59 protein-coding genes, 1 tRNA gene and 3 other annotated features (2 of these 63 cut by a window edge) are annotated in these 57,671 nt (G+C 37.4%); of the genes, 54 read left to right on the forward strand and 6 right to left on the reverse strand.

The genetic code is table 11. The features are described from left to right. From FFM55_RS02215 to FFM55_RS02225, 3 genes are all read left to right on the forward strand, one after another. On the forward strand, positions 1-193 hold the final stretch of the coding sequence (locus FFM55_RS02215) for a TrmH family RNA methyltransferase (RefSeq protein ID WP_137600429.1). The gene continues 578 nt to the left of window position 1, outside the view; the window shows 193 of its 771 coding nt (coding positions 579-771); the start codon falls outside the window, past its left edge; its stop codon occupies positions 191-193. 41 nt (positions 194-234) lie between these two features. Then, complete coding sequence (locus FFM55_RS02220; RefSeq protein ID WP_042491682.1) at positions 235-717, forward strand: HD domain-containing protein; 483 nt, start codon at positions 235-237, stop codon at positions 715-717. 275 nt (positions 718-992) lie between these two features. Further along, positions 993-1,946, forward strand: coding sequence for a GRP family sugar transporter (locus tag FFM55_RS02225; RefSeq protein ID WP_042491681.1), 954 nt, complete (start codon positions 993-995; stop codon positions 1,944-1,946). Positions 1,947-2,016: 70 nt separating this feature from the next. Here the strand turns inward: FFM55_RS02225 and FFM55_RS02230 are convergent, their stop codons facing one another. Then, positions 2,017-3,204 carry an MFS transporter gene (locus tag FFM55_RS02230; RefSeq protein WP_137600430.1) on the reverse strand — a complete coding sequence of 396 codons (1,188 nt, stop codon included), beginning with the start codon at positions 3,202-3,204 and terminating at the stop codon, positions 2,017-2,019. A 159-nt stretch (positions 3,205-3,363) separates the two neighbouring features. Between FFM55_RS02230 and FFM55_RS02235 the strand changes: the two genes are divergently transcribed. The 5 genes from FFM55_RS02235 (at position 3,364) to recQ (ending at position 10,724) form a co-directional block, all read left to right on the forward strand. After that, on the forward strand, positions 3,364-3,717 hold the full coding sequence (locus tag FFM55_RS02235; RefSeq protein WP_137600431.1) for a winged helix-turn-helix transcriptional regulator: 354 nt from the start codon (positions 3,364-3,366) through the stop codon (positions 3,715-3,717). A gap of 37 nt (positions 3,718-3,754) precedes the next feature. Beyond that, positions 3,755-3,957 (forward strand) — a binding site (T-box leader). Positions 3,958-4,016: 59 nt separating this feature from the next. Beyond that, complete coding sequence (gene pheS / locus FFM55_RS02240; RefSeq protein ID WP_042491678.1) at positions 4,017-5,057, forward strand: phenylalanine--tRNA ligase subunit alpha; 1,041 nt, start codon at positions 4,017-4,019, stop codon at positions 5,055-5,057. Between the two features lie 6 nt (positions 5,058-5,063). Continuing rightward, the gene (pheT, locus tag FFM55_RS02245) at positions 5,064-7,487 is read left to right on the forward strand and encodes a phenylalanine--tRNA ligase subunit beta (RefSeq protein WP_137600432.1); all 2,424 of its coding nucleotides are present in this window, start codon (positions 5,064-5,066) and stop codon (positions 7,485-7,487) included. 113 nt (positions 7,488-7,600) lie between these two features. After that, positions 7,601-8,752, forward strand: coding sequence for an endolytic transglycosylase MltG (gene mltG / locus FFM55_RS02250; protein ID WP_137600433.1), 1,152 nt, complete (start codon positions 7,601-7,603; stop codon positions 8,750-8,752). A 151-nt stretch (positions 8,753-8,903) separates the two neighbouring features. After that, positions 8,904-10,724: a DNA helicase RecQ gene (recQ, locus tag FFM55_RS02255; protein WP_137600434.1), complete on the forward strand. Its 1,821-nt coding sequence runs from the start codon at positions 8,904-8,906 to the stop codon at positions 10,722-10,724. Positions 10,725-10,780: 56 nt separating this feature from the next. On the opposite strand, the gene greA is transcribed toward recQ, so the two are convergent. Beyond that, positions 10,781-11,266: a transcription elongation factor GreA gene (gene greA, locus FFM55_RS02260; RefSeq protein WP_042491672.1), complete on the reverse strand. Its 486-nt coding sequence runs from the start codon at positions 11,264-11,266 to the stop codon at positions 10,781-10,783. 113 nt (positions 11,267-11,379) lie between these two features. Continuing rightward, on the reverse strand, positions 11,380-14,022 hold the full coding sequence (locus FFM55_RS02265; RefSeq protein WP_042491670.1) for a YfhO family protein: 2,643 nt from the start codon (positions 14,020-14,022) through the stop codon (positions 11,380-11,382). A 181-nt stretch (positions 14,023-14,203) separates the two neighbouring features. Between FFM55_RS02265 and FFM55_RS02270 the strand changes: the two genes are divergently transcribed. The 7 genes from FFM55_RS02270 to FFM55_RS02300 all read left to right on the forward strand — a co-directional run bounded on the left by FFM55_RS02270 (position 14,204) and on the right by FFM55_RS02300 (position 20,475). Continuing rightward, positions 14,204-16,255: a peptidoglycan D,D-transpeptidase FtsI family protein gene (locus FFM55_RS02270; protein ID WP_137600435.1), complete on the forward strand. Its 2,052-nt coding sequence runs from the start codon at positions 14,204-14,206 to the stop codon at positions 16,253-16,255. Positions 16,256-16,328: 73 nt separating this feature from the next. Further along, on the forward strand, positions 16,329-16,892 hold the full coding sequence (locus FFM55_RS02275) for a 5-formyltetrahydrofolate cyclo-ligase (RefSeq protein ID WP_042491668.1): 564 nt from the start codon (positions 16,329-16,331) through the stop codon (positions 16,890-16,892). Further along, the gene (locus tag FFM55_RS02280) at positions 16,885-17,556 is read left to right on the forward strand and encodes a rhomboid family intramembrane serine protease (RefSeq protein ID WP_052348359.1); all 672 of its coding nucleotides are present in this window, start codon (positions 16,885-16,887) and stop codon (positions 17,554-17,556) included. The genes FFM55_RS02275 and FFM55_RS02280 overlap by 8 nt, the downstream gene beginning before the upstream one ends. 19 nt (positions 17,557-17,575) lie before the next feature. Next, positions 17,576-17,788 (forward strand): YqgQ family protein, encoded by a 213-nt coding sequence (locus FFM55_RS02285; RefSeq protein ID WP_042491666.1) that lies wholly within the window; start codon positions 17,576-17,578, stop codon positions 17,786-17,788. A 97-nt stretch (positions 17,789-17,885) separates the two neighbouring features. Beyond that, on the forward strand, positions 17,886-18,854 hold the full coding sequence (locus tag FFM55_RS02290; RefSeq protein WP_137600436.1) for an ROK family glucokinase: 969 nt from the start codon (positions 17,886-17,888) through the stop codon (positions 18,852-18,854). A 241-nt stretch (positions 18,855-19,095) separates the two neighbouring features. Continuing rightward, entirely contained in the window at positions 19,096-19,923 is an 828-nt protein-coding gene (locus FFM55_RS02295; protein ID WP_042491663.1) for a CHAP domain-containing protein, read from the forward strand. A gap of 162 nt (positions 19,924-20,085) precedes the next feature. Continuing rightward, positions 20,086-20,475: a rhodanese-like domain-containing protein gene (locus FFM55_RS02300; RefSeq protein WP_042491662.1), complete on the forward strand. Its 390-nt coding sequence runs from the start codon at positions 20,086-20,088 to the stop codon at positions 20,473-20,475. A gap of 78 nt (positions 20,476-20,553) precedes the next feature. Here FFM55_RS02300 and FFM55_RS02305 read toward each other — a convergent pair whose 3' ends face one another. Further along, positions 20,554-20,736: a DUF3042 family protein gene (locus FFM55_RS02305; protein WP_042491660.1), complete on the reverse strand. Its 183-nt coding sequence runs from the start codon at positions 20,734-20,736 to the stop codon at positions 20,554-20,556. Positions 20,737-20,809: 73 nt separating this feature from the next. Between FFM55_RS02305 and FFM55_RS02310 the strand changes: the two genes are divergently transcribed. The 8 genes from FFM55_RS02310 (at position 20,810) to FFM55_RS02345 (ending at position 26,846) form a co-directional block, all read left to right on the forward strand. Next, complete coding sequence (locus FFM55_RS02310; RefSeq protein ID WP_042491658.1) at positions 20,810-21,439, forward strand: glycerophosphodiester phosphodiesterase; 630 nt, start codon at positions 20,810-20,812, stop codon at positions 21,437-21,439. Between the two features lie 2 nt (positions 21,440-21,441). Then, positions 21,442-22,365, forward strand: coding sequence for a tRNA (adenosine(37)-N6)-dimethylallyltransferase MiaA (gene miaA, locus FFM55_RS02315; protein ID WP_042491656.1), 924 nt, complete (start codon positions 21,442-21,444; stop codon positions 22,363-22,365). Between the two features lie 65 nt (positions 22,366-22,430). After that, positions 22,431-22,778 (forward strand): MerR family transcriptional regulator, encoded by a 348-nt coding sequence (locus FFM55_RS02320; RefSeq protein WP_137600437.1) that lies wholly within the window; start codon positions 22,431-22,433, stop codon positions 22,776-22,778. A 34-nt stretch (positions 22,779-22,812) separates the two neighbouring features. Then, on the forward strand, positions 22,813-24,159 hold the full coding sequence (gene glnA / locus FFM55_RS02325) for a type I glutamate--ammonia ligase (protein WP_042491652.1): 1,347 nt from the start codon (positions 22,813-22,815) through the stop codon (positions 24,157-24,159). A gap of 139 nt (positions 24,160-24,298) precedes the next feature. Further along, complete coding sequence (locus tag FFM55_RS02330) at positions 24,299-25,177, forward strand: hypothetical protein (RefSeq protein WP_042491651.1); 879 nt, start codon at positions 24,299-24,301, stop codon at positions 25,175-25,177. A gap of 1 nt (position 25,178) precedes the next feature. Next, positions 25,179-26,192, forward strand: coding sequence for a hypothetical protein (locus tag FFM55_RS02335; protein WP_042491649.1), 1,014 nt, complete (start codon positions 25,179-25,181; stop codon positions 26,190-26,192). Further along, positions 26,193-26,702, forward strand: coding sequence for a hypothetical protein (locus FFM55_RS02340; RefSeq protein WP_042491648.1), 510 nt, complete (start codon positions 26,193-26,195; stop codon positions 26,700-26,702). A gap of 70 nt (positions 26,703-26,772) precedes the next feature. After that, a tRNA-Arg gene (locus FFM55_RS02345) sits at positions 26,773-26,846 on the forward strand. 106 nt (positions 26,847-26,952) lie between these two features. Here FFM55_RS02345 and FFM55_RS02350 read toward each other — a convergent pair. Then, positions 26,953-28,728 (reverse strand): putative glycosyltransferase family protein, encoded by a 1,776-nt coding sequence (locus tag FFM55_RS02350; protein WP_137600438.1) that lies wholly within the window; start codon positions 28,726-28,728, stop codon positions 26,953-26,955. 224 nt (positions 28,729-28,952) lie between these two features. Further along, positions 28,953-29,028: a sequence feature (ribosomal protein L21 leader region), on the forward strand. A gap of 30 nt (positions 29,029-29,058) precedes the next feature. Here FFM55_RS02350 and rplU point away from each other — a divergent pair. From rplU to FFM55_RS02495, 29 genes are all read left to right on the forward strand, one after another. After that, positions 29,059-29,361 carry a 50S ribosomal protein L21 gene (gene rplU / locus FFM55_RS02355; RefSeq protein ID WP_042491645.1) on the forward strand — a complete coding sequence of 101 codons (303 nt, stop codon included), beginning with the start codon at positions 29,059-29,061 and terminating at the stop codon, positions 29,359-29,361. A gap of 25 nt (positions 29,362-29,386) precedes the next feature. Beyond that, a complete protein-coding gene (gene rpmA / locus FFM55_RS02360) occupies positions 29,387-29,698 on the forward strand; it encodes a 50S ribosomal protein L27 (RefSeq protein ID WP_042491643.1) in 312 nt (103 codons plus the stop codon). A gap of 205 nt (positions 29,699-29,903) precedes the next feature. Next, complete coding sequence (locus tag FFM55_RS02365; protein WP_042491641.1) at positions 29,904-31,082, forward strand: isochorismate synthase; 1,179 nt, start codon at positions 29,904-29,906, stop codon at positions 31,080-31,082. Then, complete coding sequence (menD, locus tag FFM55_RS02370; protein ID WP_042491639.1) at positions 31,075-32,754, forward strand: 2-succinyl-5-enolpyruvyl-6-hydroxy-3-cyclohexene-1-carboxylic-acid synthase; 1,680 nt, start codon at positions 31,075-31,077, stop codon at positions 32,752-32,754. Before FFM55_RS02365 ends, menD begins: the two co-directional genes overlap by 8 nt. After that, positions 32,751-33,557 (forward strand): 2-succinyl-6-hydroxy-2,4-cyclohexadiene-1-carboxylate synthase, encoded by an 807-nt coding sequence (gene menH, locus FFM55_RS02375; protein ID WP_137600439.1) that lies wholly within the window; start codon positions 32,751-32,753, stop codon positions 33,555-33,557. The genes menD and menH overlap by 4 nt, the downstream gene beginning before the upstream one ends. Positions 33,558-33,581: 24 nt before the next feature. Beyond that, positions 33,582-34,694 (forward strand): o-succinylbenzoate synthase, encoded by a 1,113-nt coding sequence (gene menC / locus FFM55_RS02380; protein WP_228179920.1) that lies wholly within the window; start codon positions 33,582-33,584, stop codon positions 34,692-34,694. A gap of 39 nt (positions 34,695-34,733) precedes the next feature. Continuing rightward, positions 34,734-35,831, forward strand: coding sequence for an aminopeptidase P family protein (locus tag FFM55_RS02385; protein ID WP_338117071.1), 1,098 nt, complete (start codon positions 34,734-34,736; stop codon positions 35,829-35,831). A 1-nt stretch (position 35,832) separates the two neighbouring features. After that, the gene (locus FFM55_RS02390) at positions 35,833-36,282 is read left to right on the forward strand and encodes a hypothetical protein (RefSeq protein ID WP_042491636.1); all 450 of its coding nucleotides are present in this window, start codon (positions 35,833-35,835) and stop codon (positions 36,280-36,282) included. A 15-nt stretch (positions 36,283-36,297) separates the two neighbouring features. Continuing rightward, positions 36,298-36,918, forward strand: a complete 621-nt coding sequence (locus tag FFM55_RS02395; protein ID WP_042491635.1) for a metallophosphatase — start codon at positions 36,298-36,300, stop codon at positions 36,916-36,918. A 2-nt stretch (positions 36,919-36,920) separates the two neighbouring features. After that, the gene (locus FFM55_RS02400) at positions 36,921-38,297 is read left to right on the forward strand and encodes a bifunctional metallophosphatase/5'-nucleotidase (RefSeq protein ID WP_137600441.1); all 1,377 of its coding nucleotides are present in this window, start codon (positions 36,921-36,923) and stop codon (positions 38,295-38,297) included. A 21-nt stretch (positions 38,298-38,318) separates the two neighbouring features. Then, on the forward strand, positions 38,319-38,987 hold the full coding sequence (locus FFM55_RS02405) for a YutD family protein (protein ID WP_042491632.1): 669 nt from the start codon (positions 38,319-38,321) through the stop codon (positions 38,985-38,987). A 9-nt stretch (positions 38,988-38,996) separates the two neighbouring features. Beyond that, positions 38,997-39,773: a TIGR01457 family HAD-type hydrolase gene (locus FFM55_RS02410; protein WP_042491630.1), complete on the forward strand. Its 777-nt coding sequence runs from the start codon at positions 38,997-38,999 to the stop codon at positions 39,771-39,773. Positions 39,774-39,888: 115 nt separating this feature from the next. Beyond that, the gene (locus FFM55_RS02415; RefSeq protein WP_042491629.1) at positions 39,889-41,031 is read left to right on the forward strand and encodes a hypothetical protein; all 1,143 of its coding nucleotides are present in this window, start codon (positions 39,889-39,891) and stop codon (positions 41,029-41,031) included. A 98-nt stretch (positions 41,032-41,129) separates the two neighbouring features. Then, positions 41,130-42,002 carry a phosphate ABC transporter substrate-binding protein PstS family protein gene (locus FFM55_RS02420; protein WP_042491627.1) on the forward strand — a complete coding sequence of 291 codons (873 nt, stop codon included), beginning with the start codon at positions 41,130-41,132 and terminating at the stop codon, positions 42,000-42,002. A 12-nt stretch (positions 42,003-42,014) separates the two neighbouring features. Beyond that, positions 42,015-42,932 carry a phosphate ABC transporter permease subunit PstC gene (gene pstC, locus FFM55_RS02425; protein WP_137600442.1) on the forward strand — a complete coding sequence of 306 codons (918 nt, stop codon included), beginning with the start codon at positions 42,015-42,017 and terminating at the stop codon, positions 42,930-42,932. Position 42,933: 1 nt separating this feature from the next. Then, on the forward strand, positions 42,934-43,827 hold the full coding sequence (gene pstA, locus FFM55_RS02430; RefSeq protein WP_042491625.1) for a phosphate ABC transporter permease PstA: 894 nt from the start codon (positions 42,934-42,936) through the stop codon (positions 43,825-43,827). A 17-nt stretch (positions 43,828-43,844) separates the two neighbouring features. Beyond that, positions 43,845-44,675, forward strand: coding sequence for a phosphate ABC transporter ATP-binding protein PstB (pstB, locus tag FFM55_RS02435; protein WP_042491624.1), 831 nt, complete (start codon positions 43,845-43,847; stop codon positions 44,673-44,675). A 13-nt stretch (positions 44,676-44,688) separates the two neighbouring features. After that, on the forward strand, positions 44,689-45,447 hold the full coding sequence (gene pstB, locus FFM55_RS02440; protein ID WP_042491622.1) for a phosphate ABC transporter ATP-binding protein PstB: 759 nt from the start codon (positions 44,689-44,691) through the stop codon (positions 45,445-45,447). Between the two features lie 45 nt (positions 45,448-45,492). Then, positions 45,493-46,167: a phosphate signaling complex protein PhoU gene (gene phoU, locus FFM55_RS02445; protein WP_042491621.1), complete on the forward strand. Its 675-nt coding sequence runs from the start codon at positions 45,493-45,495 to the stop codon at positions 46,165-46,167. Positions 46,168-46,252: 85 nt separating this feature from the next. Then, positions 46,253-47,047: a RecX family transcriptional regulator gene (locus tag FFM55_RS02450; RefSeq protein ID WP_042491620.1), complete on the forward strand. Its 795-nt coding sequence runs from the start codon at positions 46,253-46,255 to the stop codon at positions 47,045-47,047. Between the two features lie 81 nt (positions 47,048-47,128). After that, on the forward strand, positions 47,129-47,683 hold the full coding sequence (ntdP, locus tag FFM55_RS02455; RefSeq protein ID WP_042491619.1) for a nucleoside tri-diphosphate phosphatase: 555 nt from the start codon (positions 47,129-47,131) through the stop codon (positions 47,681-47,683). Positions 47,684-47,855: 172 nt separating this feature from the next. Then, positions 47,856-49,427, forward strand: a complete 1,572-nt coding sequence (locus FFM55_RS02460; RefSeq protein WP_137600443.1) for a peptide chain release factor 3 — start codon at positions 47,856-47,858, stop codon at positions 49,425-49,427. Then, positions 49,424-49,633: a hypothetical protein gene (locus FFM55_RS02465; protein ID WP_137600444.1), complete on the forward strand. Its 210-nt coding sequence runs from the start codon at positions 49,424-49,426 to the stop codon at positions 49,631-49,633. The genes FFM55_RS02460 and FFM55_RS02465 overlap by 4 nt, the downstream gene beginning before the upstream one ends. Positions 49,634-49,782: 149 nt before the next feature. Continuing rightward, positions 49,783-50,235 carry a YueI family protein gene (locus FFM55_RS02470; RefSeq protein ID WP_042491614.1) on the forward strand — a complete coding sequence of 151 codons (453 nt, stop codon included), beginning with the start codon at positions 49,783-49,785 and terminating at the stop codon, positions 50,233-50,235. A 24-nt stretch (positions 50,236-50,259) separates the two neighbouring features. After that, a complete protein-coding gene (locus tag FFM55_RS02475) occupies positions 50,260-51,546 on the forward strand; it encodes a replication-associated recombination protein A (protein WP_042491613.1) in 1,287 nt (428 codons plus the stop codon). A 359-nt stretch (positions 51,547-51,905) separates the two neighbouring features. After that, a complete protein-coding gene (locus FFM55_RS02480; protein WP_042491611.1) occupies positions 51,906-52,181 on the forward strand; it encodes a hypothetical protein in 276 nt (91 codons plus the stop codon). A 119-nt stretch (positions 52,182-52,300) separates the two neighbouring features. Continuing rightward, positions 52,301-52,753 (forward strand): universal stress protein, encoded by a 453-nt coding sequence (locus FFM55_RS02485; protein ID WP_042491610.1) that lies wholly within the window; start codon positions 52,301-52,303, stop codon positions 52,751-52,753. A 244-nt stretch (positions 52,754-52,997) separates the two neighbouring features. Further along, positions 52,998-53,843: a hypothetical protein gene (locus FFM55_RS02490; protein WP_042491608.1), complete on the forward strand. Its 846-nt coding sequence runs from the start codon at positions 52,998-53,000 to the stop codon at positions 53,841-53,843. Between the two features lie 130 nt (positions 53,844-53,973). After that, complete coding sequence (locus tag FFM55_RS02495) at positions 53,974-54,702, forward strand: hypothetical protein (RefSeq protein WP_137600445.1); 729 nt, start codon at positions 53,974-53,976, stop codon at positions 54,700-54,702. A gap of 85 nt (positions 54,703-54,787) precedes the next feature. Here FFM55_RS02495 and trhA read toward each other — a convergent pair whose 3' ends face one another. After that, positions 54,788-55,444, reverse strand: a complete 657-nt coding sequence (trhA, locus tag FFM55_RS02500) for a PAQR family membrane homeostasis protein TrhA (RefSeq protein WP_042491605.1) — start codon at positions 55,442-55,444, stop codon at positions 54,788-54,790. A gap of 116 nt (positions 55,445-55,560) precedes the next feature. Between trhA and FFM55_RS02505 the strand changes: the two genes are divergently transcribed. Both FFM55_RS02505 and FFM55_RS02510 read left to right on the forward strand, forming a co-directional pair. Further along, positions 55,561-56,181, forward strand: coding sequence for a LysE/ArgO family amino acid transporter (locus FFM55_RS02505; RefSeq protein WP_042491603.1), 621 nt, complete (start codon positions 55,561-55,563; stop codon positions 56,179-56,181). Between the two features lie 59 nt (positions 56,182-56,240). Continuing rightward, positions 56,241-56,448, forward strand: a binding site (T-box leader). Between the two features lie 78 nt (positions 56,449-56,526). Next, positions 56,527-57,671 carry the 5' end (the start) of a valine--tRNA ligase gene (locus FFM55_RS02510; RefSeq protein WP_137600446.1) on the forward strand. It continues 1,522 nt past the right edge of the window, so the window shows 1,145 of its 2,667 coding nt (coding positions 1-1,145); its start codon is at positions 56,527-56,529; its stop codon lies beyond the right edge, outside the window.

Raw genomic sequence — 57,671 nt, forward strand, 5'->3', positions numbered from 1 at the left:
AGCTGCAGATGTCTTTACGATACCTGCGCAAACGCAATTTGCGTTGATTATGGGGAATGAAGGACAGGGGATGCAACCAGAATTAGCTGGTATGACGACGCAAAACCTCTATATTCCAATTACTGGTCAAGCAGAATCTTTGAATGTTGCCGTTGCTGCTGGAGTAGCAATGTTCTCATTAAAGGCTCGTTAAAGTTTGATTAGGTAATCTATACTTATGCGAGGGGGAACGCTATGGTATTAGACTGGGAAAAAGATAAAGTATATAAAGATATCGTAAAAGATTTGTTATCACATCCACAGGTACAAGAAATGGCTAACTATACGCAGCATCACCATTCGGATCGATTAACACATTGTATTACGGTGTCTTATGTTAGTTATAAACTAGCATTGCGCTTTGGACTTAATGCAACAGCGGTTGCTCGTGCGGGTGTCTTACACGATTTGTTTTTCTATGATTGGCGTGAAACCAAGTTTGAGTTGGGTTCACATGCATTTATCCATCCACGAGTAGCATTGCGTAATGCAGAGAAAATTACGCACCTATCACCAATGGAAAAGGATATCATTTTGAAACATATGTGGGGCGCTACTAGTGAATTACCACATTATCGTGAGAGTTTATTAGTTGATTTAGTTGATGATTATTTAGCAGTAGCTGAATTTTTCTCGCCGGCTTCAGCACGCATGAAGCGACTATTTCATACAAACTAACAAAAATCGAAGCGAATTGTGTCTTAAATTAGATGCAATTCGTTTTTTTATGGCTATAAAATATAAATTTAACAATTGGATTAAATAACGGTGATAAAAGATAGCGTTTAAATACTGACGCTGCTGATAATGCTTGATTTACAGCGCTTTTTTGCAGATATCATATGCCAAAATCTAATATTTATACTTGTGCAATCGTTTTCAATGTTGTATTCTCTCTTATGAAAGAATTTTTATATTTTTTGATTATATTTTTGATTGTGGAGGAAAGAAAAATGTCGATTTTAATCGCTTTAGTTCCTGCTCTGGCCTGGGGGTCGGTTGGTATTGTAACCACCAAAGCTGGTGGAACCGCTGCTCAAGGTATTATGGGAATGACAATTGGTGCCCTAATTTTAGGATTTGGGACATTATTTGCATTTGTTATTCCAAATGCTGGGGTAGACTACGCTTTTAATTCAAGAATTTGGCTTGTTGGTTTCTTATCAGGATTGGTTTGGGCTATTGGTCAAGTCGGTCAATTAATTGGATTTAAGAAGTTAGGGGTATCAATTGGTAACCCATTATCAACTTCTGGTCAAATTGTTGGTAATGCTTTAATGGCTGCAGCTGTTCTTGGTGAATGGCATACAGGTCGGATGTGGTTCTTTGGAATCTTATCAATTGCATTAGTAACGATTGGTGCTTTATTCACAACAGTACGTGATACAAATGCACCAAAAGATTTGAATCCAGAACGTGATTTTAAGGGAGGGGTTACAGCTGTAATCGTTTCAACGCTTGGATTCATGGCCTACTTTGTTATTCCTAATTTGTTGAACAAGTGGGGCTATATTTCTGATGCCATGCACAACCAAAACAATGGTTTGGACTACATGACAGCAATTGTGGCACCCCAATCACTTGGTCAAATTTTGGGAGCTATCTTAATTGTCATCTTCTTCTTTAAAGAAACTGGTGATATGTTTAAGTCAGGTACTTGGCGTCAAGTAATTACTGGTTTGGTTTGGGCACTTGGAAATGTCTTTATGTTCATTTCAACTGGTAACCCAGATGTTGGTCAAGCAACAGCAACGACCTTATCACAAACAGGTATTATTGTTGGAACGTTTGGGGCTATCTTCATCTTGAAAGAGAAGAAAACAAAGCGTCAAATGGGCTTCATTATTGTCGGTGCAATTATGGTTGTTATTGGAGCTATTTTGATTTCTAAATTAGCAGAACTTTAATTTAAGATAAAAATAAATACCAGTCGTTATTGAGATAAATCAATAACGACTGGTATTTTATTGTATAAAATTAAGCTGAAACTTTACGTCCATGAATAAAGTAATAAAGTCCGATACCGATAACAGCAATAATTGCCATCATGATAAATAGATTTTGATAGCCTAATATTGGTTGAATAAAGCCTAATGAAAATTCGTAACAGATAAAGTAAGTAGCTGTTGTTTGCGTTAAGCGATCAGCTGGAACCATTTGGGTGGTGGTTGACTGAACAGCCGATTGGAAGTTACCAAATCCAAATCCAATAAAGATGGCAGCCAGTAACATCATCCAACCACTTGACATTAGCGCCAAAAATACAAGACCAATGGCTAAAATAATCAAAGCGGGATAAACAACATAATTTTCGTTTTTACTATCCATTAAACGACCAACAACTGGTCGTGAAATCAAAACAGCAAAGGCATAAACCAAAAAGAAATATGAGGCAAATGTGGTTAGGTTCAAATCACTTGCATAAAAATCAAGTTCGGATTGAATCGCAGCATAACCGAAAGTTACAAAACCAAGAGTTAAAGAAATACCTAATACTTTAGGTTCAATCAAAGTTTGCCAGCTAAATTTTTGGGTTGTAGGGGTTGCTTTAATAACGACCTTTTTGGGATCAATTAGAAATGAGGCGATTAAAGCAATAATGCCAATAATAAATTCACTCCAAAATAGTACGGCATATGAAGCGTGTTGCTCAATTAGTAAAGCAAAGAACGGACCAAAAGCAGTACCTAGAATTGTTGCTAATGAGAAATAAGCAATTCCTTCAGCACGACGAGTAGTGGGGATAACATTTACGACAGCTGTGTTTGTGACAGTTCCAGTTAATCCAACAGCAAGTCCTTGAATAAACCGTATCAGTAACAAAACACCAATGCCACCATGATATTGATAGGCTAACAAAGTAGGTACTAAGATAATCATGCTTATAATGGTTAAGTTTTTAGCGCTGAATTTGGCAGTCATGATTCCAGCTCCAAAACGCGCTACCATCGTACCAATAATCGTCATACCAGTAATTAGGCCAGCCATCGTTGTACTAACATGGTATGTGTTGACAGCGTAAGGACCAATAATGACAAAGAGACTATAGAAGGTCATCATACTAAGAATTTGAATAATAAATAATTGAATAAAAGTCGCATTTAAAATACGACTGGATTTTTGTGTTAACGTAGGCTGATACCTGTCTTTCCTAAAAAATGTCATAAATAAGTATACACCTTATGTCAACTTTAGCTTTCGTTGTGCTGCTTATAACGTTATAATAAAAGTAATGTACTAAAAGTTATTTCGTGCATTTTTTGTAAGTAAAGCATAAAATGGTTATACGATAAAAGAAATTTAGTTAATGAAGGAGAAAAACATATGACAGTAGCAACTGAAAAAATAGCTGGTGATATGTCTGAGAATAAATTGTGTGATAAATTTGTCGCAACTTTTGAAATTTTGGGGTGCAAGTGGAACGGCATGATTATTGAAACGTTATTGGTTAATGGCCCACGACGTTTTAAAGATTTAGCAGAATCTGTTTCTAAATGTTCAGATCGTGTTTTGGTTGAACGTCTAAAAGAGTTAGAAGCCGCTGACATTATTGAACGTCGTACATATTCTGATTCAGCATTGATTGAATATGCATTGACACCACGTGGTGAATCAATGCGTGACATGATGGCTGCAATCCATGAATGGTCAGATAAGTGGCAAACAATTAATAAATAGAAACTTGAAAATACAAGTTAAAGTTTGTACAATAGAGCAAGAAACAATGAATGACCTAGTATGTGTTTTTCAATGGATTAGCGAGCAGGAGTTGGTGAAAGCCTGCCTTTGGAAACATAGAATTTCAGTCAGGAGTTCATCAGTTAAACATTGATGCGGTTTATCACCGTTAATAGATAACCGAGGGTAGTCTTTTGACTACTAAAATTGGGTGGTACCACGTTAATGAGCGTCCCTTCGATAGTAATATCGAAGGGGCTTTTTATTTATAATAGTTTATAAGTATAAGGAGAATGAATATGAGTTTACAAGATGAGCTCACGACACTACGTGATGAAGCATTAGGTCAAATTAATGATTCAGCAGATGTTAAGACATTAAATCAAGTTCGTGTGCACTGGTTAGGGAAAAAAGGTCCGCTAACTGAAGTGTTACGCGGTATGAAGAATTTAACACCACAAGAGCGTCCAGTTGTTGGGGCACTTGCTAATGAAGTTCGTGATGCACTAACAGTAGCTATTGCAGAACGCCAAGAGCATTTGGAAGCAATTGCCTTGGATGCACAATTGGCAGCAGAAACGATTGATGTGACATTACCAGGTCGTGCTGTTAAACAAGGACAGCCGCATGTGCTACAACAAATTATTGAAAATCTTGAAGATCAATTTATGGGAATGGGTTTTCAAGTTATTGAAGGACCTGAAGTTGAAGAAGATCAATATAATTTTGAACGTATGAATTTACCAAAGGATCACCCTGCTCGTGATATGCAAGATACCTTTTATATCACACCTGATATTTTGATGCGTACGCAAACGTCACCCGTACAAGCCCGGACTATGGAAGCCCATGATTTTAGCAAAGGCCCATTAAAGATGGTTTCACCAGGTCGGGTATACCGTCGTGACACTGATGATGCGACTCATTCACATCAATTCCATCAAATGGAAGGGTTAGTTATTGATAAGCACATTACAATGGGTGATTTAAAGGGTGTTTTGCTAGCAGTTGCGCATAATTTATTCGGTGAAGCCCATGATATTCGACTAAGGCCTTCATACTTCCCATTTACGGAACCATCAGTTGAGGTTGATATTTCATGGAACGCAGTCACACCTGATATGAATCCGGAAGATATTGAATGGATTGAAGTATTAGGGGCCGGTATGGTGCACCCAAATGTATTGCGTAAATCAGGCATTGACCCTGAAGTCTATGGCGGTTTTGCCTTTGGCTTGGGCCCTGATCGTTTTGCAATGCTTAAGTATGGCGTTGAGGATATTCGTAACTTCTACTTAAATGATGTACGTTTCTTAACCCAATTTGATCAGAAAGGATAAGACAAAATGAAAGTTTCAGTAAATTGGTTACGCGATTATTTGCCAATTGAATTGCCAGCAGCGCAATTATCAGAAAAAATTTCTCGTACGGCTGTAGAAGTGGAAGGGTTATACCAACCAAAAGGCAACATGAAAAAAGTTGTGATTGCTAAAGTCTTGTCTGTAGTGCCACATCCTGATTCAGATCATATGGTAATTACCCAACTTGATGCTGGTGAAGATGAGCCAATTCAAGTTGTAACGGGGGCACCTAATGTTGCTGAAGGTCAAATGGTTGTATTAGCTAAACACGGATCTGTTATTGGTGACAATAAAAAAATTCGTAAAGGTAAGCTACGTGGTGAACAATCTAACGGTATGTTAGCAGCACTACAAGAAATTGGTTTTGATGATAAGATTGCACCAAAAGATTTTGAAAATGGTATCTGGGTATTTAATGATGTTGATGCAGCACAATTACAACCCGGTGAAGATGCTTTAAAGGTTTTGGGCCTTGATGATGACATTTTGGAAACTGGGATTACGCCAAATCGTGCAGATCTATTTTCAATGAATGGGACCGCTTTTGAAGTGGCTGCTATTTTATCTGAGGAGCCAACATTACCAACGTTTGACTTGCATGAAGTTGATGAAAAAACTAGTGATGTTATCAGCGCAACAGCACCAACAGAACTAGCTTCAAAGTATGCTGTCCGCGTTGTTAAGAATGTTGAGGTTAAGGATTCACCATTATGGTTGCAACGTCGTTTGTGGACGATGGGGATTCGTCCAATTTCAAATATTGTTGATATCACAAATTACATGTTGTTGATGTATGGTCAACCAATGCATGCCTTTGACTTAAATGCGCTACCATCATCAGAAGTGCATGTACGTCATGCCCACGATCAAGAGCAAATTAAAACTTTGGATGGTGTTGAGCGAGAAGCGTCAGCTGAAGATATTGTGATTGCATCAGGGGATGAGGCCTTAATGTTTGCTGGTGTTATGGGTGGCGAATCTACTGAAGTAACAGGAAAAACGACAGACATTGTTTTGGAAGGGGCTATTTTTAATCCTAAGTCAATTCGCCACACAGCACGTGACCAAAACTTGCACTCAGAGGCGTCAATGCGCTTTGAGCGCGGTGTAAATGTCGAAGATACCTTTATCGCTTTGGATCATGCAGCTGCTTTAGTGGCTGAACTAGCTGGTGGACAAGTAACAGCTGGTCGTGTTGTTGCGCAAGATTTTGCTTACAAGGCACCAGTTGTTAGCGTCAGTGTGGACTATGTTAACCATGTGTTGGGAACAACAATTACCAGTGATGAAATTGCAGCCATCTTTGACCGTTTATTCTTTGATTATGAAGTCAATGATGGTATCTTTTCAGTAACCATACCAGCCCGTCGTTGGGACATAACGATTGCAGCTGATTTGATCGAGGAAATTGCTCGTTTGTATGGTTATGATAATTTACCAACTACCTTACCAACGGGTGAAACAACTCCTGGTAAGTTGACTGCACAACAACGTTTGGTACGTGCTAGCCGTCATACTTTGGAAGGTCTAGGGCTTAACCAAGCCATTTCATATGTATTGACAACACCACAAAAGGCAAATCGTTTTGCGTTACACGATGGTCAACCAGTGCAATTGGATTATCCAATGTCACAAGACCGTCAACAAACGCGTAGTAGTTTATTGACTAGTTTGTTAGATGACGTTGCTTATAATAAAGCACGTAAGCAAACGGATGTTGCCTTGTATGAGCAAGGACGTGTTTTTGTTTCAGATGGTGATTTAACAAAGCAACCAAAAGAAATTGAACATTTAGCTGGTGTTATCACAGGCAATGTGACAAACCGTACTTGGGCAGAACGAGCACAAGCAGCTGACTTCTATACAATTAAAGGTATCGTGGAACAATTGTTAACAAATTATGGCTTTGCTGATGATGTTGCTTTTGTTGTTAATACAGTGCGTGAGGATATGCATCCAGGACGCACCGCAGATATCTATGTTGGTAATGTATTGATTGGCTTTGTTGGTCAGATTCATCCATTAACAGCAAAAGAGTATCGTATCAATGAAACTTTTGCCTTTGAATTAGATTTGTCAGCGATTATTGATTTGCCTAAAGTCACTGGTCGTTATGAAGCTATTTCACGTTACCCAGCAGTTTCACGTGATTTGGCCATTTTGGTTAATCGCGATATACCAGCGGCACAAATTGAATTGGCTATTAAACAAGCTGGTGGTAAGCACTTGCATGATATTGTCATTTTTGATGTTTATACTGGTGAAAATATGCCAAGTGACATGAAGTCAATTGCTGTTGGATTAACTTTTGTGAATGCAGAGCAAACGATGCTTGATGATGAAACAAGTCAAAAAGTTGACCACATTGCTAGTGCTTTAGCTGAGCAGTTTGGTGCCGAAATACGTTAAGATATAATTAAGCGCTTTTTAAATAGTCACTATTACTGATATAATTATCGTAATGGCGACTATTTTTGTTGTCGTCATTATTGGTAAAAAAGATATATTTAGGAGAAATTATTATGAATAACGGTAATCACAGGCGACGTAAAAAGCGTAGCCGTCGTGGTACTAGCCGAGTTATCGTGATTATTACCATTCTATTAGCAATTATTGTTGGTGGCGTGAGTTTTGTGATCCATTATCAAGATAGCCATGATTATTCTGCATTAAATACACAGGATAAGAAGAGTAAGCAAGTTAAAATTAAAGCGGGTGCCGATACAGACGAAATTGCAGATAAATTAGATAAGGCCAAGTTATTGCGCTCAAAGAGTGCTTTTACACATTATGTGTCTGCTAATAATATTTCTAATTTAAAGTCAGGTTATTACCTATTTGCACCATCTGACACAGTTGCTGAAATTGTTAAAACTTTGCAAAGTGGTGGTGCTTCGTCGCCATTAAATAATCAAGAGACCGTTACCGTACGTGAGGGTGAAACGATTGATGACATTGCAACTGAAGTTAACAATAAAACGAAATTTACGAAAGCTGAATTTTTAAAGGCGGTGAATGACAAAGCCTTCTTTAACCGTTTAAAGGATGCTTATCCTGGTTTATTAGATTCAGAAGCTTCAAGTGCACAAGCCAAAGACATTCGTTATCGTCTAGAAGGATATCTATACCCAGCCACTTATAATTGGAAAGATGCTAACAACGTTCGCGAGTTAGTGAACCAAATGGTTGCGCAATCTTACATTCAGTTAAAGGACCGTTTTAAGAGCATTAAAGACTCTGGTTTGACAGTTCACGAAATGTTAACTGTTGCTTCGCTTGTTGAACGTGAAGGTGTTGATCAAACAAGTCGTCAAACAATTGCAGGTGTCTTTTTGAATCGTATTGATGATAAGATGCCATTACAATCTGATGTCGCAACAAAATATGCGATGAAGACAAAGAAAACAAACTTGACTAATAAGGATGTACAAAGTAAGAACCCTTACAATTTGTATCGTTATTCAGGATTTGGACCAGGGCCATTTAATAACCCATCATTAGAAGCTATTGATGCTGTTTTGAACCCAATTGATCGTGATAAGCACTATCTTTACTTCGTTGCTAATTTAAAGACGGGTAAGGTTTATTATTCTGCTAATTATGATGAGCATTTGGGCAAGACTGATGATGTACAAGATACCAATGATGCCGTTGGTAATGCCGATAATAACTAAAGTAATTGCGGCTAATCGAGCAGTTAATCGTCAAGTCAAAATAAGCAGCAAGATGCCAATTATGATATCGGTAGCTTGCTGCTTTTAAAATGTAAATTTGATGGTAAAATTCTTTGAATTCATTTTTACTGAATAAGTATATGGAGGAAATATGCAATCAGCACTAGAAACATTGCAACAAACTTTTGGTTATGATGCCTTTCGTGAAGGGCAGGAAGAGATCATTGATGCTGTGTTGGCAGGTGAACGCACCTTAGGTATTATGCCTACAGGTGGTGGGAAATCACTGACTTATCAAATTCCAGCATTAATGTTACCGGGCATAACAGTTGTGATATCACCTCTGATTTCATTAATGAAAAATCAAGTTGATGAATTAATTGCTAATGGCATTGATGCCGTTACATTAAATTCAACACAAGATGATGACGCATATCGTCATGCAATGAATCATTTATTAAATGGCCAGGCAAAATTATTATATTTAGCACCAGAGAGGTTGAAGAGTGAAGGTACTTATGCATTATTAAATCGATTAGATATTTCTTTGGTTGTCATTGATGAGGTACATGTGCTGTCGCAATGGGGACATGATTTTCGGCCTAGTTATCTAGAAGCGGTGCATCTGATTAATAATTTAATGTCAGCACCGCGCGTTATGGCACTAACTGCAACGGCAACAAAACGTGTGCAGGATGACTTAGAAAAAAGGTTGGCAATTGGGCATAGTGTGCGTACCAGTGTTGTTCGTGATAATTTAACAATTCGTCTTGAAACAGGTTTGAAAAAGCGTGATAAAGATGCTTATGTGTATCGCTATTTAAAAAAACATACAGAAGATGCAGGTATTATTTATGTCCCTACACGGAAACTGGTAACAAGTATTACAGAGGACCTGGTGGGACAAGGGTTATCAGTTGTTGGTTACCATGCAGGGATGTCGGATGAGGAACGTGCCACGGCACAAGATGATTTTTTGTTTGATCGTGCAAATGTTGCTGTCGCAACCAATGCCTTTGGAATGGGAATTAACAAATCAAATGTCCGCTTTGTCATTCATTATAGTATCCCGGGATCAATTGAAGCGTATTATCAAGAAATTGGGCGTGCTGGTCGTGATGGCTTGCCATCAGAAGCTATTTTATTGTATTCGGCAGCCGATTTACAAACGCAACGATTTTTTATTGAAAATAGTGATAATCAAACTGATGAATATCAACGATTACAAAAGAAAAAATTACAAGAAATGGCCAATTATGGGGCAACTACGGTTTGTTTGCAACAATATATTACGCGTTATTTTGGTGAAGAGACCCTACCTTGTGGCCATTGTACCAATTGTTTAGATACACGAGCAGTAACGGATATTACCACAAATGCTCAAAAGGTGTTAAGTCATGTGGTGCGGATGCGTAACTCACGTCAAAATAAAGATGCTTTTGGGAAAATGGTGACAGCTGAAACGCTGAGAGGACGGGTGCCGGATAAGTTTAACTGGGCACATTTTGAAAAGTTACCAACGTTTGGACTAATGCAAGGCATACCACGAGTACGAATTGCTGCATTAATTGATTTTTTGCTAGCATCTGGTTATTTACAAGTGACGGGTGAGTATCGGGGACTAACAGTGTCGAAGACAGGGTTGCAAGTTTTGCACGGCGATATTAAAGTTATGCAACGAGAAGCAACGCTAGTTTCAGATGACCGCATAACTGCTGAATCACCATTAACACAAGAAGACTTAAATGAAGATGAGCAACAATTGTTTAAGCGATTACGTGAGTGGCGTTTAGCATTATCAAAAAAGACTGAAGTGCCATCATTTATTATCTTTAATGATCGTACTTTGGTTGCATTGGCGCGCCAAAAGCCCACAACAATGGCAGAATTGTTAACTGTATCAGGAATTGGTCAAGCAAAAGCTGATAAATATGGGCAAGAAGTTTTGCAAGTGATAACAAAAGTGAAATAATAGAAAAAAGCTAGCTACGGATAATATCCGCAGCTAGCTTTTTAACTAGGTGTTGATTAAGCCACTTCAACTGAAATAATTTCAACTGCCATGTCAAAACCATTTGGCAAAGTAACGGTAACGCGTTCGCCAACTTTGTGACCAATTAAGGCAGCAGCAATTGGTGATTCATTTGAAATTTTACCCTCTGAAGGATTAGCTTCAACAGCACCAACGATACTGTAAGTTTCAGGATCTTCATCAGGTAGTTCCTTAAAAGTAACCTTTTTACCGACAGCAACTTCATCAACAGCAATTTCTGATGAATCAATGATTTCAGCATTGTCCAACATATTTTGCAAAGTTTTGATACGTCCTTCAACAAAAGCTTGTTCATCCTTTGCAGACGCATATTCAGAATTTTCTGATAAATCACCAAAACTACGAGCTAATTGAATACGACCAGTAATTTCAGAACGCGTTTCTGTGATAAGTGTGTTTAATTCCTCTTCGATTTTGGCTTTTCCTTCGAGAGTCATTGGAAATGTTTTTTCTTCAGCCATGACGTGTTCTCCTGTAAATATAATGAATTTTTATTAAGACTAATGGTTATCCCCAAAGTTTCAAGATTTACATTACCACGCAGAATTGCGGGTGTAAAGTGATTTGAGGTGTTTTAAGACAAAGAATGTTTTCTTTTCTTATTTTCAGACCATGCTATTCCAGTAATCAATAGTATCATACCTAATGAAATAATGGCGCTAATTTTGAAAAAGGGTGTTTTAAATTTAAAAATCACTTCATGATGACCAGTTGTTAAGGGCACGCCAATAAAGAAATTACCGATTGTAATCGTCTTAACTTTTTTACCATCAACGATGACTTCCCAACCAGGTGAAGCTGGAATTGTTGTCATCATGAGATCATCCTTATTTGGAATCGTAATATCACCAATAATTTTAGTTGGTGATTGTTTTGTGATTTCATAAGGGTGCTGTTGTAATTGTTTTGCTTGTTTTGTGAGTCGCGTAGCATGACCTTGATATAAGGAAACGTTTTGCAACCAAACGTCTTTTTTCTTAAGCGAGAACGTTAATTCTTGCGGTTGTCCTTTTGTATAAGCAGGCAACGGCAAGATGATTGTATGACGATGACTTGGCACAACAGGTAATGATTGACCATTTAATTGAATGTCGACATTATCACTCGTAACCGCATTACCTAACGTTAGATAATAAGGATTATTTGACGTTGGTGTATAAGTTAAGGACAAACTAGCACTTGCATTAGTGTTTTGCTTTTTCAAAAAAGCACCTGTGATCGTTGTCGGTGCAATGACATTATTAGCACTAGATTTAGAAAAGTTTACACTTTCAAAAATAGGTTGCTGTTTGTAACCGTTTAATCCTTCCCAAAGAACATTTTGATTACGAAGTGGATCATTTTCTTTAAAAGTAATGTTACGTACATTAGAACTTGCAGCAAAACCTAACGGTAAAGCATTCGCATTATGCGATAGGATAGTCTGATTAGTTTGTTTGATTGATTTGTAATAACCGTTGGTATCTGAACGTGAATAAGTTTGCATATTTGTTGGTGTACCACTAACGTTAGGCTCATTGCCAGTTGGCTGCAAGAGATAACGCATCCCCAATAATGAGTCAGATAATAGTGTGCCACTTGTGTAAGCAATATAATTGTCACCTTCAGGTTGACCAAGGGCGGCCATGATATCACTTTGTTGATGTTCTAATGCTGAACTGAAAGTAGAAGCCCCGTTATAACCACCTTGAAGCGGATCACCTTTGGTTCGCTGGAACGACTGAGCAACACGATAAAAATCATGATCGCTTTTGGGTAAATTTTTGGTGATTTGATTTAAACTACGAATATAAGTTTGGTATTCGGTATTCGTCAAATAACTAAAATTATTAAGCGTCATAACAGTGCTTAATGTCATTTCTCCAATAACAAGTACAGTGACGAGAGGTAACCATAGACGTGTTTTCATCGATGTCAGATGTAATAATAATAAGGCTAAAAAGAACCCGCTGCCCATATAAAGCTGTGTATCGGTCAAAAAATTTAATGCATCCAAACGCGTGGTTAGATACAAGATGACGCCACCAGCACAAATTAGGAGTGAGAAAAATTGGCGCCAAGAAAGCCGTAATGCAGGTGACCATATTGAACCAACTAACCATAAAATCCAGAAACTAAAGACGTATGAAAAACGATAAGGATACCAAACTGGAAATTGGAATCCATGCCACAATAAATTTAAAGGCGCATACATCATAGAAACAACTAAGATAGTCGTAATCACAAATGCGGTGAGTCGCGTCTGCCACCGAATATATTTATAAGTAAAGAAAAACCACAAGATAATAATTGGGAGACTACCAATAAAAATATTTGGTAATCCCGTCGGCATTTGATCAAAATTGAAAGTCCCTAAAAATAGTTTACCCAGGATGTCAGCTGGCTGATAATCAAACTTCCAATTCAGATTATCAAGCATATGTTGTCCTTTACTATTCATCAACGTAAAGGCAGTGGGTAACCAAACAATTGTTGCCAATCCAATACTAGTGAGGCCACCAGTAATAAAACGGCGGGTCATGATGAGGCGCTCTTTAAGGGAGTATGCCTGCCAAGTTAAGCGCCAAATGAAATAGAGGATTAGGAAAATGCCAATCATATAAGCCATATAATAGTTAACGATAATAATGACAGTTAATGCCAATATAAAGGCCCAGGCTTTTTGATGGGTGAGATAGTATTCTAACCCAACAACGATTAAGGGCAATAAAATAGCAGCATCTAACCAAAGAATATTTAAGTCATTAGCGACAAACCAACCCATCATCGCATAGGTGATGGCAAACCAAGGTAAACGCCAACCCGTTTGCCAATGTGCTTTGCGTAAAGCAAACGCAAAACTCCAGCCGGCTAAGCCATATTTTAAAACAGTTAAGAATAAAATGGCGGCCGGTAAATGCACATTTGAAAAAGGTAATAATAAAAAGTTGGTCGGACTTAGCAAGTAGTAAGCCCAATCACCATATGTTTCACCACCAAGACCTTTCGCAAAATCATAGAAAATCCGCAAAGGATCGTGAAGGATAGTTTGACGAAAACCAGCATAAAAATCAATATATTGTTGTCCCAAATCAACAGTTAAAATAGAACTTGGACCAAATGGTGCCATGTGGCGACAAGCAAAGTAAATTAACATGATTAACGCAGGTAATAGGAAACTAATCCATAAAGCTTTAGTTGAAGATCGCCATTTAAGGGGATTAAAGGTTTTAGACATAACATTGTTCTCCAAAATAATTTCAATTACCTCTATTAAAACATAAAAATGACAACGGCTCGACTACGATTTATAATAATGTCGTGAGAAAAATTTATTATCTACATATTTGGTTAAGGTATGATTGTCTTTTTTTATGCTACAATAAGTAGATTAGAGTATGAAGGAAAGGGTTTAGATTATGCGATCTCCTAAACGCCGTAGTGGCCGGCTAAAGATTAAAAAAGGCTCAATGTCACGAATCCCGGTTCGATTGAATGTTTTGATGGGTATTGTGATTTTGATGCTAGTGGCATTAGGTTGGCGCTTGGTGAATTTACAAATCACAGATAGTGCTAAATATAAAACAGAGGTTACCAGTTCTGAATCTAGTATTGAAAAAATAAATGTACAACGTGGCTTGATTTATGACAGTACAGGTAAGGTACTCGTTACAAATAAAGGTTCACAGGCGATTACCTATACAAAACCGCGTACCATTACAAATAAAGGGATGTATGATATTGCCAATCAAGTTGGATCATATTTAAAGTTAAACGATGACCAACAAATATCTACAGCAAATTTTGCGATGTATTATATCCAGTCGCCTAAACGGGCGGCCAAAGTTGTGGCGGCTTCAGGTACCACAGCAGCACCTGGGACCGATCAATATGTTGACGATTTAACAGATTATATTGAAAAACATAAATCACAATTCTCATTGAACGATGCCCAGCTTAATAAGGCGAAAATTTTCCAAAAAATGGCTAATGCATATTCACTTTCAACGGTCTATTTGAAGGAAAACGATGTTTCTCAAGAGGAAATAGCTAATATTGGGGAACGGCAATCAAAGATGCCTGGTGTGCGTGTTGGTATTTATTACACACGTGATTATCCAGGTGGGCAAGACATTAAATCATTAATTGGTGCAACGTCAACTTCTAAGAGTGGATTGCCTTCAGATTCAGTCAATGAATTATTAGCGAAGGGTTATGCGCGTGATGATATTGTTGGAACGTCCTACCTAGAAAAGCAATACGAAGATACTTTGAAGGGCTCAAAGGGGCGCGTTAAAGTCACGACAAATAAGGATGGTCAAACAACCGAAGACAAGATTTATGCTGGTCAAGTTGGTGGTGACTTAAATCTAACCATTAATAATAAATTCCAAGATGATGTTGAAAAAATTCTGCGGGATAATATCCCTGGTGGCAATACAACTGGCGCTTATGCAGTTGTATTAAATCCCAAAACAGGTGGTGTTTATGCTTCTTCAGGAATTAACCGTGATGCAACGACCGGTGCGTTAACTTCGGATGCTTTATCAACAGTTAATCAAGCAAACGTTGTCGGATCAGTTGTTAAGCCGGCAACGATTACAACTGGTTTTATGAACAATGTCATTACACCACAAAATAATGTTTTGACCGATCAGCCAATTAAAGTTGCTGGTACATCACCTAAAACATCATGGTGGAATCAAAATGGTAGTGGTAATATGCCATTAACAGCAGATAAAGCACTAATGATGTCATCTAATACGTATGTGATGCAGGTAATGTTGAAACTAGGTGGTTTAAACTATTATGATGGCATGTCATTAGCTTCATTACCAACAAGTGTCTTCCAAACAATGCGTGATGGCTTTTCACGTTTTGGGTTAGGTGTTAAAACGGGAATTGACTTGCCAGGTGAAATCACGGGATTACGTGGTAAGACAACGCGTGAAGATATTGGTAAGGCATTGGATGAATCCTTTGGTCAATACGATACGTACACAACAATGCAATTAGCGCAGTATGTTGCAACCATTGCAAATGGTGGGTATCGTGTTCGCCCACATATCGTGCAATCAATAACGAATCATAATTCGAAAAATCAGAAAGTGACAACCACAATTCCGACTGAAATTATGGGAACGGTTAATTGGAATGCAGATCAACGTCAATTAATTTGGGATGGTATGAATGAAGTTGTACACAGTAGTTCTAGTTATGCAACTGGTGCTGGCTTAAAGGATATTAAGCCAGCTGTGTCAGCTAAAACAGGTACTGCTGAAACTTTCACAAATGGCCAACCAACATTGACGAGTTCGCTTATTTCATTTGTGCCAAATTCTGATGTTGCTTTGGCAGTTGTGGTGCCAGGGGTTGATCAGGCAACTGAAAATGTTAACCAAAAAATTGGTAAAGCCATTTATGCAGCTTACTGGAAAGATGTTGAACACGCAAGCTCAGCTGATAAATAGTTTATAACGAAAGCACTAGATTCATCCAATAAAATGGAGATGATATTTAGTGCTTTTATTTTATGGAGGGTCTATGGTAACGAAGCAAAATGTACGCCAACAAGCTTTAGCAAATTTAGCAGTTTTTTCAGATGAACAATATGCTTATTTTATGCAACAGATTGTTAGTAAAGTAACAGCATTACCAGCTTGGCAATCAGCACAAGTGGTTGCTTTGACAATATCACAAGCAAAAGAATTACCAACGGATTTATTAATACAAACCGCATTATTACAACGTAAGGTGGTTGTTTTACCACGAGTATTACCTAATAAACAAATGGTGTTTATGACAATTACACAAAATACCCGCTATGAACGTCATAAGTTTGGTATGTTAGAACCAGTTGATGGCCGAGTTGTGACACCGAGTGAAATAGACTTTGTGCTAGTACCGGGTATTGCTTTTACTCAGAATGGTCACCGAGTTGGCTTTGGTGGTGGCTATTATGATCGATGGCTACCACAGGTTACTGCGACAAAAATTGCCGTATCAATTACAGCTAACGTCTTTAGTCAACCAATTTGGCCACTTGAAACAACCGATCAAATGGTTGATCAAGTCATTGTAATAGATGAGGAAATAGATAATGAATAATTTTAAACATGCGTGGCGGCAAGCGCCTGTGACGGTAAGTTTAGTTGCAATTATGGTGGTTGTCTTTGGGGTTGAAATCATCATTAGCCAACAAATAAATATCATGGCACCAGTGTTATATAAGATGGGGGCGTTATTTACACCAGCAGTTATTTTATTTGGAGAATGGTGGCGGTTATTAACTGCAGGATTTTTGCATGTAACACTGATGCATTTAGTATTAAACATGATTACGCTTTACTATTTAGGTCGTTTACTTGAACAATATGTCGGTAGTATTAAATTTATCCTTAGTTATGTGCTTGCACTATTAACGGGTAGCTTGACCAGTATGGCTTTTGGATCAGCTAATACAATTTCAGCTGGTGCATCAGGGGCTATCTTTGGACTATTTGGTATGATTTTTGTACTTGGTTTGTTGGACAATGGTGGATATTGGTTATATCAAGCTAAGACCTTAAGTATTTTTGTGATTTTGTCACTATTGCCGGTTTTTTGGGGTAGTAATATTGCTATAACGGCACATATAGGTGGTTTAGTTTCAGGCTTTTTATTAACGCCTATGTTTTTAAAGGAGCATGCGACTAATAAACAGAGGTTAGTGGGCACGACCGTTTGGTTTTTTTACATTGTGATATTATTAATGAAAATTTTTAATCGTTAGTAAAAGAGAGAGTGATAAAATGAAAACTTTTTTAGACGTCTTACAGCTATTAAAAAAATATGATATTTACATTCATTTGGGGAATCGTTTATGGGATATTGAATTGGCAGCAATTGAAGTTGATAATTTATATAAAGCTGGCTTGTTAGATAACAAGCGATACGCTCAGGTTAAATTAGTATTAGGACACGAGCATGAAAATGAAGAAAAAAAACAGCGAGATGGTTTGTAAACGGTTTCACGTTGTGTTGTGTAATTGGCTATTTGTCGGTATAATGGTCAAGAAAGCGTTGACTATTTTATAATATTTTAAAAAGAGGTTTGAAGTTATGGCTAAAGATAAATTAATCGGAATTGATTTAGGTGGTACAACCATTAAGTTTGCAATTATGACGGCTACAGGTGATATCCAACAAAAGTGGTCTATCAAGACAAACATTATGGATGAAGGTAGCCATATTGTCCCTGATATTATTACTTCAATTAATTATCATTTAGATCTTTACCAATTAGATAAAGAACGCATTATTGGTGTGGGTATGGGAACACCAGGAACTGTCGATGAAAAAACGGGTACAGTACAGGGTGCTTTTAATTTAAATTGGAAAGAACCACAACCTGTTAAAGCTGACTTAGAGGCCGGATTAGGATTTAGTGTTGCAATTGATAATGATGCTAATGCAGCTGCATTAGGTGAACAATGGCGTGGTGCTGGTAATAATCAACCGGAAGTTGTCTTTGTGACATTAGGTACCGGTGTTGGTGGTGGAATCGTTGATTCCGGTAAATTAGTTCATGGTGCTAAGGGTGCTGCAGGTGAAATCGGTCATATGATTGTTGAGCCAGGTGGTTACCTATGTACTTGTGGTAACTATGGTTGTTTAGAACAGTATACATCAGCAACCGGAATTGTTCGTTTAGCGCATGATTATGCCGATGCATACGCTGGTGATTCAAAGCTAAAGTCAATGGTTGCCAATGGTGATGAGATCACATCAAAAATTGTCTTTGATTTAGCACAAACAGGTGATTACTTAGCTAATGAAGTTGTTGATAAGGTTTCATTTTACTTAGGATTGGCAACTGCTAATATTGCCAATATTTTAAATCCTTCAGCAATCGTTATTGGTGGTGGTGTGTCTGCTGCAGGTGATTTTTTGTTGAACAAGGTTAAGAAAAATTTCCAAGACTTTGCTTTCAAAATGACTCGTGATGTTACTGAAGTAAAGCTGGCTGAGTTGGGGAATGATGCAGGTGCATATGGTGCTGCTTCATTAGCGCTCCAAGCACAAGTTTAATTAAAAAACAAAAATAATTTGTAACAATATGTTACAAATTATTTTTTTGTTTTTAATGATATTAGGTAAATTAAACGAATAATGCGTTTTATAGTGTGTTTTAAGTGATTAATTAAGAATTCGCATCATAAATCCTAAGTTTTTATTAAAAATTGTTATACCAATGTAACTTGTATGTTAAATCCAATTGATATAATTCTTGTATCTTTCAGAGAGTAATTACATTCAAGGGGAATAAATAATGACTTTAAATGCACAACGTTCAAACAAAAACTGGCTGGTAGCAGCTGCTACTGTAGCTGCCGCAGCTATTTTACCAATGACACAAACATCAACTGTGTCAGCAGATGACACAAAAGATAATGGTGATAGCCACACTTCTTGGCGTGCTAAGACTGTTGAGGATGTTAAGTCAGTTTTGTTAACAGCTGGTAAAGAATACCAAGTACAATCAGGTGATACACTTTCAACAATTTCAGAAGCAACTGGTGAATCAGTTGATGATATTGCGGCTGCCAATGGTGTGTCAGATATTCACATGATTAGTGTTGGTGAAGTTTTGAAGTTGGACGTTGATGGTGCTGATAAGGCTATGACATCACAATCAGCTGAAGTTCAAAAACCAGTAGCTCAGGCTACACCTCAAACACAAGCTGTAGAGACACCACAAGCAACACAACCAGTTGCAGAAAAAACAGTAATGACAACGCAAGCTGTAGCACCAGAAAAGGTGGCAGCACCAACATATAATACAGCAGGTAACTCTTATCCAGCTGGTCAATGTACATGGTTTGTAAAGAATGCGCTATCATGGGTTGGTAACAACTGGGGAAATGCATCAGGATGGGCTTCATCTGCTGCTGCTGCTGGTCGTGTTGTTAATGGACAACCTGCAGTAGGTTCTGTTGTTGTATTTGCCCCAGGTGAGCTAGGTGCTGGTGCATTAGGTCACGTTGCTGTTGTTGATGCAGTTAATGGTAACTCAGTTTCAATTTCAGAAGGTAATTATGCTGGTATGGCATACCACACTCGTACAATCTCAGCTTCTGGTTTGACGTTTATTCACTAATTAATAGATGAAAAAGCATTTTCAGAGATTATGACATTATGTCGTAACCTCTGTTTTTTAATTTTAAATAAATACGCATGAATTCTTGTTTTTTCAAAGATTTATGACGTGAATTTTGGTATGATATTAGAAGGATTGTATTAAGAAACGGGGAATTAAAGTATGTGGATAACGTTATTTGTAATTATTTTGATTTGGTTATTGTGGATGGTCGGTAGTCGTATCTGGACTAATAGATTACTAAAGCAGTCGGCAACAGTATTATCAAGTGAAGATTTTGAAGCACAAAGTCATGGCCATGATATTGTTGATATTCGAGAACCAGCTAAGTTCAAATCAAAGCACATCTTTGGTGCCCGAAACATTCAATATATGTTATTAAAAGAAAACCATGCAGCGTTACGTAAAGACAAGCCAGTCTTTCTTTACGATGAGAATGGCCAATTTGTTGCCCGTATTGCTAAGGTTTTGCACAAAGATGGTTACAACCAAGTAAATGTATTGAAAGGTGGTTTCAATACTTACAAGGGGAAAGTAAAGTCAAACCAATAATAAATGAAAACCAGCTAGGTCAGTTAAGCATAATTGCTTAAACCATCTAGCTGGTTTTTGATATTATGGTAATAACGATTAAAAGCGGTTACCGTGTGATTGCGCAGCTTTACGAGCAGATTTACGTTCTGTTTCTTCAAACTTTGCTTCTTCTTCCTCAATTGGCTCAACTGCCACTTTGTGAAATGTAAAAGCAGTCGCTGCAGTTGCTGCAATTGTACCGATAACGCCTGTTAGAAGGCCCGCCCCAAATTTTTTCATGTTATGTTCCTCCAAATATTTGTTAAAATTATTTTAACATATTTATAACCATTTAATAAATAGAGGTATTAGAATGCAATTACTAAAAAAATCCGTCATTGCGCACCGTGGTGTGCATGATCATGGTACACCTGAAAATTCATTATTGGCATTTGAACGAGCAATTAATATCGAAGCAGATGGTCTAGAAATCGATGTACAATTAAGTGATCATCGTTTGGTACTCAAACACGATATTAATGAGGAGACAACTGCGGATTTACCAACATTTAGTGATTTTTTGACATTAGTAAAGCAAACAAATTATCAAGGGTTATTACTAATTGAATTAAAGGGTGCCCAAGGTGCGCATCAGTTATACCAAGAATTAAGGGCATGCCAATTATCAAATCCTGTGATGTTGCAATCTTTTTGGGAACAACCGTTGCGTGAATGGCGTGCTTTAGATAAGCAAGTTACTATTGGTTATTTACGGCATTATCCTAATCGAAAATGTTGGCAACTCGCCAAAGAAAATATTATTCAACAGGTTAATTTGGATTATCGTTATTTACCTTTGCGTATTTTTATGCCATGGCAATTACCAACTTATTGGTGGACGATTAATCGACCAACTGTTACTTGGTTATTGATGCATTTACCAGTAGCAGGGGTTATTACGGATAATGTCTATCAAGCAATTAAATATAAAAAAAGGAATTAATTATGCAAAAATTGGTTGTCATTGTGGGACCAACGGCTGTAGGCAAAACAGCCTTGTCATTAAAGTTAGCGAAACAATTTAATGGTGAAATTGTTTCAGGTGATTCGATGCAAATTTATCGGGGGTTAGACATTGGTACTGCTAAAGCAACACCAGCAGAACAAGCCCAAGTACCACATCATTTAATTGATATTGCCAATCCAACTGAAAATTATTCGGCTGCAAAATTTGTGCAAGCTGCTCAAAAAGCGATTACTGATATTGCGTCACGTGGCAAATTGCCAATTCTAGTTGGTGGGACAGGCTTTTATGTTCAAGCATTGTTAGGAGATCGACCGTTAGCCGTTGTGCCTGATGTTTCAGATCCAGAATTTGTCGCGCATTGGACACAAATTGCACATGAAGAAGGTGAAATAGCGGTCCGTTCGGCGCTTAAGGTGGTTGATCCAATTAGTGAGACACGGATTTTACCTGGACAAATACGCCGTTTAATACGTGCTTTATTAGTTAGCACGCATACTGGTCAGCCTTTTTCATCATTGCAACCAGAGCCGAAACGACGCTATGATGCATCAATTATTGGGTTAACAACAGAGCGGTCAGTTTTATATGATCGTATTAATCAACGTGTGGATTTAATGATGACGATGGGAATTTTAGATGAAGCAAAATTTGTGCAAACACTACCAGATGACAGTACGGCTCAACGAGCAATTGGCTATAAAGAATTGTTTGATTATTTATCAGGAATTAGTAGCTATGAAGATGCCGTAGCAAAACTCAAGCAAAACTCACGACGTTATGCGAAAAGACAAATGACTTGGTTCAATAATCAATTTACTGACATTCAATGGTACGATATCGTACAATCACCTGACCAGCTAGACCAAATTTTAGACCAATTAAACGCTTTTATGTTAGAATAGCTGACATCAAAGCACATCTGTGTATTAGAGAGTGGTATTATGCTAAGCATAGGGAGGTCGGTAATATGAGTGGACGAGAATTACGACGTGATTTGGCTGTCTTACCGATGAGTGTCGTACGAGAATTAACGGGGTTAACTGATCGTCAAGTACGTTATTATGATCAACAAGGTTTGGTTGAACCGCAAAGAGGTGCAGGTAAACAACGTCGTTTTTCTTTAGAAGATGTTGATCGTCTACTCCAAATTGCTGAGTATTTAGATGCGGGCTACACTGTAGCAGAAATTCGCGAAGTAGATGCAAAGAAACTTCGCAAGCAAAATAATACAGCACCTTCCGAAGAAAGTTTACGCCATATGTTAGCAGATGAGTTATTAAATATTGGGCGTTTTAATGGTCAGCAGAAATTTTAAAAGTTGTATACAGTATAAAGGAGACGTGAGTTTAATGGTACGTAGAGCATACACAAAAGATGATATCCGACAGAAAATTGTAGATGAAAATGTTGAGTTTTTACGGTTGCAATTCTCAGATGTTTTTGGCAATATCAAAAACGTTGAGGTGCCTGTTTCACAACTAGAAAAGGTGCTATCAAATAATTTGATGTTTGATGGCTCATCAATTGAAGGATTTGTACGCATCGAAGAATCAGACATGTATCTATATCCTGATTTGGCAACTTTCATGATTTTTCCATGGGCAACAGATGAACATGGTGGAAAAGTGGCCCGGTTAATTGCTGATATCTATACAGTAGATCGTGAACCATTTGCAGGTGATCCACGTAGTAACTTGAAGCGTGTGCTTAAGCAGATGACTGCCGATGGCTTTTCAAAGTTTAATCTTGGTACGGAACCTGAATTCTTCCTTCTTAAACTGGATGAAAAAGGTAAGCCAACAATGAACTTGAATGATAAGGGTGGCTATTTTGATTTGGCACCATTGGATATGGGTGAAAACACACGTCGCGAAATCGTTCTTGAGATGGAAAAGATGGGCTTTGAAGTAGAAGCTGCGCACCACGAAGTTGCGCCTGGTCAACACGAAGTTGATTTTAAGTATGCAGATGCCTTAGATGCTGCTGATAACATTCAAACGTTTAAGCTTATTGTTAAAACCATTGCACGTAAGCATGGCTTGTATGCAACATTCTTGCCAAAGCCTATTTCAGGAATCAATGGAAATGGTATGCACGTTAACATGTCATTGTTTAATGATGCAGGTAATGCCTTTTATGATGAAGAGGGTGAGTTACAGTTATCAGAGACTGCCTATCATTTCTTAGGTGGTGTGTTAGAACACGCCGCTAGCTTTACTGCCATTACAAATCCAACAGTTAACTCATATAAGCGTTTAACACCTGGCTACGAAGCACCAGTATATGTTGCTTGGTCAGGTTCAAATCGTTCACCAATGGTTCGTGTTCCAGCTTCTCGTGGTAACTCAACACGTTTAGAATTACGTTCTGTTGACCCAACTGCTAATCCTTATTTGACGTTTGCAGCTATTTTGACGGCTGGCCTAGATGGTATTGAGCGCAAGTTAGAGCCAACGCATGCTGTCGACCGTAACATTTACTTAATGGATGAAAGTGAACGTCGTCGTGCAGGTATCACTGATTTGCCAGATACATTACTTGAAGCTGTAAGCAAATTGCAGGAAGATGAAGTTATTCAATCAGCTATCGGAAAGCACATGGCACGTACTTTTGTTGATGCTAAACGTCTTGAATATCAATCTTACCGTCGTGAAGTTTCACAATGGGAAATTGATAATTATCTAGAGCAATACTAAAATTTCTAAAAAAATTATAAAAACAACGCTAACTTAATCTTAAGTAGCGTTGTTTTTTGCATTATCGTTGTATGATAGTAATAGGCGGATTTTATTTGCCAGTATTTATAATTTATCAATAAAAATAGGAGGGGTTGAGATGGAAAGTACGCCATATATTCAGACAGATTTACCGTCAGATCAATCCGGATTACAACAAAAGTTACAAACCAAGTTAGATTATTTAGCAGATATTCAAACTGCGGTTGTATCGGGGGATGATCGCAAAATTTATGAACTATTGGACAATCAAAAGTATGATTTAAAGGTACGTCATCAATCAGAAACGGCATCAAATCGGCCATTAGCAACTTTAGTGGATGATATTCGTGATGAATTAAGTCATCATTTAGGTCAAAAATTAATTAGTTATCTATCAAAAACATTTCCATTTTTTTATTATGAAGAAACACAACTGGGTGTTTTTCAATTATACTTCGGTAATTGGTGGGACCGTCGTCATTTTGGTATTTTAGATCCATTGGCTGTTAATTTTATTTTTGACGATGATGAATATGAAAAGCTTGATAAGGCGGTTAGTTTAGCTGAACGTGGCCAGCGGTATAACGCACAGGTAATCGAAGACACCACTCGTGCAAATGAAACATTGCAAAAAATTGTTGACGGTCAAAATCAACGTGATGCAGAACGAACACAATTATTAGCACAATTATCTACCACCGAAGAACGTGGGGGCCTATTTGGTAATCGTGGTCAGTCTGAGCAACGTGAAGTATTAAAAGAACGATTGAAACATTTAGACGCAGCTGACGCTAAAGCGCAAACAGTACCCGCATTGATTGCAGAGAATAACGCACAAATTTTAAGCTATTCAAAGGAAGATACAATCTTAATTTATGAACAACGTGCAATTGTAGACGCATTTGGGACATTTGATAACTTCCAACAAGCAGTTGTTAATTTGTATGAAAGTTATGTATCAAATTTAAAAGCTACTTCTGAGCAAGGAGGTGTTTAATATGACTAAACATCTACAGCAACGTGTTAACTCATATGTTAATTTACTTGCAAATGATATTGGACGTATTCAAGAATTATTAGCACAGGTTAATGAATTAGCTAGTGCGGATAATCCTAAGAAGGTTCATTTGTTGGCACAACAATTAACGACATCGTCTTTAGATACAGAATGGGTTGTCGTGCCACGTCAATATTCGCAAGCTGATTGGTATTTATTGGCTTTTGATCGATTTTTACAATTTGCTAAAGTTACAACATATGATATTTTGACACCAGCAGAGCGAGAAGAATTAACGCTAGTATTCCCTGGTTTAGATGAACCAGCGACTTTTGAATTTGAAGTTAATCATGATGATAATGGTGGCGCTTATTTTACTGAATTAGGGACACAAAAGCGTTTGTTTTATTGGTCACTAACTCGTCGGCAAATTTATTTTAATGCTGATGCAATTACTGATTTGTTGGTGGAAAATTTTCGTAAAAAAACAACAGCGGCACGAATCCGACCAATTGCTAATTTATTAACGACATTTGGTCGTTACATGGAACAAGAATTTGATTATCAAGTTGATTATAATATTTTAGAAACGCAAGATGATTTTTTGTATCCAATGAAACAAAAGGAATTGCCTGCGGGCATGTTGGATCGATTGTTTGTCTTGTCAGCTGATTCAAATTACTTTTTACAGGCGATTCCAAATGGTGCCGGATTAGTATTAGATCGTGGTGTCGAAGTGCGTTTGTTTTATGTGAATGATGCAACTGCTTCAAATGCACAACGCTGGCATTTTCAAGTAATGGATGGTCAGGATGCTATTTCATGGTTAGATGTTTTGCTAGATTATGATTTTATTGGTGCTTGGTACCTTGTAGAACGACGTTATTTAGCAATCGAAAGCGAACCACTTGTGTTTGAAAAGACGGCAGTAAACGATCCCGAAACAAATGATGCCAATGAGCCGGTTATTAAACCAGAGGTGTTGATACCAAAATCAGTTGAGGAGTTAGCGTAGATGCCAGAACTGGATATTGCACAATATTTGCGGCTGACCAAAGACATGTCACATATGATTAGTAATCAGTGGTCAGCCCCAATTGGTCCCAAACAAATTTTGTTAAATGACTATTTGAATTTAGATGTTACATTAAGTAAACTAATGATGGCAACACAGTCAATCATGATTAATGTGCCAAGTGAGACGTTGTCAGTAGCTGAAGAAGAAATTATTAATCTGTATACGCAAGCGTTAGTTCAATTTTTGACAATTAGTTTAAAGCAACAATGGACGCATTTGATGGTGATGACCGATGAGGATATTGACCAGTTTAAAAAATTTCCACAACGTCATTTAGCACATCAATATATGGGCATCAAGACTATGTTATTAAATAGTTACCATCAAAAGCGACAAGCTGACTTTGCGCATGCGTGGCGGTCTTTTTTAAAATTAGGGTTAGTCGAATTAAATCTGACGCAGAAAGCATTGGATGAGACAATTCAAAAAATTTTTAATGAGAAGTAAGCTTGATTCATTATGAAAATAAACGTACAATAGATGAGGCGGATGCATATTTGTAGCATCTATTGTCTATGCAACTGTAGCACAACTGGATAGTGCACTCGGTTTCTACCCGAGAGGTTGTGGGTTCGAACCCCACCAGTTGCAAAAAAAATAGTCCTAGCAATGTTGTTAAATCAACATTGCTAGGACTATTTTTAATTTGTAGTATTTTTGTAGAAGCGAAAATACTAGGAGCTTAAGGATATAGTAACTATCTATAATTTTTTTGATCCATTTTTTTAGCAAATAATAAAAAGATTACTAATAACAACCAGCTTACATCAGATAACACAATGAATAACTTTGATAATGTAGATGACTCATATTGCAAAGTGAGTTCATTATGACCTTTCATACCATGCAATTTTATCGTACCAATTGCTGTTTTGGTAATGGTTGTGTTTTTTAAAAGACGATGATTTAAATGCACCAGAGTATTTTGATAAACAAAAGCAGGTAATTCAATGTCATGACGCCGACTTTGGGTCCAAAAAATATGTAACACACCATGAGGTGAAACACTTTTTTTGAATAAGTTATGTTTTTCAGAAACATGAGCTGTATATAAATTATAATAATCTAAATTTTCATCAATTTTATTAATTGGTAAGTAGTCTGGCGTTGTACGGTCGACGGTATTTATGAATTGACTGAGATCTTTGTTATGCCAAGTTGGCATAAGATCGACAACGGTATTAACAGGGTGACCATCTATTGGATGTAATCTTAGATCCTTTTGATTAATAGCCGCACTTTGGGCAATAGTCGTTGTGTCTCTTGTATTTGTAATCACATTATTTGATACGGAAACAGTTATACTAATAACGCTGAGTATTGCTAATACGGTTACGATAAAGGGCATAGTAGTATTGGCATTAAAGGTAGTCGTTATCAATTCTTTAATGGCTAAAGTAGTACCCAATAAAATGAAAATTTCACCAACCAATGTCAATCTAAACGAGAATTGTAAAAAATGCATGATTTGTGGTAAATGAGTTTGTATTGATGACCAAGGCATCAAATTGCTACCTAAGACAAAGTAGGTTAGTCCAGATAAATTTAATATTTTAGTGAGCGTATGTAATTGCTTCCAAAATAAAATAAGCATCGTTAAACTTAAAATAGCTAAGACTGCTAAAATATTTTCCACTATTGAAATGTGATTACCTAGTAAAGGAATGCCATTAGTTGATAAAGCATTGAATGGATTAAAGATGTTTGTTGTCACATCAATACGTGTTGGTGGCACCAATGTGTTGTGGTTTGATATTTGCAAATAAGGCAAAATAGAATTCAAACATAAAATAATGGCAACAATGACTGCAGTTACTAAATATTTAAGCATGTCACCTTTGTGTTGTGTTTTGATAAAGCCGATAATAAAGGGTGCGATGAGCACAGGAATTGCAAAAGATGCACTCAACAAATGTCCTTGAACTTGTAAACTAACAGCCAATGCTAGGAAAAGTGCATTTTTTAATTTTATGTTATCTTGTAACATGTCCATCATGGGCAGAATGATTAGTGGGAGCAAAGCTAAACCAATCGAACGCCAACCAGAGACAATTAAAAAAGAAGCGATAGCATTGGAAGATAAATAAATAATACCTAAACCGATGCTTATGGTTTTATTGAAACCAAGTTTTAGTGACACATAATAGGTGGTTAGTCCTGCTAATAATAAGACTAATATATTGATAATAACTTGGAATTTTAACCAAGAACCCGCTATTAATAATATAATACTTAACAAGTAGGTCAAAAAAGGACTATATAGCGCATTAACAATCCGGCCTGATTGTTGAAATGAGTACAGATTAAGCATCGAAAAATTTAAATGCTTAATTTGCATGGCACTTTCATATAAACGTCCATAATGGAAATAGCCATCAACACCCAAGATTGGAGTTTTGTTTAAAATAATGGGACTGGTAACAAAAATAGCAATTACTAAAAGAATAATTATTGGTTGAACATGTTTTTTCATATTAATCCTCTAAAATATTATTTTAATATAATATACCACACAAGATTGAATTATTTCGTTACAGTGTTATTCGTTTTAAACATGGTTTGGTTAGAGGGAAAATGCAATAGCTTAATTTATTCGTTTCAATTGGTAGGTTTATATTAATGGCGTGAATTAATATCTTATGATTGAATTTCATTATGCATTAGGTTATAATATTTTATGTTGTGTTTGTGGTATCTCACAAACTGCAACCACTCAATACCTGTATTAAGTGATTAATTTAGTCCGCGGGTATTGGTGAGTCTAAGTTTTTACAAAAAATTTTTTATGGAGGTCTACAGACTCATGGCATCATATGCAATCATTGAGAACGGTGGAAAGCAATACAAAGTTTCTGCCGGTGACGTAATTTACGTCGAAAAGATGGACGCCGCCGAAGGTGACAAGGTTGTCTTTGACAAAGTTGTCTTCGCTGATGGCAAATTAGGTGCACCTTATGTTGAAGGTGTTACTGTTTCAGGAACTGTTGAGAAGCAAGGTAAGGAAAAGAAAGTTGTTACTTTCAAGTACAAGCCAAAGAAGCACTCACATGCTAAGCAAGGTCACCGCCAACCTTATACTAAGGTTGTCATTGACTCAATTGCCTAAGCCATCGGATAGGAGGATTTAAATCATGCAATTAAATTTGAATAACTTGACGATGCTTGCTCACCACAAAGGTGGTGGTTCATCAGCCAACGGTCGTGACTCAGCTGGTCGTCGTCTAGGTACAAAGCGTGCCGACGGACAAGACATCAAAGCTGGATCAATCATTTACCGCCAACGTGGTACTCACATCTACCCAGGTGTGAACGTTGGACGCGGTAACGATGATACATTGTTTGCTTTGACTGATGGTGTTGTAAAGTTCGGTCGTATGGGCCGTGACAAGCGCCAAGTATCAGTTGTATCTCGTGAAGAATACAAAGAAATTATTGCTAAGTAATTAGCTGTTAAAAAGACTTACTAATTTAATTAGTAGGTCTTTTTTGTTTATCGTTACTACATAGGATTTCTTGGTGAAAACGGGTGTATCGTTAAGGCATATTGTATACTATAATTATGAAAAAATTTGTAAAAAAGATATGATAAATAATTTGAACAATAAAATAAAAATCGATAAGTAACAGATTAAAAGGAGAGGTCTTATTATGACATTTGTAACTGAAGAAGCTTTACAGTGGTCATTTGAATTAGCGAATGATGCTGTGTATTTTGCATCCCCTGACGGGCAAACAAAGTACTATGGTTTTGGTAAACAAGCTGAGTTAATTGGTGGTTCATTTGAACAAGCACAAATTTGGTTAGCTAAAGTTCAAAAAAATCAGTTACAACCAGTTTTTGGTGGCTTTGCTTTTGACGAGCAGCAAATTAATGATTCTCGATTAATGAACGGTTACTTTTTCCAACCAGCTGTTGTTTATGATGTTGTAAAACAACAAGTAATGGGTCAAAAAATCGACCTTGTACGGCAAACACAATCAAGTGGGACTGATTTTGCAACTATAAAAGACGAAACAGATTGGCATACACGGATTCAAGTCGCAATTGATGACATGCAACAAAATATGGTGCATGAAAAAGTCGTTTTGGGACGTCAACGAGAAATTCAGTTAACGGCAGCATTAAATGAGCGTCAAATCATTAAAAGTTTACAAAAGACACAACCAACGAGTTATCATTTTGTATTAAAGCATGGTGGGGAATTATTCGTTTCTGCAACACCAGAGCGGCTGGTGAAAGTTGCTAACGGTCAACTAGCAACGGCTGCAGTAGCTGGGACGATTAAACGTGGGGAAAATGAGTCTGCTGATGAAGCACTAGCTAATGAGCTATGGCATGATCAAAAAAATCGTCGTGAACATCAAACGGTTGTCGCGACTATTAAGTCTAATTTAGAGGCTGCCAATATTACACAGTTGAAAATGCCAGAGACACCACAAATTTTAAAAAATCCACAGGTGCAACATCTATACACCCCAATCACTGGCACTTTGTCTGCTGATAATAGTTTATTGGCAATTATTAAACAATTACATCCGACCCCTGCCTTAGGTGGTAAGCCAAGCACATGGGCATTAGAGACGATTGCAGCAATTGAAAAATATCCACGGGGCTTATTTAGTGGTCCGATTGGTGTGATAATGCCAGATGGGGATGGTGAATTTATTGTTGGTATTCGGTCAATGTGGTATCGCAATAAGTTAGTGAACTTATTTGCGGGTGCTGGTATTTTAGCCGATTCTGATGCTGCTATGGAATATCAAGAAACGGATTTAAAATTATTACCGATGATGAATGTATTAAAGGAGCAAACATTACATGACTGATAGTTTAACCACTAATATTAAACATTTACTAACTGCTCTTGTTTTGCAAGGAGTCCGTGATTTCGTTGTGTCACCAGGTTCAAGAACAACACCGATTGCGTTGCTATTAGCTGAGATGCAAAAGTTGCGTGATGATGTCCGTGTTACGGTAGACGTGGATGAGCGTTCTGCAGCATTTTTTGCCCTAGGCATTGCTAAAACAACACATCAACCAGTCGCTTTATTAGCAACATCTGGTACAGCAACAGGTAATTATTTACCAGCAATCATGGAAGCAAGTATTTCACATATTCCCTTAATCGCACTAACAACCGACCGTCCACAAGAGTTACAGGAAGTAGGAGCGCCACAAACAGTGCATCAAACAAACTTATATGGTGAACATACAAAAGCGTTTACAGCCATTACTGTACAAGATGATCATGAGGATGTTACAGACTATATTGATTATCGTGTGCAAGAATTAGTCGGTTTGGCAATAACTAAGCCAGCTGGTCCAATTCAAATTAATTTACCATTACGCAAGCCACTGATGCCAATTTTAGGTGAATCTTGGCCAACGGTGGCAGCACAACGTGTTTTAGTTGGTCAACAACAAATGAGTTGGCAGAACGCACAGGCATTAGCAGCATTGTTACGAAAACCTAAAGCAATGATGTTGTTAGGACCCGATGAAGTTGGTTGGGATATTGCTAAACTAAAACAATTAGCAGCGCATTATCAATTACCCGTTCTAGCAGATGTATTAAGTAATTTTAGACCTAGTGAATATGCCATTAATGGTATCGATAGTTTATTGGCAGCAAATATCATAAAGGATGACTTAAAACCAGAAATTGTGATACGTTTTGGTGGCACACCGGTTTCAGCTAAAGTAATAGCTTGGTTACGTGATGCTAAAATTCCAGTTGTGCAAATTGGTCAAGAACATGCTGGTCATGATCATGCACGTCATGCACAAACAACAGTTGTTGCAGATGTAGATGCAGTAGTAGCCGATTTACTTGCTGAGCCGGGTGTAAGAAAAGCAACTTTCTTAGAACAATGGCAAAAAGTATCCGCAACGTTAATGTCACTTATGACGAAAATAGACGAAAAAGGTGTGGAATATCAAATTCCAGCTGCTTTAGCTGATTTGCCAGAAAACGGACAATTATTTATTGCTAACTCAATGCCAATCCGTGATATGGATAATTATTATGTCCCAAATCATCCGATAAAAATTGCTGCTAATCGTGGTGCTAATGGCATTGATGGAACCATTTCATCAGCTTTTGGTATGGCGATGACAGGCAAACCCACAACACTACTAACTGGAGATTTGACCTTATTCCATGATATGAATGGGTTGATGTTGAGTCATCAGGCCCATGTACCATTGACGATTGTAGTCGTTAACAATCAAGGTGGTGGGATTTTTTCTTTCTTGCCACAAGCAGCAGCAAAAGCTTATTTTGAACCAATGTTTGGGACACCGTTACCAATTGTAATTGAGCGGATTGCGCGGCTTTATGATGCAGAATATAAGTTGGTAGATGATTTAGATTTGTTATACGAGTTAGTGCACAAACCGGCAACTCGTTTACGAATTATTGAAGTTAAGAGTAATCGTGAACAAAATGTGGTTGCACATCAAAAACTAACGCAAGCTATTAAAGAGGCGCTATTGTGAACAAAAAAATTGTCATAAATAATTATGAATATGACGTGATGATTGCAGGAGCAGGTCAACCAGTTTGGCTATTTATGCATGGTTTTATGGGGAGCATGGCTGAGTATCAGAATGTTCAACCCAAGGGGACACGAATTTACTTAAATTTGTTAGGATTCGGTCCTAATGCGCAAGTGGTTAAACCGGCACAACGATTTCGATGGCGTGAACAAGTTAATGATCTGAATGCGTTATTGAATCAATTGGACATTCAAAAGGTTAACTTAGTTGGTTATTCAATGGGTGCGCGGTTAGCATTAGCATATGCAACGGTATTTCCTAAAAGAATTACTAAACTCATTTTGGAAGGTGGCACAGCTGGTTTAGCAACACAAAGATTACGCCAACAACGTATTATTGCTGATGCCAAAAAAGCAGCAAAGGTTGTTACAGTTGGTATGCATCAATTTATTACGGAATGGGAACAACTACCACTATTTAATAGTCAACGCCTTTTACCAATAGCAAAACAAAAATTCATGCATGACCAACGGGTTAATCAATACGCCGAAAATGTTTCAAATTCATTATACTTTTTTGGGACAGGTGCTATGCCCAGCTTTTGGGGACAATTGTCATTACTGCAGGTACCAGTTACACTGATAACAGGAATGAATGATCGGAAGTTTACACGGATTAACCAACGCATGAGTCAACAATTACCACAAGTCACTTGGCATCAAATACCGCATGCCGGGCATAACGTACATTTTGAACAAACGGTGACCGTGACAAATATTTTAAATAACTTGGTGGTTGATTAATAACGATGGTGGAAAGGGCCTGCAGTGAAAATTCAAAAAATTAAACTTTATCCATTGATGTTAACGTTAAAATCTCCTTTCAAAACGGCCCATGGTACGACTAAGCATCGGCCAATTACACTTGTTGCGGTGCAATTAACAACTGGTGTTGTGGGATATGGTGAAATTCAATCATTTGCTGATAGTCAATATGTAAATGAGACACATCAACAATCGTTAATAATGGTGCAAAAACTCAGCAAGTTGTTAATTGATCAAACATTTGACAGGCCAGAAGATGGTGCAGCATGGTTAGCATCCAAAACAACGTTATCATTTGCTAAAGCCGCTATCGAAATGGCACTTTGGGATGCGTATGGTAAGCAAACCCAGCAATCTTTGGCAACTTTGTTAGGTGGCCAAATCAAACAAGTTACGGTAAGCAAAGCAATTGGGATGCAAGTAGATTGGGAAATGACGCAACAACTAGTTATCGATGCGATTGCAAAAGGTTACCAACGAATCAAAATAAAAATTAATCAGACAACTGATCTACAAATGGTTGCAGCTTTGGTAAAGGACTTTCCTAACCAGATGTTTTCATTAGACGCAAACGCTGCTTGGAACTCTGATAGATTAGCAGACTTGCAACTGTTAGACCAGGCTGGGCTAGCGATGATTGAGCAGCCGTATGCAGCAACGGCATGGTTAAAACATCAGCAGACACAAGAAAAATTATCGCAGCTAAAATTGAGTTTAGATGAGTCGTTAAATAACCTGACTGATGTCAAAAGAGCAATTGCCCATCATACCACGGCAGCTTTAACACTCAAGCAAGGAAAACTGGGGGGCATCACGCAAACCAAAACAGCCATTCAATTGACTAATCAATCACAGATGACGCCATGGATTGGTGGCATGCTAGGTACTGGATTAGGACGTGCAGTTGATTTAATTTTGGCTAGTCTACCGGGGGCTAATACGATTCCGGCAGATAGTGCTCAGTTTGATCATTATTATGAGACTGATATTGCAGATAATTTACCTTATGTTAAAGATGGATATTTACCTGTGCCAGTAAATGCTGGGATTGGCGTAACTTTAAATTGGCGGACTATCAATCACTGTTTAATCAGTGAACCAATAGTTTATCAATAAGCACGTGATACAATTTGTTATAATACAGTTAGTATAGAAATGAGGGCAAAGATGACAACGAGAATTGAAAATGTACGACAAGTGTTTACACTTTTAAAAATTGATGGTTTATTAATTGCTGATGGCATGAATATGGCCTATTTAACTGGTTTTACTGGTGGTACTGGTGATGGTCTTGTTTTAGTTGGTACTGACCAAGTTGCTTTGATTACGGATTCACGTTATGAAGATGCTTATCGTGATCAATTACCAGAAGGTGTTGAATTATTAGTAACCCGTAATTACTGGGGTGTTGCAATGGCAGCTGCTCGTCGTTTTAAAATTGATAAGTTGGGGTTTGAAGATTCATTGCCATTTCGAGATTTTGATTATATTGATGAAAATTTTGTTGGTACTGATATTGCCCCGGTTCCTAATTTAATTGAAGCGTTACGTGAAATAAAAGATGAACAAGAATTAAAGAAGCTTCGTCATTCAGCTCAGGTGGCTGTAGCCGGTTTTAATGACATGTTATCAGAACTACATGTGGGAATGACTGAACGTGAGATTGCTAATCTATTAGATTACAAAATGAAACAACATGGCGCAGATAAGCCATCGTTTGATACGATTGTTGCCTCAGGGTATCGAGGTGCTTTGCCGCACGGCACATATTCAGATAAGCCAATTGAAAATGGTGAATTAGTGACGATTGATTTTGGTTATTATGTTGATGGTTACACATCTGACATTACGCGCACGATTGCATTCGGCGCAATTGATGATCAATTGCAAGAAATTTATGATGTGACTTTAGAGGCACAAAAAGCAACGATTGCAGCAGTTAAAGATGGTGTTGCTGTTAGTCAAGTTGATAAAATAGCACGTGATATTATTACTGATGCTGGCTACGGCGACCAATATACGCATTCAACTGGGCATGGCGTTGGTCTTGATATTCATGAAGGGCCTATTTTATCAGTCAATGCACCAGCAGAAGATCAAATTAAAGCGGGTATGATTTTAACGATTGAACCAGGCATTTATGTGACAAATATTGGTGGTGTCCGGATTGAAGATGATGTTGTTGTAACGGCCGATGGATTTGAAAACTTAACTGAGGGGATCACAACTGATTTAATTGTGATTGATAAATAATATGACATTAGAATACTTAACTTTTTATCAAGGTAATTTAGAAACCGGATTTGATTATATCTACGCTAAAAAGATTGCTGATCATGCTTTTTATATTAATGCACCGGCTGCATTAGATTTAGATATCATGGATATAACTGATGAAAAATTTGATTTTTCTCAAAAAAATCGATTGCAAATTACAATCGATAAAAATTTACGTCCTTTTGCTGATGTTTGGCAAAATATTACTTTTCAATGGTCGAGTGTTGAACGACAATTAGAAGCGTTGATAGCTGACTGGCATGACGATTACGCTAAAAAACAGCCCGGCATTGTGCAAGAGTGGGGGCTAACCATCAAAAGGGCAGATGAAGAGCAGCGAACAATTGTTGGATACAATGACTTTCCTGATAATTTTGATCAATTAGTAAAGTGGTTAAATAGCTATGCTCAAGGTAAATTGCGTTAAGAAACGAGGTTGATGATGGAGTTTTTTACGGCAGATACACATTTTTATCATGAAGACTTACTAACTAGTCAGCATTTTTCACCAAGACCGTACGATAATATTCATGATGAACATGAAGGTTTGATAACTGCATGGAATACACGTGTGTCTAAAAATGATCAAGTTTATCATTTAGGAGATGTGGCGATGATGAACCACGTACGACCTGAAAGACGTGCCAACGAATTAGTTGCAGAAATTTTGGAACAGCTCAATGGACATATTACCTTGATTAAGGGGAACCATGATGCACGGTCGTTATTTAAATATTTAAGTCATCATAATCCAATTCTAAGTGATGGTCGGGCCAAGTATACTTTCGAAGATGTAGGCTGTATCGTTAAAGCGAACCATCATCAATTTTTTTTAACACATTATCCATTAATTTTTGGTAAGAGTCAGAATAGTATTAATTTGCATGGTCATATTCATCATACAATGGTGGCCATTCCTGAAAATATAAATGTGGGTATTGATAGTGCTGACTTAGATTATTTAACAGCAGTAGAGCGACCAACATGGGGGAGTCCATTAACTTTTACAGAAATCGAAACCATCATGCAACGTAAACACGATGATTTTGCAAAACGGAGGTAAAAATGTCAGATAAAATTTCAATTTTACATACCAATGATTTGCATTCACATTTGGAACGTTGGCCTAAAATTCGACGATATTTACTTACGCGTAAGCGCCAACTGACTCGTGATAAACGGAGTGTGTTGACATTTGATATTGGCGACTTTATTGATCGACAACATCCGCTAACTGAAGCAACGAGTGGGCAAGCCAATGTTAATTTGATGAATGAAATTGGTTATGATGGCGTAACAATCGGTAACAATGAAGGTCTTGGTCTAAATCATGAACAGTTTAATCATTTATATGATAACGCCAATTTCTCAGTAATTTTGGGGAACATGACGGATAAACAAACACAAAAACTACCTGATTGGGCATTACCATACAAAATTATCACGACACCAAAAGGAACGAGAATTGGTGTTTTAGGACTCACTGCGCCATTTGAGTTAACGTATCCATTATTGGGATGGCAACCGGAAGATGTCGATCAAGCGTTAGCTAAAGTATTATCACAATTAGCTGGTAAAACAGATATTAATATTTTATTGTCACATCTTGGACTGCCAACAGACCGATATTTAGCAGAACGGTATAGTGAATTACAAATTATTATTGGCGCGCATACACATCACTTACTTGCCTATGGTGAAAAACATGCCAATTCATTATTAGCTGCAGCCGGTCGTTATGGTGATCACATCGGTCGGATTGATTTTGAAATGCAAGATGGTAAATTAATTAATATCCAAGCACGAACGATTACAACAGATGATTTACCAGCAGTTCATAATGATGATGTTGAAATAAAGGCATATCGAGAAAGTGGTGAAGAGCAGTTATCAAAAAATGTCATTGCGTCTTTACCACAAGATTATCATATGGATTTAGAGTACGATAATCGTTTAATTGATTTAGGATTAGAGGCACTCAAAGAGCGTACGCATACTGACATTGCGATGCTATCGACTGGTTTGTTTTTACATGATTTACCAGCAGGTATTGTGACGGCTAATGATTTACATGCGCTGTTACCACATGCAGTTCATCCAATGCGTTCAATCCTAAAAGGGTCTGATTTATGGCGTTTGGTTCAAGAGACGAAAAAGAATAAACGCTTTTTACAGAACGCCCGTGTAAAAGGTATGGGCTTTCGTGGTAATCTGTGGGGAACAATTGTTTGGTCTGGTATTGATGTCACAGAAACAGGCGAAGTTTTAGTGCATCATCAGCCGATTGATTATGATGCATACTACACAATTGGCTCATTAGATCATTATTTGTTTATTCCATATTTTCCAACTTTGGAAATTATGGGACAAAATACCATGTCATATGACACCGTTTTACGAGAAGATTTTGCAAATTATTTGCATAAGAAATTCGCACCATAATGTGATAGAGAGAAAAAATTAATGAATCGAGAACGAATGAAAGAATTAGCTGATGCCCAATTTATTGAGCGTCAAGCTAGTACAGCTATTACAACAGGAGAAACAGCAACAGATATTTTTATCAATGATCGACCATATCGTTTAGTCAAAAATTATCGCGAAGCATATGATCAACAAAAATTGGCCGCCCGCTTTAGTGATTTTTTAGAAAAATATGACTATTTAGTTGGTGATATTGCTGCTGATCAGTTGCGATTACAAGGCTTTTATAAAGATGGGACAAAAGGGATTGCCCGAAGTCAACAAATTGCGGCACTCCAAGATTTTTTGTATGAGCAAGCTAATTTTGGTGCACCATTTTTTGTGTTAGAAAATTTAGCACCTCATGAGGTTGTCGAAGTTGAAGAAAAGGATGTTTCAAAGCCGAAAAGACGGCGACGTCAGCATAAAAATGGGGCTAATAAGGCTAAACAGCCTAATAGTAAAACTAATAACAAGAATAATAAATCACAAAATCATCGTGATAATAAAAAGCGTAAAAAAACGCCTGTTATTAAAGAAAAGGTGAATACGGCTAATCAACCAGCAAAACATGTTGGTAAGCGTTCAAATTCTGTTGCTACGTCTGGATCAAAAAAACACCGACACTTTCAAGTTCGTGAGCGATCAAAGAATGCAGAGAAAGAATAAGGAGGAATCATGACAAAACGTTATGACGGTTACTTAATCGATTTGGATGGTACTATTTACAAAGGTACAAAGAAAATGCCGAGTGGACAACGCTTTGTGCAACGATTGATTGATAAGCAAGTGGAATATTTGTTTGTGACAAATAATTCTACTAAAACGCCAGAAGCAGTTGCTCAAAATTTGACGCAAAACCATCAAATTCCAACTACTGCAAATCAAGTGTACACGTCAGGAATGGCACTAGCAGATTATTTAGCTAAGTTTGATGATGTTCACCGCGTTTTAATGATTGGTGAAGACGGCCTAAAAGCAGCTCTGTTAGATAAAGGTTTTGAACTCGTAACTAAGGCGCCTGCAGATGCGGTGGCGATTGGTTTGGATCGGGATGTCACATATGAAAAAATTTTACAAGGGACATTAGCCATTCAACAGGGTGCTAGATTTGTTGCAACAAATCCGGACACTAATTTACCAACCGAACGTGGTATGGTACCAGGTGCTGGCTCTGTAGTGGCATTTTTGGCAACAGCTGTTGAACCAGCGCCAGTTATTATTGGTAAACCAGAAGATATTATTATGAAGGGCGCACTAGAAAAATTGCACCTTAATCATGATCAAGCATTAATGGTTGGCGATAATTATAATACCGATATTAAAGCCGGTTTACATGCAGATATTGATACGTTACTAGTGTATTCTGGGGTTTCAAAAAAAGCGGTGGTGGCAAAAGAAAGTAAACAGCCAACACATTGGGTAGATTCCTTGGATGACTGGAAAATTGTGTAATAATAAAAGACGAATCGTCAGGATGGTTAGTAAAAAATTAGCTGTGTCTGGCGTTTTATTTTATATTCATCCTTTATATAATCAAAATTAAGTAAATGATATAGAGGATGAAGGAATGAAAGCATTAACCCTACACTTAAACGCAACACACATTCTTGCTAATCGTGTTAATTTGGGGTGTTGGACTGATCGTACAGATGAACAAATATATCAAAAACTATTTGAACAAATAAAACAAGTCGTTACAGGTGGTACCATAAAAATTAGTGATGAGGGTTTTAGTAATCAGGCTAACATAACATGGTATTTATTAACGCAATTTTGGGTATACGACTGGTCAAAAAATTGGATGATTAAGTTACAATTTGATGGTTGTCCAAAAAACGTCACGATTAATCAAGTGGCTAAATGGTGTGAACGTAGTGTTTATAGGCAACCGGTACAAATACCAGTGACGATGGTGCAATTATTAACAGCAAATCAACTGCTTGAAATGCGAACAATGTTGTTTTGGACCAGTATAGAAATGTATCGCTTAGGGTGTCGCGTCAGAAAATTTGTCTGGTCGCCCACAAGTCAGCTGTTGATAATTGAATTACGGGCTACTGAAACTAAGCAGTGGTTGGGTTATCGCATGGTGTTTGAAGCGCAAGAGACGACCACGTTGACGGCGATTGTGCCTAATGGGATTAACTTAGCTAGCAACGGAAAAAAAAGAGAGATAAATAATCATATAGAATATAAAGCATATGATAAACTATGGTTAGAAACACAAGATTTCAAGGTGTTGTTTCAAAAGCAAAAAGAAAAGTGGCAGGATTTTTGGCAACGCTTTGATTTAACTTGGGAAGATAATTATCTTTGGGAACATGTTTATCATCGTTTAATGTACCAAATATATTTAGAGCAATCATTACTAAGTATCCAAACATTAATGTGGGCAGATCCATTATCAATAACGGGAGATTTTAGTTGTTTAACATGGCAGTGTGATTGGCGTACAGTGTTAACGGGTTTATTAACTTGGTTGATTGGGGGCAAAATAGTTGCACAGCAATTATTAATTATGACGCAACCACAATTGCCACTTACCGGACAACGGCGATTAACCATTTTCTTAATAGACCAATCAGTAAAAATTAGGTTAAATAATGCGGGGATGTCAGTGCAACCAAGTAAACCATTAAAGGTTGTTAGTCAAGGAAGAAAGATGATTTGTCAACGGCAATGTTGGACGATTATTTGGCAAAATTATTAATGTAAAGAAAAAATTTACATAAAAAAGGTTTCACATTTACAAACATTAGGCATAATAAAACAATAGTAATTGAAAAGAAATTTAGGAGGCGTTCACGAATGAAACGCAATTGGTTAATAAGCGCAGTGATTATCCTTATTGCTGGCGGCCTGTTAACGTTTGGTTACACAACACGACAAAAAAATAGTGATGTTAACATCACTGCAGTCGGGTCAACAGCATTGCAGCCACTTGTTGAAGCAGCAGGAGAAGAATTTGCTAACAATAATTTAGGCGTTCATGTCAATGTTCAAGGTGGTGGTACTGGTACAGGACTAGCACAGGTACAAACGGGCGCAGTTGATTTAGGTAATTCAGACATGTTTGCTGGTGAAAAAGAGGGCATCAACCCTAAAAAATTAGTTGACCATCGTGTGAGTGTTGTTGGTATTGCACCAATGATTAATAAACAAGCTCATGTCAAACAGTTAACACAAAACCAGTTAATTGATATCTTTACGAAAAAGATTACGAACTGGCGTGAAGTGGGTGGCACTGATATGCCAATTGTTTTGGTTAATCGTGCTGCTGGTTCAGGAACTCGTGCAACTTTTGAAAAATGGGGATTGCGTGGTGCACAATCTGCATCAGCACAAGAACAAGATTCTTCAGGAATGGTGCGGTCAATTGTTAGTAGCACACCAGGAGCAATATCATATGCATCGTTTGCTTACTTAGATGATTCAGTGGTAGCAGCCACGCTTGATGGTGTCAAAGCAACTAACCAGAACGTTATTAATGGTAACTGGCCAATTTGGTCGTATGAACATATTTATACGAATGGTCAACCAACCGGCAAAGTAAAAGAATTCTTGTCATATATCGATTCAAAGCGTATTCAGCAAACACTGGTCCCTCAATTAGGGTATATATCAATTCATGATATGCGTGTTGAACGTGATGAAGCAGGTAATTTAAGTAAAACAAACTAAGGAGTTTAGGCCATGGATTTAATTCGTGAATCACTATTAAAAAAATCAAGGGCAAGCAAAAAAGATCAATTTGGCCGTGTGATTACTTTTTCAGCATTATTGTTGATAGTTTTGGTTGTTGTTTCAATTTTCTGGTTTGTCGCTTCAAAAGGACTGGCAACATTTTTTAGTAACAAAGTTAACCTTTGGGATTTTCTGTCAGGTAAAAATTGGGCGCCGGGTCAAACGGATGCAAATGGTACACCATTAACCGGTGCGCTACCAATGATTACAGGCTCATTTTTGGTCACATTATTAGCTGCTTTGATTGCAACACCATTTGCGATTGGAACAGCAGTCTTTATGACTGAAATTTCCCCAAAACGTGGTGCTAAAATATTAGGCCCAGTTACAGAATTGTTAGTTGGTATTCCATCGGTTGTTTATGGATTTATTGGTTTGTCTGTAATTGTGCCAACACTACGTTATTTATTCGGTGGCTCTGGATTTGGTATTTTAGCAGGTGCAATGGTGCTATTCGTTATGATTTTACCAACAGTGACATCAATGACTGTTGATACATTGAAATCAGTACCACGTCATTATCGCGAATCAGCTTTGGCCTTAGGTGCAACAAGATGGCAGACAATTTATAAGGTCATCTTACGGTCAGCGACACCTGGTATTCTAACGGCTGTCGTCTTTGGTATGGCACGTGCATTCGGAGAAGCCTTGGCTGTACAAATGGTAATTGGAAATGCCTCATTAATGCCAAAAGACTTAACTTCACCGGCATCAACATTGACATCGATTTTGACACAAGGTATTGGTAATACCGTTATGGGCTCATTAGAAAACAATGTTCTATGGAGTTTGGCTTTGATCTTATTGTTGATGTCACTTGTCTTTAATATCATTATTAGAGCAATTGCAAAGAAGGGAGCGATTTAAGATGTTAAACCCAAAACAAAGTGATAAGCTAGCAAGCGTTATGTTGTATACCATTGCTGGGTTTGTCATATTAGTATTAGCTGCCTTAGTGGGGTATATTTTAGTTCAAGGTGTGCCACACTTATCATGGCACTTTTTAACATCTCCTTCATCAGCATTTACAGCAGGTGGTGGTATTGGTGTCCAATTATTTAATTCCTTTTACCTATTAATTATTACGATGATTATTTCGTTTCCCATCGCATTGGGAGCAGGTATTTACTTACATGAGTATGCTAACCAGAAAAACCAATTTGTTCGGCTAACACGTACGGCAATTGAAATTTTGTCATCATTACCTTCAGTTGTTGTTGGGTTGTTTGGCTTCTTATTGTTTGTTGTTCAATTTAAATTAGGTTTTTCTATTCTTTCAGGAGCAATTGCGCTAACGTTCTTTAACTTACCATTGTTGACACGTTCCGTTGAGGATTCACTACGTAGTATTCCAAATCTACAACGTGAAGCGGGTGCTGCTTTAGGGTTGTCACGTTGGGAAACAGTTGGCCATATTATCTTGCCAGCCGCTGTGCCTTCAATTGTAACTGGGGTTGTGTTGTCAGCAGGGCGTGTCTTTGGTGAAGCAGCAGCTTTGATTTATACAGCTGGTCAATCAGCACCAGCATTGGACTTTGGTGACTGGAATCCGTTCAATACAGCTAGTCCATTAAATATTATGCGTCCTGCTGAAACTTTGGCTGTGCATATTTGGAAAGTTAATTCAGAAGGTATTATGCCTGATGCAGCCGCCGTTTCAGCCGGTGCTTCGGCAGTCTTAATTATCGCTGTTTTGTTGTTTAATTTCTTAGCTCGTTTCTTGAGTAGCGTTTTGTATAAGCATCTTACAGCAACAAAATAGAATAGAGGAGGGTCGTGATGACGGCTAATTTACAAGGAACTTTAAATTTAACGGGTTCACAACCTGATCGTCATATTTATCAAATGGATAAAGAGAAGCATGAAATTGCCTTGTCTACCAAAGAACTACAAGTAGCATACGGTAACAATGTGGCATTACAAAATGCAGATTTATCATTTGAACGTTTTAAAATAACATCACTAATTGGTGCATCTGGTTCTGGTAAATCGACATTTTTACGTTCGTTAAATCGTATGAATGATGATGTGGCAACAGTTGGTGGCCAAATTATGTATCGTGGTCTGGATATTAATTCTCATGATATTGATGTTTATGAAATGCGGAAACATATTGGTATGGTGTTTCAACGTCCTAATCCATTTGCGAAGTCGATTAGTGATAATATAACCTTTGCGTTAAAACAACATGGTATGCATGATAAGAAAAAATTAGCTGAAATTGTAGAAACTTCGTTGAAGCAAGCAGCGTTGTGGGATGAAGTGAAGGATGACTTGAAAAAGTCAGCTTTGTCATTGTCAGGTGGGCAACAACAACGATTAGTCATTGCACGTGCAATTGCCATGAAGCCAGATATTTTGTTATTAGATGAGCCAGCCTCAGCTTTAGATCCAATTTCATCATCTAAGATTGAAGATACTTTGATGGAATTAAAAAAGCATTATACAATCATTATTGTGACGCATAATATGCAACAAGCAAGTCGTATCTCAGATTACACCGCTTTTTTCCATGCGGGTGAAGTAATCGAATATGACTTAACAAGAAAGATATTCACACGACCAAAGGTACAATTAACGATTGATTACGTGAATGGAAACTTCGGCTAAAGGGGATTATCAGATGACAGATAAAATTTTAGTAACAGAAAATGTTCATCTTTACTACGGTAAAAAGGAAGCCCTACATGGTATTGATCTTTCATTTAAAAAGAATGATATTACTGCTTTGATTGGCCCTTCAGGATCAGGAAAGTCAACATACCTGCGAGCACTCAATCGCATGCATGACTTAGCAGATAACGTGACAGTTAATGGCACTTTCATGTTCAATGGTCAAGATATTTATGCACCAAATACTGATACGGTTAATTTGCGACAAAAAATCGGTATGGTGTTTCAACAGCCTAATCCGTTTCCGTTTTCGATTTATGATAACGTTGCTTTCGGGTTAAGAACAGCGGGTCATAAAGATAAGGGCTTTTTGGACGAGACTGTTGAAAAATCTTTAAAGCAAGCAGCTATTTGGGATGAAGTAAAAGATACTTTACACAAATCAGCTTTGTCATTGTCAGGGGGTCAACAACAACGTGTGTCAATTGCGCGTGCGTTGGCAACAGGTCCTGAAATTATGTTATTAGATGAGCCAACTGCTGCCTTAGATCCGATGTCAGCAAGTAAGGTAGAAGATACGATGATGCAACTACGAAATCAGCTGACGATGATTATCGTCACCCATTCAATGGCACAAGCATCACGTATTTCAGATAAAACGGCCTTTTTTATGGATGGTAATTTGGTTGAATTCGATAATACGAAAAAAGTATTTTTGGATCCAAACAAACAAGAGACCCAAGATTATATCTCTGGACGTTTTGGTTAGCACTTAGTTTAGGATAAGATAAAGTAATAGAAAGGAAATATTGAAATGCGACAATATTTTGATGATGAATTATCAGATTTGGATACATCCTTTAAAGAAATGGGATTATTGGTATCGGAAACTTTGGATGAGGCAGTACAAGCATTTTTAGATCATAATCGTACACTTGCTCAAGAAATTATTGATCGTGATAATGCCATTAATCAACGTGAAATTGCAATTGAAAAGAAAAGTTTTGAAATGATTGCCTTGTATCAACCAGTCACAACTGATTTGCGCGAAATTATGACAGTTTTAAAAGCAGTTTCAGTCCTAGAAAGAATTGGTGATAATGCGCGTAATATCGCAATTTCAACTATTCATGTTAAAGGAAGTAAGCGAGTTGCTGCCATCGAAAAAACAATTGGTGAGACTGGTTCAAACGTTGCTAAAATGGTATCACAAGTGCTGGATTATTATGTTAATGATGATGCGATTGCTGCTGAGACAATTTCAGAAGTAGCAGCAGGCATTTCAGATGTAACACGTGATATTCGTGAGATGTCAATTGAAGCAATGAAAGCTGATCCTGAACAAGTGGCAGCAGCGACTGATTACTTAGTAGTCGCCGGTTATCTAAAGCGTACATCAGATTATGTAACGGATATTGCAGAATGGATTATCTATAAGCGTACAGGTAAGATTGTTGAATTAAATCCTGGAACGTCTTCATTTATTTAAAATTTTTAATTAACAGCGTACTGCATTATTGCGGTTCGCTGTTTTTTGTTATTTCAGTTAAAATAAAGAATGAATGGAGGAAGTCATGCCAACAGTAACGAAAGTAACACAGCAACGGCGTGCTGGTCGTTATAATATTTATTTAGATGACGACTATGCATTTGCTGTTGATGAAAAAGTATTAATTACATACAACTTATTCAAAGGTGCTAATTTAGAGGATGCAGACATTGAAACAATTAAGGCAGCTGAATTTAAGCAAAAAGCCTATACGCAAGCTTTAGTTTACGCAACTGGTCAAATGCGTACTAGTCAGCAAGTTAGTCAAAAATTAAGTGAACGTGGTTATGCAGCGCATGTGATTCAAGAAGTTGTACAACGTTTAACCGATGATCATGTGATTAATGATGAATTATATGCACAAACTTATGTTGATCAGGCGATATCTGCTGGTAAGTTAGGACCAAGAGGGGTGCAATTTAAGTTACAGCAAGCTGGTATTGATAAATTTGTCATTGAAGATGCGCTAGTTGCCTACGATGTAGATGATCAAGTTGCTGCTTTAACAGTGCGAGTAGCCAATTTATTAGAAAAAAATAGCCGTTATTCTAAGTTTATGGCTGAGCAAAAAACGCAACAAAAATTGTTACAACAAGGATTTGATTTAAATTTAATTAAGCAAGCCATTCAAAATTATCGTTCAAATGAGACACCTGATGAAATGTTAGAATGGGATAATTTAGATCGTGATGCCACCATTGCAGCCAATCGGTATGCAGATTATACGGGGTGGGAATTTAAGCAAAAAGTTAAAGCAATGTTATATCGAAAGGGTTATGATTTGAATTTAGTTGATAAATGGTTACGACAACATCATTAAGTTGGTCGTGTTTTTTACCGATTTGCGTGATACAATGAAGTAGAAAAAAATTTTGGTAGAAAATACGGAAAGCTCAAGATAATGAAAGATAGTCGATTACCTCGTGAGGGCGACTTTGTAACGATTAAGAGCTACAAGCATGATGGCAGTTTACATCGGACTTGGCGTGATACAATGGTGCTCAAAACGAGCGAAAATGCAATTATTGGGCTAAATGATCATACGTTAGTTACTGAAGATGATGGTCGACGTTGGGTAACACGTGAACCAGCTATTGTCTATTTTCATCGTAAGTATTGGTTTAATATTGTTGCGATGATTAGAGATAATGGCGTATCGTATTATTGTAATTTAGCATCACCATTTGTATTAGACAAAGAAGCGCTAAAATATGTTGATTACGATTTGGATGTGAAAGTTTTTCCAAATGGTGAGAAACGTTTGTTGGATACAGACGAATATGAACTCCATAAAGCGCACTGGCGTTATCCGGCAGACATTGATTATATTGTGCGTGAACATGTCAAAATTCTTGTTGATTGGATTGATAATCAACAAGGACCATTTTCCGATGCCTATATTGACTTGTGGTATCGACGGTATTTAGAAATAAAACGTCGCAATAGTCAGCAATAGTCGTCATAAAATAAGCAAAAAAGATTACTGGATAAGTAATCTTTTTTTGTTATTGGGATGAATTAAACCGTCGCTTGCTTCTATTGAAACAATTGATAATATTAGTTATACTAAATTGTTAAGTTTTTTTAAATGAATTAAAATAATAAATAAAATAAAAGGACGATAAATTATGGCTTCACTACAAGAAGAAACGCAAACATGGCGTACATTTGCTATTATTTCTCATCCGGATGCTGGTAAAACGACAATTACAGAGCAACTATTAAAGCTTGGTGGGGTTGTCCGTGAGGCTGGTACCGTTAAAGGGCGCAAAGGTAATTTTGCAAAGTCTGATTGGATGGAAATTGAACAAAAACGTGGTATTTCAGTGACATCATCAGTATTACAATTTGATTTTGATGATAAGCGAATCAATATTTTAGATACTCCTGGTCACGAGGATTTTTCTGAAGATACGTATCGTACTTTGATGGCGGTTGATTCAGTTATCATGGTTGTTGATTCGGCTAAAGGTATTGAGCCACAAACTAAAAAATTATTTGAAATTGTTAGTGAACGTCATATTCCAATTTTCACTTTTTTTAACAAGTTAGATCGTGATGGGCGCGAACCATTGGATTTGGTGGATGAACTAGAAAGTACACTTGGTATCAATGCTTATCCAATGAACTGGCCAATTGGATCGGGTCAAATTTTAGCTGGTTTATTTGATCGTTATCACAATAATGTTGAAGTTTACCGGCCAACTAATCCAACAGAGCGCTTTTTAGCACTTAATGAGGCAGGTGTTGATTTAATAGCACCTAATCCTATTCAAGAAGATTCACTATGGGATGAAACCCGAGATGAAATTGAAATGTTGCAAGATGCAGGTAATACTTTTGATGAATCAGCAGTTATGCGCGGTGAGTTGACACCCGTATTTTTTGGGTCTGCTTTACAGGGGTTTGGTATTGAAACATTTTTGCAAACGTACATGCAGTTTGCACCAGCACCAGCACCAAAAAATACTGTTGCAGGGGATAAAATTAAGCCAACTGATGAACAATTTAGTGGGTTTGTCTTTAAAATTCAAGCCAATATGAATCCTAATCATCGTGATCGAATTGCCTTTTTGCGGATTGTGTCGGGCGAGTTTGAACGTGGTATGGATGTAACTTTGCAACGTACTAAAAAGAAAATTCGTTTGTCAAATGTGACCCAGTTTATGGCTGATACGCGTGAGAACGTTGAGAAGGCTTATCCTGGTGATATTATTGGTATTTACGATACAGGTAACTTCCAAATTGGGGATACAATTTACGCTGGTAAACATGAAATAACCTTTGAAGAGTTACCAACATTTACGCCAGAATTGTTTATGCGCGTACATGCTAAGAATGTTTTGAAGCAAAAGTCATTCCATAAGGGTGTGACCCAGTTAGTACAAGAAGGTACAATTCAAATGTATACGGCTTGGGATTCTGGTGATTATATTATCGGTGCTGTGGGTGCTTTGCAGTTTGAAGTTTTCCAATTTAGAATGGAAAATGAATATAATACCGAAGTAACGTTAGAACCAATGGGGTCAAAGATTGCACGTTGGATTGATGCGGAACAATTAGATCCTCGAATGGCATCATCACGTAACTTACTAGTTCGTGATCGTCATGAAAAGCCTGTCTTTTTGTTTGAAAACCAATTTGCTGAGCGTTGGTTTGCTAATAAATATCCTGATGTAAAACTGGAGGCCAAGCTATGAGCTTAACATTGCCAATTATCCCCACTAATCGGTTAATGGGCGTGTTTGCTTTTGGTGTTGTCTTGTTGATGCCAACAATTATTTATTTTGCAGGTCATACCGCATTACGACGTTATCCAAAATTATTTAATACATTACATTGGTTATTTGGTATATATTTAGTTTATGTTATCATTGCCGGTGTGCATACATTATTAATGGGCTAAAAATAAAAACACTTATGATGAAACCAGCTGTTAGGATGGGATAAAATCGTGAGTGTTTTTTAATAACGTTTAACTGCTTACCGGTAAATTGTCGCTGTGATTTGATTATGTTAAAATTAACCTAATTATTAAAAAGGAGTGTTTTTTTGATGGATAAACAATCAATGGATCCACATGTCCAAGCAGGGCTATATGGGACACCCCAAGTCAATCCCGATGAACAAAATCATTATTTGGGAAATTTTCGTGAACGTGTATACGCAATACAGACACGTGAACATATTGGTGAACCCCGGTATATGCAAGCTTGGGAGCGCCAGATGGCAAAATATCCAGACGCAACCCTATATTTAAATGGGCATTTAGATCGCGCTATTTTAGATAAATTTATGAAATTAGCATCACATTACAAAATGCGTTTCACACTAAAAACAGACGACGTTTATGATCGGTCAGATATTATGGTTGTGTTGGCTGCTAAAACGGCAGTTCATCAAGAAATTGTCGATATTGTTGTAACAACAAACGAACAAGACCAATCAATACAGGAACCACAGCCAGAATCAAAGACAAAAAGTCCATGGTATAAAAAGTTGTTTTAAGTGACTGAAGGGAGGTCTTGCGAAATGCAGCAACCATTAGCTTATCGCATGCGTCCACGCTCGATTAGAGAAGTAGTTGGTCAACAGCATTTGGTTGGTGACGGTAAAATTATTAATCGGATGGTAACAGCTAAAATGCTATCATCTATGATTTTATATGGACCACCAGGCACTGGTAAGACAAGTATCGCTAGTGCAATTGCTGGTTCAACTAAATATGCTTTTCGAATATTAAATGCAGCCACTGATAGTAAAAAAGATTTACAGATGGTCGCTGATGAAGCCAAAATGTCTGGGACTGTTATTTTACTATTAGATGAAATTCATCGTTTAGATAAAACAAAACAAGATTTTTTGCTACCACATTTGGAAAGCGGCCAGATTATTTTGATTGGGGCAACAACTGAAAATCCTTATTTATCAATATTGCCAGCTATTCGTTCTCGAACACAGATTTTTGAGGTTAAGCCATTATCAGAAGATGATATGAAATTAGCTATTGATCACGCACTAACAGATAAAGAGCGCGGTTTGGGTGATTTTAAAGTTGTTTTAGATAATGATGCACAAAAACAACTTGTATATGCGACCAATGGTGATTTACGATCGGCTTTGAATGGCCTTGAACTAGCAGTTCGATCAACGCAGCCAGATGATGATGGTAATATTCATATTACGTTGGCTATTATTGAAGAAACAGTCCAGCGCAAGGCAATTACTGCTGATAAGAATGGGGATGGTCACTATAATGTGATTTCAGCTCTGCAAAAGTCAATTCGCGGTAGTGATACAGATGCGGCGTTACACTATTTAGCACGTTTGATTGAAGCTGGTGATTTACCAATCATTGCTCGTCGCTTACAAGTTATTGCGTATGAAGATATTGGTCTAGCTAATCCAGCTGTTGTCCAAAGAGCTGTGACGGCTGTCCAAACGGCATTGCAGTTAGGCTTTCCCGAAGCACGTATTCCATTAGCGAATGCAGTGATTGAATTAGCACTATCACCAAAATCAAATTCGGCAATTTCAGCAGTTGATGAAGCGATTGCGCGTGTGCAAAAAGGAGGGACTGGTGATGTCCCAGACCATTTAAAAGATGCACATTATGCTGGTGCCAAAAATTTAGGACACGGTGTCGATTATGTATATCCGCATGGCCATCCAGGAGATTGGGTACCACAACAGTATCTGCCAGATAAGTTAAGTGGATCATCATATTTTAATCCAGCTGGAAATTCTAAGGTTGAACAAGCATATAAGGCACAATATGCTAAATTACGACAGGCACAACAAAATGGGTTAAAAAAATAACGAGAACCGATTATGGCTTGTCAAGTCTTTCATTTTATCGATTTATTAGTATAATAAAAATATAGATGGATTCCTTGGGCGTACGCGTAATTCTACATTCTGTAGTTGCTTTACAACCAATTAGCTCGGGGATGTCGGGATGCCGCTATAACATGCTGTTTCACTCAGTAGTTGTAAAAGCGGACTAATTCACCCACTTACCTTTAATCGGAGCCAACTCAGTTGAATTTACTAACGGCGCCAAGCAAGTGTCCATAATTAATAATTATCAAATTGATAGTTATTAATGCCGTCCATATTCGATAATACTATCGGAGGTGGACGGTTTTTTTAATCAATATGAGAAAAGGACTTTAATTATGATTTTTAGTTTGTATTTATTATTTGCTATCATTATTGGTGGCCTGGGTATCTATTTACTCTTACATCAAAAAGGCTTTCTAGGTATTAATGAGCAGGCGGCTAAACAACCTGCTCGTTGGTTTGGCTGGATATTTAGTATTGATGCGCTACTATTAGTTGTTAGTACTTTTATCACAAAAGATGCTGCATTGCCAGGTGGATTATTTGTAATTTTAGGTACTTTAATGACAACCGTATTGGCTGTTGTAGTTGTTCGTCTTTTATTTAAATAAATATAATATATATTGTTCTAAAATTCGCGTATGCATTTCTGTGAAAAAATGTGTGAAATACGTTATAATAAAGGTGTAGTAAAACTGCAAATATAGTCGGATATACAGGGGGAACTGTTATGGCTGATGTAAAAGTAAATTATAAGAATATTTTAGTACCTGTTGATGGATCAAAAGAAGCTGAGGCAGCATTAGAACGTGCTATTAAGGTGACACTTCAAAATGGTCCAGATGCAAAGTTACAAATTCTACATGTTATTGATACCCGTTCATTCCAAAGTGTAACTGATTTTAGAACAACTATGGTTGAGCAAGTCGCTAATACAGCTAAGAAAACTTTGGAAACATATTTAGAACAAGCTAAGTCTGCTGGCTTAGAAAATGTTGCATATGCAATCGAGTATGGTTCTCCAAAGAGTGTGATTGCACAACAAGCACCAAGCAAGTACGGTAGCGACTTAATTATGATTGGTGCAACTGGATTGAACGCAATTGAACGTCTATTGATTGGTTCTGTAACAGAATATGTTACACGCGTTTCTAAGGTTGATACTTTAATTGTTCGTTCATAATTAAAACTAGTCTAAATATAAAAAGGCTGTGATTACAAATTAGTATCTAAGCCGCAAAAGTAGCAAGTTGTCGATTTATTGACAGCTTGCTATTTTTATAGGCTTTATAGGTAACGTCTCAGCTAGCTGATTGAGAAAAACCATTAATCGTAATTTTGTTAGAACGTAAGCAATTATTTTAAGTTGTCTGTAATTTCTGTTACAATTATCTTAATATCGACAGTTAAAGGATGGAGATCGCAATATGAGTGAGTCAAAACTAAATTTGGTAGCATCGACATTAACAAATAGTTTGGGGACAACTGTAATTGGTCACGTGGCAACAGCTGGTGTTGTGATCACCATGAAGTATGCAAATGGACAGTTTGAAACGGTAACCGTTGATGAATCAGGGAGTTTTCTAACCAAGGTGCCATCAAATAGTGGTGATAGCGTGACAATCGAGGCACAATCACCAACGCAAACCAGTAAAGAAACTCTATCATTGGTTATTGAGCAACCAGCACCTGTAATTACTGCGGTTATTTCAACTCAAAATGGTCAACGTCTATTAGAAGGACAGGTCAATCAAGCTGATGTTTCCATTTCAGTCCATTTCATTGGTGATGAACATGTTATTTCATTACCAGTTGATGAAAATCTTGAATTTGAACTAGTCTTACCAGATGACATTGTGCCGAGTCAAATTGAAGTGCATGCTACAAGTAATGAAACCGGTAAAACGGGGCGTACAATTGTTAGTTTGGGTGTTACGTCAAAAACTTTGGCTATGCCAGCCTTAACAGATGAAATGATTGCTGAATATATACGCAATGAGGAAGTTAAACAGGCGCCACAGCGAACCAATTCTGCTGTAACGACAGACACCATTCAAATAAATAATGGACCAATTAAAGTTGATGCGACAAGCTCAGCAAATGATCAACCTAGTGGGGCACAATCAGTAGTCGACACTAACGTTAATGATAAGACAGATGAACCGAATACGACGATAAGGAATGAACAAGTGCCAGAGGAATCACGCATAAATCGTCGTAAACGTGGCGGAATTCGCGGATTTTTTGCCCGATTATTTGGTAAAAAACACTAATGTTACAAAAGACGCCCTTTAATTTAACAAAACGGTAGCATTTGTTAATCTAACTGTGACACGGTGTCAAAAAAACGAACATTATTTGTGATAGAATATTATGGTTTAAGGAATAGAAAGGTAAATCATAATGCACAAACGACAAGTTACAATGATCATAGGAATTATGGTAGTTGCAGCAATAGTTGCGATTTTTGCGATTGTTTTTAACAGTTCTTCGCATCAGTCTGAAGAGACTGCCATTGCAGCTTCTTCATCAAGTCATAAGCAGGCTGCTACTAAAACAGATAAAACGAGTATGTCTACTCAAAAAGTAGTTGATAAAAAAGCTGCTAATTCTACAATAAGTAAACAGCAAGAAACCAGCACATCAAAGGCCACACAAGCTTTAGATATTAAAGCATTATTGCAGGGCCAAATTGATGCACCAAAGATTACTTCTGTAAAACAGGCAGATAAAAAAGTGACGGTTGTTTTTGAAGATGATGGCTCTAAAACACTTGATGAATTTATGGCAGCCTATGCTAAGGCGACAATTGCGGTGATTAAAGCAGCTGTGAAGAATGGCAATCAATCCGTTACGACTGCTCGTCAGGTTAAATTAGAAGATGGTATGGAATATGCAGTTGCTGCTAAGTGGGATAAAGAACAACTTGTAAATGCTGCTAAGCTATCTGATGGTGTCGCTATTAAGGATGTCTTACGCAATGCTGATCACTATGCTATTGGCGGCGCAGCTTGGGATGCTTTGACACAACGTCAAAAGAATGATTATAAAAATCAACAACATGGTGGGCAAAGTAAAGTTGCTGATGATCAGTTTGACAAGTGGGTACAGGCTGGTATTGTTAAAAATTAATTTTAAAAAAGTAGCAAATTACCGATAAATTGGCGATTTGCTACTTTTTAGAATTAGGGTTTTTGTTTAAGGGTATTAGCAAAAATTAATGGAAAAGAGTGTCGTAAATTGATAAATACATTAATGTTGCGCCAACAAGGACAAATAAATGCCAATAGACATGATTTAAGGGTATTTTTGGCATAAGATATAATAGTGAGCCTGCTGTATAGGTGATGCCACCAGCTAGTAGTAGATAAAATGCTAAAGATGACAAGGCCCCATAAAGTGCAGGTAAAGCTAAGATAATGAACCAGCCCATTAGGACATAAATAATCACCGAAACAAAGGGCCAACGACCAACGAAGAAAGTATCGTAAATAAGTCCTAAAAGCGTGCAACTTAGAATGGTTCCCCAAATTGGCCAACCAATTTTTGGGTCTAAGAAGAGCCATGTGTATGGGGTATAACTACCTAAAATGACGAGATAAATACCTGAATGATCTAAAAATTGGAAAATTTTGCCAGCCTTGGTAAAAATTAAAGCATGAAAAAGTGTTGAGGCAAGTAAAAAACTAATAATTGATAGTGCGTAGATCGAGAGTGCAACAATAGTGAAAGTAGAAAAGCCATGTTGGACACTGTTAACGATTAATAAGGTAGCGCCAACAATGGCAGCAATGACACCAAGTCCGTGAGTGATGGCATTTAAAGTTTCATAGGTGATGAGATAACGACGATTTTCTTTAGTTAGTGTAGGCATAGGCATCTCCTAGAATAGTGGCCTGAATAATTGATTACATATATTATGATTATAATAACTAATTTATCTGGTTTTGTAAACTAGATAAATTAGTTTTTGAAAGCGAAGGGGGAATTATGGTTTTAGCAACATTGATAAAAGGGATGATGATTGGATTTGCATTCGTTGCACCGATTGGCATGCAAAATTTATATGTCTTTAATAATGCATTGACTAATTCATTTAAACGGTCATTAGTGTACGTCTTATTTGTCTGGATGGCGGATTCATTATTTTCATTGGCAGCCTTTTTTGGTATGGGTGCCATTATTAGTTCAGTGACCTGGTTGAGACTGCTTGTCATGTTGATTGGTGGTGGATTAGTTATTTGGATTGGTTGGGGCATTTTACGTAGTGCCAACTCAGTACAATTAAATACAACAGGCAATAAACTACCAGTTAAACAAGCCTTTTTGACAGCATTCATTGTATCTTGGGCAAATCCGCAGGCATTAATCGATGGTAGCCTATTATTGGGTGCGTTACGGGGAACTTTAGATAAGAGTCAGGTTTGGCCATTTATTATTGGTGTGATTATGGCAACTTTTATTTGGTTTAATACAATTACAATCGTAATGAATATTTTAAAAGAGCGTTTACCAAAGAAGGTTTTGATTTGGGTTAATATTTTATCGGGAATTATTGTGTTAGTATATGGAGCTTATCTCTTAATTCAAGCCATTATCGAATTAATCTAATAACTAGCATAAGTACTGATTAAAACTTGATTTTTTATGTTTAACATTGTAAAATTGCGTTCATAGCAATGTACTAGAGAGTACAAGTAAAATTATTAACAGCGACAAAATCATTTTGGTGGAAGATTTTGATTAATCTACTTGGAAGGTAACTAGTAGGCTTTATCAGTGAAATGAGTAGTTGATAACGTGTCGACGCGTTAAGTCAAAATGAGATAGAGTATTAAACTCTAATTCAGGTGGTACCGCGATAATGTCGCCCTGATCATACAGATAATTGTATGGTTGGGGCTTTTTTAATGCCTAAAGCCTGATTAAGAGGAACAAAAATAAGGAGTTAGGGTTATGCGAGAAATTGATATGCCTGGTAAGTACAATCCGACCGCCGTTGAAGCAGGTCGTTATGATAAGTGGGTGCAAGAGAAGCGTTTTAAGCCATCTGAAAATAAAAAGGCGCGCCCTTATTCAATCGTTATTCCACCACCCAACGTGACTGGTAAATTGCATTTGGGTCATGCATGGGATACAACTTTACAAGATATGCTGATCCGTCAAAAACGCATGCAGGGATTTGATACGTTATGGTTGCCTGGTATGGATCATGCTGGTATTGCAACGCAAGCTAAGGTTGAACAACGTTTAGCAGAATCAAATATTTCACGCTATGATTTAGGACGTGAAAAGTTTATTGATCAAGTTTGGGATTGGAAGAATGAGTATGCTGCAACCATAAAATCACAATGGGGTAAGCTGGGGCTTTCACTAGATTATGATCGTGAACGTTTTACTTTAGATGATGGTTTGTCTGAAGCGGTTCGTAAGGTCTTTGTGACATTGTATGAAAAAGGTTTGATTTACCGTGGTGAGTACATCATCAACTGGGATCCTAAGGCAAGAACTGCGTTATCTGATATTGAGGTTATTCACCAAGATGATGAAGGCGCCTTTTATCATGTGCAATATCCATTTGTGGATGATGATACAACTTTTGAAGGCAAGCACTATATTGAAATTGCAACGACCCGTCCTGAAACAATGTTTGGGGATGTGGCTGTGGCTGTGCATCCTTCAGATGAGCGCTACAAAGCATTAGTTGGTAAAAAAGTATTGGTACCATTGGTAAATCGTGAAGTCCCAATTATTGCTGATGAATATGTTGATCCTGAATTTGGTTCTGGAATGGTTAAAATTACACCAGCACATGATCCAAATGACTTTGGTGTTGGTAATCGTCATGATTTGGAACGCATTAATACAATGAATGAAGATGCTTCAATGAATGAACGTGCTGGTAAGTACGTTGGGATGGATCGTTTTGAGGCACGTAAAGCAATTGTCGCTGACTTGCAAGCTGGTGGCTGGATGTTATCAGTTGAACCAATTGTGCATGCTGTAGGACATTCAGAACGTACTGGTGTGCAGGTTGAGTCACGGTTATCAACACAATGGTTTGTTAAGATGAAGCCGTTGGCGGAACAAGCATTGAATAT

Origin of the sequence: Weissella sagaensis, assembly GCF_005405285.1 — a bacterium.
GTDB lineage: Bacteria > Bacillota > Bacilli > Lactobacillales > Lactobacillaceae > Weissella > Weissella sagaensis.

Bases quoted from the DNA above. Each gene is read 5' to 3' on its own strand.
- rplU (WP_042491645.1), top strand. From the start codon at position 29,059: ATGGCATCATATGCAATCATTGAGAACGGTGGAAAGCAATACAAAGTT.
- FFM55_RS02460 (WP_137600443.1), top strand. From the start codon at position 47,856: ATGGCTTCACTACAAGAAGAAACGCAAACATGGCGTACATTTGCTATT.
- FFM55_RS02470 (WP_042491614.1), top strand. From the start codon at position 49,783: ATGGATAAACAATCAATGGATCCACATGTCCAAGCAGGGCTATATGGG.
- greA (WP_042491672.1), bottom strand. From the start codon at position 11,266: ATGGCTGAAGAAAAAACATTTCCAATGACTCTCGAAGGAAAAGCCAAA.
- FFM55_RS02235 (WP_137600431.1), top strand. From the start codon at position 3,364: ATGACAGTAGCAACTGAAAAAATAGCTGGTGATATGTCTGAGAATAAA.
- trhA (WP_042491605.1), bottom strand. From the start codon at position 55,444: ATGCCTACACTAACTAAAGAAAATCGTCGTTATCTCATCACCTATGAA.
- ntdP (WP_042491619.1), top strand. From the start codon at position 47,129: ATGAAAGATAGTCGATTACCTCGTGAGGGCGACTTTGTAACGATTAAG.
- FFM55_RS02270 (WP_137600435.1), top strand. From the start codon at position 14,204: ATGCGATCTCCTAAACGCCGTAGTGGCCGGCTAAAGATTAAAAAAGGC.
- recQ (WP_137600434.1), top strand. From the start codon at position 8,904: ATGCAATCAGCACTAGAAACATTGCAACAAACTTTTGGTTATGATGCC.
- menD (WP_042491639.1), top strand. From the start codon at position 31,075: ATGACTGATAGTTTAACCACTAATATTAAACATTTACTAACTGCTCTT.
- FFM55_RS02225 (WP_042491681.1), top strand. From the start codon at position 993: ATGTCGATTTTAATCGCTTTAGTTCCTGCTCTGGCCTGGGGGTCGGTT.
- FFM55_RS02465 (WP_137600444.1), top strand. From the start codon at position 49,424: ATGAGCTTAACATTGCCAATTATCCCCACTAATCGGTTAATGGGCGTG.
- FFM55_RS02230 (WP_137600430.1), bottom strand. From the start codon at position 3,204: ATGACATTTTTTAGGAAAGACAGGTATCAGCCTACGTTAACACAAAAA.
- FFM55_RS02295 (WP_042491663.1), top strand. From the start codon at position 19,096: ATGACTTTAAATGCACAACGTTCAAACAAAAACTGGCTGGTAGCAGCT.
- FFM55_RS02275 (WP_042491668.1), top strand. From the start codon at position 16,329: ATGGTAACGAAGCAAAATGTACGCCAACAAGCTTTAGCAAATTTAGCA.
- pheS (WP_042491678.1), top strand. From the start codon at position 4,017: ATGAGTTTACAAGATGAGCTCACGACACTACGTGATGAAGCATTAGGT.
- FFM55_RS02330 (WP_042491651.1), top strand. From the start codon at position 24,299: ATGGAAAGTACGCCATATATTCAGACAGATTTACCGTCAGATCAATCC.
- FFM55_RS02285 (WP_042491666.1), top strand. From the start codon at position 17,576: ATGAAAACTTTTTTAGACGTCTTACAGCTATTAAAAAAATATGATATT.
- FFM55_RS02220 (WP_042491682.1), top strand. From the start codon at position 235: ATGGTATTAGACTGGGAAAAAGATAAAGTATATAAAGATATCGTAAAA.
- FFM55_RS02350 (WP_137600438.1), bottom strand. From the start codon at position 28,728: ATGAAAAAACATGTTCAACCAATAATTATTCTTTTAGTAATTGCTATT.
- miaA (WP_042491656.1), top strand. From the start codon at position 21,442: ATGCAAAAATTGGTTGTCATTGTGGGACCAACGGCTGTAGGCAAAACA.
- phoU (WP_042491621.1), top strand. From the start codon at position 45,493: ATGCGACAATATTTTGATGATGAATTATCAGATTTGGATACATCCTTT.
- pstA (WP_042491625.1), top strand. From the start codon at position 42,934: ATGTTAAACCCAAAACAAAGTGATAAGCTAGCAAGCGTTATGTTGTAT.
- FFM55_RS02415 (WP_042491629.1), top strand. From the start codon at position 39,889: ATGAAAGCATTAACCCTACACTTAAACGCAACACACATTCTTGCTAAT.
- FFM55_RS02320 (WP_137600437.1), top strand. From the start codon at position 22,431: ATGAGTGGACGAGAATTACGACGTGATTTGGCTGTCTTACCGATGAGT.
- FFM55_RS02335 (WP_042491649.1), top strand. From the start codon at position 25,179: ATGACTAAACATCTACAGCAACGTGTTAACTCATATGTTAATTTACTT.
- FFM55_RS02365 (WP_042491641.1), top strand. From the start codon at position 29,904: ATGACATTTGTAACTGAAGAAGCTTTACAGTGGTCATTTGAATTAGCG.
- FFM55_RS02420 (WP_042491627.1), top strand. From the start codon at position 41,130: ATGAAACGCAATTGGTTAATAAGCGCAGTGATTATCCTTATTGCTGGC.
- rpmA (WP_042491643.1), top strand. From the start codon at position 29,387: ATGCAATTAAATTTGAATAACTTGACGATGCTTGCTCACCACAAAGGT.
- FFM55_RS02265 (WP_042491670.1), bottom strand. From the start codon at position 14,022: ATGTCTAAAACCTTTAATCCCCTTAAATGGCGATCTTCAACTAAAGCT.
- FFM55_RS02310 (WP_042491658.1), top strand. From the start codon at position 20,810: ATGCAATTACTAAAAAAATCCGTCATTGCGCACCGTGGTGTGCATGAT.
- pheT (WP_137600432.1), top strand. From the start codon at position 5,064: ATGAAAGTTTCAGTAAATTGGTTACGCGATTATTTGCCAATTGAATTG.
- FFM55_RS02485 (WP_042491610.1), top strand. From the start codon at position 52,301: ATGGCTGATGTAAAAGTAAATTATAAGAATATTTTAGTACCTGTTGAT.
- FFM55_RS02340 (WP_042491648.1), top strand. From the start codon at position 26,193: ATGCCAGAACTGGATATTGCACAATATTTGCGGCTGACCAAAGACATG.
- glnA (WP_042491652.1), top strand. From the start codon at position 22,813: ATGGTACGTAGAGCATACACAAAAGATGATATCCGACAGAAAATTGTA.
- FFM55_RS02480 (WP_042491611.1), top strand. From the start codon at position 51,906: ATGATTTTTAGTTTGTATTTATTATTTGCTATCATTATTGGTGGCCTG.
- FFM55_RS02490 (WP_042491608.1), top strand. From the start codon at position 52,998: ATGAGTGAGTCAAAACTAAATTTGGTAGCATCGACATTAACAAATAGT.
- FFM55_RS02385 (WP_338117071.1), top strand. From the start codon at position 34,734: ATGAGGGCAAAGATGACAACGAGAATTGAAAATGTACGACAAGTGTTT.
- FFM55_RS02405 (WP_042491632.1), top strand. From the start codon at position 38,319: ATGAATCGAGAACGAATGAAAGAATTAGCTGATGCCCAATTTATTGAG.
- pstB (WP_042491622.1), top strand. From the start codon at position 44,689: ATGACAGATAAAATTTTAGTAACAGAAAATGTTCATCTTTACTACGGT.
- FFM55_RS02390 (WP_042491636.1), top strand. From the start codon at position 35,833: ATGACATTAGAATACTTAACTTTTTATCAAGGTAATTTAGAAACCGGA.
- FFM55_RS02400 (WP_137600441.1), top strand. From the start codon at position 36,921: ATGTCAGATAAAATTTCAATTTTACATACCAATGATTTGCATTCACAT.
- mltG (WP_137600433.1), top strand. From the start codon at position 7,601: ATGAATAACGGTAATCACAGGCGACGTAAAAAGCGTAGCCGTCGTGGT.
- FFM55_RS02305 (WP_042491660.1), bottom strand. From the start codon at position 20,736: ATGAAAAAATTTGGGGCGGGCCTTCTAACAGGCGTTATCGGTACAATT.
- FFM55_RS02475 (WP_042491613.1), top strand. From the start codon at position 50,260: ATGCAGCAACCATTAGCTTATCGCATGCGTCCACGCTCGATTAGAGAA.
- FFM55_RS02450 (WP_042491620.1), top strand. From the start codon at position 46,253: ATGCCAACAGTAACGAAAGTAACACAGCAACGGCGTGCTGGTCGTTAT.
- FFM55_RS02395 (WP_042491635.1), top strand. From the start codon at position 36,298: ATGGAGTTTTTTACGGCAGATACACATTTTTATCATGAAGACTTACTA.
- FFM55_RS02410 (WP_042491630.1), top strand. From the start codon at position 38,997: ATGACAAAACGTTATGACGGTTACTTAATCGATTTGGATGGTACTATT.
- FFM55_RS02495 (WP_137600445.1), top strand. From the start codon at position 53,974: ATGCACAAACGACAAGTTACAATGATCATAGGAATTATGGTAGTTGCA.
- FFM55_RS02505 (WP_042491603.1), top strand. From the start codon at position 55,561: ATGGTTTTAGCAACATTGATAAAAGGGATGATGATTGGATTTGCATTC.
- FFM55_RS02280 (WP_052348359.1), top strand. From the start codon at position 16,885: ATGAATAATTTTAAACATGCGTGGCGGCAAGCGCCTGTGACGGTAAGT.
- pstC (WP_137600442.1), top strand. From the start codon at position 42,015: ATGGATTTAATTCGTGAATCACTATTAAAAAAATCAAGGGCAAGCAAA.
- FFM55_RS02300 (WP_042491662.1), top strand. From the start codon at position 20,086: ATGTGGATAACGTTATTTGTAATTATTTTGATTTGGTTATTGTGGATG.
- FFM55_RS02290 (WP_137600436.1), top strand. From the start codon at position 17,886: ATGGCTAAAGATAAATTAATCGGAATTGATTTAGGTGGTACAACCATT.
- pstB (WP_042491624.1), top strand. From the start codon at position 43,845: ATGACGGCTAATTTACAAGGAACTTTAAATTTAACGGGTTCACAACCT.